The 49425-nt window shown below is 72.6% G+C and carries 43 protein-coding genes (1 of these 43 running past the window's edge); 15 read left to right on the top strand and 28 right to left on the bottom strand.

The features are described from left to right. Nucleotides 1-14 precede the first annotated feature (14 nt). From V6U79_RS18290 to V6U79_RS18275, 4 genes are read left to right on the top strand one after another with little or no spacing between them, the layout of a single operon-like run. Nucleotides 15-449: an SCO6045 C-terminal-like domain-containing protein gene (locus tag V6U79_RS18290; protein ID WP_334615290.1), complete on the top strand. Its 435-nt coding sequence runs from the start codon at nucleotides 15-17 to the stop codon at nucleotides 447-449. A 45-nt stretch (nucleotides 450-494) separates the two neighbouring features. Next, nucleotides 495-1256, top strand: coding sequence for an SDR family oxidoreductase (locus V6U79_RS18285; RefSeq protein WP_334522855.1), 762 nt, complete (start codon nucleotides 495-497; stop codon nucleotides 1254-1256). Further along, nucleotides 1256-1885: a G/U mismatch-specific DNA glycosylase gene (gene mug / locus V6U79_RS18280; protein WP_334615283.1), complete on the top strand. Its 630-nt coding sequence runs from the start codon at nucleotides 1256-1258 to the stop codon at nucleotides 1883-1885. The genes V6U79_RS18285 and mug overlap by 1 nt, the downstream gene beginning before the upstream one ends. Before the next feature lie 22 nt (nucleotides 1886-1907). Then, nucleotides 1908-2651 (top strand): hypothetical protein, encoded by a 744-nt coding sequence (locus V6U79_RS18275; protein ID WP_334615282.1) that lies wholly within the window; start codon nucleotides 1908-1910, stop codon nucleotides 2649-2651. A gap of 19 nt (nucleotides 2652-2670) precedes the next feature. Here the strand turns inward: V6U79_RS18275 and V6U79_RS18270 are convergent, their stop codons facing one another. The 3 genes from V6U79_RS18270 to V6U79_RS18260 all read right to left on the bottom strand — a co-directional run bounded on the left by V6U79_RS18270 (nucleotide 2671) and on the right by V6U79_RS18260 (nucleotide 5807). After that, the gene (locus V6U79_RS18270; RefSeq protein ID WP_334615289.1) at nucleotides 2671-4653 is read right to left on the bottom strand and encodes an ABC transporter ATP-binding protein; all 1983 of its coding nucleotides are present in this window, start codon (nucleotides 4651-4653) and stop codon (nucleotides 2671-2673) included. Between the two features lie 112 nt (nucleotides 4654-4765). Continuing rightward, nucleotides 4766-5533, bottom strand: coding sequence for an enoyl-CoA hydratase/isomerase family protein (locus V6U79_RS18265; protein WP_334522846.1), 768 nt, complete (start codon nucleotides 5531-5533; stop codon nucleotides 4766-4768). Between the two features lie 46 nt (nucleotides 5534-5579). Next, a complete protein-coding gene (locus V6U79_RS18260) occupies nucleotides 5580-5807 on the bottom strand; it encodes a helix-turn-helix domain-containing protein (RefSeq protein WP_074312753.1) in 228 nt (75 codons plus the stop codon). 210 nt (nucleotides 5808-6017) lie between these two features. Here V6U79_RS18260 and V6U79_RS18255 point away from each other — a divergent pair, with 210 nt between their 5' ends. Continuing rightward, entirely contained in the window at nucleotides 6018-6617 is a 600-nt protein-coding gene (locus tag V6U79_RS18255; RefSeq protein ID WP_334522841.1) for a cadmium resistance transporter, read from the top strand. A 227-nt stretch (nucleotides 6618-6844) separates the two neighbouring features. On the opposite strand, the gene V6U79_RS18250 is transcribed toward V6U79_RS18255, so the two are convergent. Next, on the bottom strand, nucleotides 6845-8449 hold the full coding sequence (locus V6U79_RS18250; protein WP_334615281.1) for an ABC-F family ATP-binding cassette domain-containing protein: 1605 nt from the start codon (nucleotides 8447-8449) through the stop codon (nucleotides 6845-6847). 244 nt (nucleotides 8450-8693) lie between these two features. Between V6U79_RS18250 and ypfJ the strand changes: the two genes are divergently transcribed. Next, complete coding sequence (ypfJ, locus tag V6U79_RS18245; protein WP_334615288.1) at nucleotides 8694-9602, top strand: KPN_02809 family neutral zinc metallopeptidase; 909 nt, start codon at nucleotides 8694-8696, stop codon at nucleotides 9600-9602. A 434-nt stretch (nucleotides 9603-10036) separates the two neighbouring features. Here the strand turns inward: ypfJ and V6U79_RS18240 are convergent, their stop codons facing one another. Next, on the bottom strand, nucleotides 10037-10696 hold the full coding sequence (locus V6U79_RS18240) for an acVLRF1 family peptidyl-tRNA hydrolase (RefSeq protein WP_334615280.1): 660 nt from the start codon (nucleotides 10694-10696) through the stop codon (nucleotides 10037-10039). A gap of 127 nt (nucleotides 10697-10823) precedes the next feature. Between V6U79_RS18240 and V6U79_RS18235 the strand changes: the two genes are divergently transcribed. Continuing rightward, nucleotides 10824-14090 (top strand): penicillin acylase family protein, encoded by a 3267-nt coding sequence (locus tag V6U79_RS18235; RefSeq protein ID WP_334615279.1) that lies wholly within the window; start codon nucleotides 10824-10826, stop codon nucleotides 14088-14090. Between the two features lie 10 nt (nucleotides 14091-14100). Here V6U79_RS18235 and V6U79_RS18230 read toward each other — a convergent pair whose 3' ends face one another. From V6U79_RS18230 to V6U79_RS18190, 9 genes are all read right to left on the bottom strand, one after another. Further along, entirely contained in the window at nucleotides 14101-14724 is a 624-nt protein-coding gene (locus V6U79_RS18230) for a LysE family transporter (RefSeq protein ID WP_334522826.1), read from the bottom strand. 229 nt (nucleotides 14725-14953) lie between these two features. Next, complete coding sequence (locus V6U79_RS18225) at nucleotides 14954-15391, bottom strand: metal-sulfur cluster assembly factor (RefSeq protein WP_334615278.1); 438 nt, start codon at nucleotides 15389-15391, stop codon at nucleotides 14954-14956. Further along, entirely contained in the window at nucleotides 15388-15864 is a 477-nt protein-coding gene (gene sufU / locus V6U79_RS18220) for a Fe-S cluster assembly sulfur transfer protein SufU (RefSeq protein ID WP_334522820.1), read from the bottom strand. The genes V6U79_RS18225 and sufU overlap by 4 nt, the downstream gene beginning before the upstream one ends. Then, nucleotides 15864-17168 carry a cysteine desulfurase gene (locus V6U79_RS18215; protein ID WP_334615277.1) on the bottom strand — a complete coding sequence of 435 codons (1305 nt, stop codon included), beginning with the start codon at nucleotides 17166-17168 and terminating at the stop codon, nucleotides 15864-15866. The genes sufU and V6U79_RS18215 overlap by 1 nt, the downstream gene beginning before the upstream one ends. Before the next feature lie 8 nt (nucleotides 17169-17176). Next, nucleotides 17177-17950: a Fe-S cluster assembly ATPase SufC gene (sufC, locus tag V6U79_RS18210; protein WP_334615276.1), complete on the bottom strand. Its 774-nt coding sequence runs from the start codon at nucleotides 17948-17950 to the stop codon at nucleotides 17177-17179. Beyond that, nucleotides 17950-18276, bottom strand: a complete 327-nt coding sequence (locus V6U79_RS18205) for a non-heme iron oxygenase ferredoxin subunit (RefSeq protein WP_334615287.1) — start codon at nucleotides 18274-18276, stop codon at nucleotides 17950-17952. The genes sufC and V6U79_RS18205 overlap by 1 nt, the downstream gene beginning before the upstream one ends. After that, nucleotides 18276-19427: a Fe-S cluster assembly protein SufD gene (gene sufD / locus V6U79_RS18200; RefSeq protein ID WP_334615275.1), complete on the bottom strand. Its 1152-nt coding sequence runs from the start codon at nucleotides 19425-19427 to the stop codon at nucleotides 18276-18278. The genes V6U79_RS18205 and sufD overlap by 1 nt, the downstream gene beginning before the upstream one ends. Nucleotides 19428-19514: 87 nt before the next feature. Further along, nucleotides 19515-20945 (bottom strand): Fe-S cluster assembly protein SufB, encoded by a 1431-nt coding sequence (gene sufB, locus V6U79_RS18195; RefSeq protein ID WP_334522808.1) that lies wholly within the window; start codon nucleotides 20943-20945, stop codon nucleotides 19515-19517. After that, nucleotides 20942-21697 carry a helix-turn-helix transcriptional regulator gene (locus V6U79_RS18190; protein WP_334522805.1) on the bottom strand — a complete coding sequence of 252 codons (756 nt, stop codon included), beginning with the start codon at nucleotides 21695-21697 and terminating at the stop codon, nucleotides 20942-20944. Before V6U79_RS18190 ends, sufB begins: the two co-directional genes overlap by 4 nt. Before the next feature lie 98 nt (nucleotides 21698-21795). Here V6U79_RS18190 and V6U79_RS18185 point away from each other — a divergent pair, with 98 nt between their 5' ends. Continuing rightward, nucleotides 21796-22758, top strand: a complete 963-nt coding sequence (locus V6U79_RS18185) for a COX15/CtaA family protein (protein WP_334615274.1) — start codon at nucleotides 21796-21798, stop codon at nucleotides 22756-22758. A 781-nt stretch (nucleotides 22759-23539) separates the two neighbouring features. Here V6U79_RS18185 and V6U79_RS18180 read toward each other — a convergent pair. From V6U79_RS18180 to V6U79_RS18170, 3 genes are all read right to left on the bottom strand, one after another. Beyond that, nucleotides 23540-24457: an ATP-grasp domain-containing protein gene (locus tag V6U79_RS18180; RefSeq protein ID WP_334615273.1), complete on the bottom strand. Its 918-nt coding sequence runs from the start codon at nucleotides 24455-24457 to the stop codon at nucleotides 23540-23542. A gap of 6 nt (nucleotides 24458-24463) precedes the next feature. Next, nucleotides 24464-24796 (bottom strand): hypothetical protein, encoded by a 333-nt coding sequence (locus V6U79_RS18175; protein WP_334615272.1) that lies wholly within the window; start codon nucleotides 24794-24796, stop codon nucleotides 24464-24466. Between the two features lie 255 nt (nucleotides 24797-25051). Continuing rightward, nucleotides 25052-26005, bottom strand: coding sequence for a heme o synthase (locus V6U79_RS18170; RefSeq protein ID WP_334522779.1), 954 nt, complete (start codon nucleotides 26003-26005; stop codon nucleotides 25052-25054). Nucleotides 26006-26268: 263 nt separating this feature from the next. On the opposite strand from V6U79_RS18170, the gene tkt reads away from it, so the two are divergent. From tkt to pgl, 6 genes are all read left to right on the top strand, one after another. Continuing rightward, nucleotides 26269-28407 (top strand): transketolase, encoded by a 2139-nt coding sequence (gene tkt, locus V6U79_RS18165; RefSeq protein WP_334615271.1) that lies wholly within the window; start codon nucleotides 26269-26271, stop codon nucleotides 28405-28407. 15 nt (nucleotides 28408-28422) lie between these two features. After that, nucleotides 28423-29601, top strand: coding sequence for a transaldolase (gene tal / locus V6U79_RS18160; protein ID WP_334615270.1), 1179 nt, complete (start codon nucleotides 28423-28425; stop codon nucleotides 29599-29601). Nucleotides 29602-29637: 36 nt separating this feature from the next. Next, nucleotides 29638-31287 carry a glucose-6-phosphate isomerase gene (locus V6U79_RS18155; protein WP_334615269.1) on the top strand — a complete coding sequence of 550 codons (1650 nt, stop codon included), beginning with the start codon at nucleotides 29638-29640 and terminating at the stop codon, nucleotides 31285-31287. A gap of 11 nt (nucleotides 31288-31298) precedes the next feature. Continuing rightward, nucleotides 31299-32840 carry a glucose-6-phosphate dehydrogenase gene (gene zwf / locus V6U79_RS18150; RefSeq protein WP_334522797.1) on the top strand — a complete coding sequence of 514 codons (1542 nt, stop codon included), beginning with the start codon at nucleotides 31299-31301 and terminating at the stop codon, nucleotides 32838-32840. Between the two features lie 58 nt (nucleotides 32841-32898). Then, nucleotides 32899-33915: a glucose-6-phosphate dehydrogenase assembly protein OpcA gene (locus V6U79_RS18145; protein WP_334522766.1), complete on the top strand. Its 1017-nt coding sequence runs from the start codon at nucleotides 32899-32901 to the stop codon at nucleotides 33913-33915. 79 nt (nucleotides 33916-33994) lie between these two features. After that, a complete protein-coding gene (gene pgl, locus V6U79_RS18140) occupies nucleotides 33995-34765 on the top strand; it encodes a 6-phosphogluconolactonase (protein WP_334615268.1) in 771 nt (256 codons plus the stop codon). A gap of 49 nt (nucleotides 34766-34814) precedes the next feature. Here the strand turns inward: pgl and V6U79_RS18135 are convergent, their stop codons facing one another. The 8 genes from V6U79_RS18135 to rapZ form a co-directional block, all read right to left on the bottom strand. Further along, on the bottom strand, nucleotides 34815-35165 hold the full coding sequence (locus tag V6U79_RS18135) for an RNA polymerase-binding protein RbpA (protein WP_334522760.1): 351 nt from the start codon (nucleotides 35163-35165) through the stop codon (nucleotides 34815-34817). 137 nt (nucleotides 35166-35302) lie between these two features. After that, nucleotides 35303-35557 carry a preprotein translocase subunit SecG gene (secG, locus tag V6U79_RS18130; RefSeq protein ID WP_334615267.1) on the bottom strand — a complete coding sequence of 85 codons (255 nt, stop codon included), beginning with the start codon at nucleotides 35555-35557 and terminating at the stop codon, nucleotides 35303-35305. A gap of 95 nt (nucleotides 35558-35652) precedes the next feature. Beyond that, complete coding sequence (gene tpiA / locus V6U79_RS18125; RefSeq protein ID WP_334522754.1) at nucleotides 35653-36444, bottom strand: triose-phosphate isomerase; 792 nt, start codon at nucleotides 36442-36444, stop codon at nucleotides 35653-35655. Further along, nucleotides 36444-37643, bottom strand: a complete 1200-nt coding sequence (locus tag V6U79_RS18120) for a phosphoglycerate kinase (protein WP_334522751.1) — start codon at nucleotides 37641-37643, stop codon at nucleotides 36444-36446. Before V6U79_RS18120 ends, tpiA begins: the two co-directional genes overlap by 1 nt. Beyond that, nucleotides 37640-38644: a type I glyceraldehyde-3-phosphate dehydrogenase gene (gene gap / locus V6U79_RS18115; protein ID WP_334615266.1), complete on the bottom strand. Its 1005-nt coding sequence runs from the start codon at nucleotides 38642-38644 to the stop codon at nucleotides 37640-37642. The genes V6U79_RS18120 and gap overlap by 4 nt, the downstream gene beginning before the upstream one ends. Before the next feature lie 263 nt (nucleotides 38645-38907). Continuing rightward, nucleotides 38908-39888, bottom strand: coding sequence for a DNA-binding protein WhiA (gene whiA / locus V6U79_RS18110; RefSeq protein WP_076467662.1), 981 nt, complete (start codon nucleotides 39886-39888; stop codon nucleotides 38908-38910). Between the two features lie 54 nt (nucleotides 39889-39942). Next, on the bottom strand, nucleotides 39943-40905 hold the full coding sequence (locus tag V6U79_RS18105; protein ID WP_334615265.1) for a gluconeogenesis factor YvcK family protein: 963 nt from the start codon (nucleotides 40903-40905) through the stop codon (nucleotides 39943-39945). After that, nucleotides 40902-41762 carry an RNase adapter RapZ gene (gene rapZ, locus V6U79_RS18100; protein ID WP_442933290.1) on the bottom strand — a complete coding sequence of 287 codons (861 nt, stop codon included), beginning with the start codon at nucleotides 41760-41762 and terminating at the stop codon, nucleotides 40902-40904. Before rapZ ends, V6U79_RS18105 begins: the two co-directional genes overlap by 4 nt. Nucleotides 41763-42095: 333 nt before the next feature. Here rapZ and recQ point away from each other — a divergent pair, with 333 nt between their 5' ends. Next, a complete protein-coding gene (gene recQ / locus V6U79_RS18095; RefSeq protein WP_334615264.1) occupies nucleotides 42096-43940 on the top strand; it encodes a DNA helicase RecQ in 1845 nt (614 codons plus the stop codon). A gap of 48 nt (nucleotides 43941-43988) precedes the next feature. On the opposite strand, the gene uvrC is transcribed toward recQ, so the two are convergent. The 3 genes from uvrC to uvrA form a co-directional block, all read right to left on the bottom strand. Then, on the bottom strand, nucleotides 43989-45932 hold the full coding sequence (gene uvrC, locus V6U79_RS18090) for an excinuclease ABC subunit UvrC (protein WP_334522738.1): 1944 nt from the start codon (nucleotides 45930-45932) through the stop codon (nucleotides 43989-43991). Nucleotides 45933-46027: 95 nt separating this feature from the next. Beyond that, nucleotides 46028-46513, bottom strand: coding sequence for a Rieske (2Fe-2S) protein (locus V6U79_RS18085; protein WP_334615263.1), 486 nt, complete (start codon nucleotides 46511-46513; stop codon nucleotides 46028-46030). Nucleotides 46514-46674: 161 nt separating this feature from the next. Next, on the bottom strand, nucleotides 46675-49425 hold the 3' portion of the coding sequence (gene uvrA / locus V6U79_RS18080; protein ID WP_334522734.1) for an excinuclease ABC subunit UvrA. 195 nt of this gene lie beyond the right edge of the window; only the last 2751 of its 2946 coding nucleotides appear in the window; the start codon falls outside the window, past its right edge; the stop codon is at nucleotides 46675-46677.

Genomic DNA, 49425 nt, shown 5'->3' with positions numbered 1-49425 from the left:
GGGCGGCCGGCGACCTGGCCGCGCGGCAGGCCGCCCTGGTCGCGGCGCTGGTCGCCGGCGCGCCGACGCCGCCGGGCTTCCCGCCCGGCCCGGTGGAGGCGGCCCGGGTCGCCCTGCTGCGCAAGCGGGCCGGGGAGGTCGCCCGGCACTGGCCGCTGCTCGCCGCCGGGCTCGGTGACGCCTGGTGGGTGACCTTCCGGGACTGGGCGGCCGACCGACCCACGGCCGGGTCGCTGCGGGACGGGTGGGACCTCGCCCGGGCCCTGCGCGACCGGGGCGCGCTGCCCCCGCTGGGCGCCGAGGAGCTGGCCGGGCGGGAGGCGGGCAGCCGCTACGACGGGCGACACCCGCCGCGACCTCGCCGGTTGCCGGCGCTCGCCCGCGCCGGGGGCGCCGTCGCGGTCCAGCTCGCCGGTCGGGTACGCCTGCTGCGCCCCGCCCGCCGCTGACGCCCGGCCCGTGCGGCCGGCCCACCCGTACGGCAGGATCGGGCCATGGATCTCGGACTCACCGACCGGGTGTACGTGCTGACCGGCGCTTCCCGTGGTCTGGGCTTCGCCACCGCCGAGTGCCTGGTGGCCGACGGCGCCCGGGTGGTCGTCTCGGCCCGGGCCCCGGAGCGGGTCGCCGAGGCGGTCGAGCGGCTGGGCGGCGCGGAGCACGCGATCGGCCTGACCGCCGACCTGACCGACCCGGGCACCCCGCAGCGGCTGGTCGCGGCGGCCCGGGAGCACTTCGGCCGGCTCGACGGGGCGCTGGTGTCGGTCGGCGGCCCGCCCCGCGGCACCGCCGCCGAGGTCTCCGACGAGCAGTGGCGGGAGTCCTTCGAGACGGTCTTCCTCGGCAGCGTACGGATGGCCCGGACGGTGGCCGGCGCACTCACCGGGGGCGGGGCGGTCGGCCTGGTGCTCTCCACCTCGGCCCGCGGCCCGGTGCCGGGGCTCGGCATCTCCAACGGCCTGCGCCCGGGCCTGGCCGGGGTGGCCAAGGACATGGCCGACGAGTACGGCCCACGCGGGGTACGGGTGCTCGGCCTGCTGCCCGGACGGGTCATGACCGACCGCAACCGGGAACTCTTCGAGGCCACCGGCGACGCCGAGGCGGCCCGGGTCGAGGCGGAGGCCGGCATCCCGCTGCGCCGGATCGCCGACCCGGTCGAGTTCGGCCGGGTGGCCGCCTTCCTGCTCTCCCCCGCCGCCAGCTACCTGACCGGGATCACCGTCCCGGTCGACGGTGGCGCGCTGCGCGGCCTGTGATGCCCGTCGGCGACCCCCTCTCCGCCCCGGGTGCGGCCGGCGGCGGGCGGCGAACCGGCCCCGGCGGCCGGCACCCGCGGCCGACGAAGGAGGAGCTGGCCTTGGCGGCGGACCGGACCATCCCGGACCTGATCGTCCCCGGGCTGGACGTGCTCTTCGTCGGCATCAACCCCGGGCTGTGGTCGGCGGCCACCGGGTGGCACTTCGCCCGGCCCGGCAACCGGTTCTGGCCGGCCCTGCACCGGGGCGGCTTCACCCCGCGTCAGCTGCACCCCAGCGAGCAGGACCAGCTGCCCGCGCTCGGCCTCGGCATCACCAACATGGTGGCCCGGGCCAGCGCCCGCGCCGACGAGCTCGCCGCCGCCGAGCTGGTGGCCGGCGCGCGGCTGCTCACCGAGAAGGTCGCCCGGTACCGGCCGGCATGGGTGGCGGTGGTCGGGGTGACCGCGTACCGGATCGGGTTCGCCCGGCCGAAGGCCGGCTTCGGGCCGCAACCGGAGGCGCTGGCCGGCGCCCGGCTCTGGGTGCTGCCCAACCCGAGCGGTTTGAACGCGCACTTCACCCCGGAGACGCTCGGCGCGGCGTTCGCGGAGCTCCGGCGAGCGGCGAACGACGAGCCGCACGGGTGAGCCACTGGTACCGTCACCCGTCGTGCAACGCCAGTGGTTCGTCGACCGCCAACTCACCCCCGGCGCCACGGTGTTCGACTGGCGACGGACGTTCACGCTGTGGGGCTACACCGGCTCCCACAGCGTCGTGTTGTTCCGGAGCGTCAAGGTCGCGCCCGACGAGGACGGGCCGGCGACGCGGATAGACCTCGTCTTCAAGCCGGTGGAAGCGCTGAGTGTCCGAACCCGCTACCGGACCCTGGCGGTCCGGGTGGCCACCCAGGAGCGGGCCGATCAGGTGCTCGATCGCCTGGAGAACGCCCACCGGGACGATCGGGTCCTCGAACTGGTCGGTCCGGACGGGAGCAGCGACCACGTCGTCTGCACGGCCGTCGGGGGTCACGAGGACGAGGGCGAGTACTGGGAGCCCAGCCCGTTCGCGATGGACCTCACGGACGGCCGGACACCGCCATGGCGCTCCCGCGTCCTCGGTGGCGGCCCCGACGGTGAGCTGACCGCACGGTTCGCGTCACTGGACGAACTGACGGCGGCGGTGCGCTCCGACGCGCCTCGTCCGGCCAGCGGCCGCAGGGGGCGCTACCTGTTCGTGGCGATGATGCAGATGACCGGTCCGGACGAGGCCACGGCGCGAGCCGTCCCGCTGTCCGCCTTCCTCACCAGGGACGAGGCCGAGGAACACGTACGGGCCTCGGGCGGAGCCCGGCAGGTCGACCCGGGGGGCTACCGGTTCGAGCGCTGGGTGGAGGCGGTCCCCCTGGACCTGTGACCGCGGCCGGGACGGTCGGCTAGTTGGCCGAGGCCGGCGGCACCGGTTCCCGCGCGACGTAGGTGCCCAGCGGCACCGTGGTGACCACCGGCTCCGGCGCGTCGGCCTCGGCGTACGGGGTGGGTGAGTCGGTGACGGCGAACTGGGTGCGGTACAGCTCGGCGTAGAGCCCGCCGACGGCGACCAGTTCGTCGTGCCGCCCGCGCTCGACGATGCGGCCGTCGTCGAGGACGAGGATCTGGTCGGCGTCGCGAACGGTGGAGAGCCGGTGCGCGATCACCAGCGCGGTACGCCCGGTCAGTGCCACCGCCAGCGCCCGCTGCACCGCGGCCTCGCTCTCCGAGTCCAGGTGCGCGGTCGCCTCGTCGAGGATCACGATCGACGGCGCCTTGAGCAGCAGCCGGGCGATCGCGATGCGCTGCTTCTCGCCGCCGGAGAAGCGGTAGCCGCGCTCACCGACCATCGTCTCCAGCCCGTCGGGCAGGGCCCGGACCAGGTCGGCGACCTGCGCGCCCGCCAGGGCCGCCCAGATCTCGTCGTCGGTGGCGTCCGGCTTGGCGTAGCGCAGGTTCTCCGCGATCGTCTCGTGGAACAGGTGGGAGTCCTGGGTGACCACGCCGATCTCGTCGCGCAGTGAGGCGAGGGTGGCGTCCCGGACGTCGACCCCACCGACCCGCACCTCCCCGTCGGTGACGTCGTAGATCCGGGAGATGAGCATGGAGAGGGTGGACTTGCCGGCGCCGGAGGGACCGACCAGGGCCACCATCTGGCCCGGCTCGACGGTGAACGAGACACCCTTGAGCACCGGCTCGTTGACCGTCCGGTCGAGGGTGGCGACCTCCTCCAGCGAGGCCAGCGAGACCTCGGCGGCGGCCGGGTAGCGGAACCGGACGTCGCGGAACTCGACCCGGCCGGCGCCGACGGGCACCGGCACGGCGTCCGACTTCTCCTCGATGCCGGGCCGCAGGTCGAGCACCTCGAAGACGCGGTCGAAGGAGACCAGCGCGCTCATCACGTCCACCCGGACGTTGGAGAGCGCGGTGAGCGGACCGTAGAGGCGGGTGAGCAGCAGCGCCAGGGTCACCACGGTGCCGGCGCTGACCGAGCCGGTGACCGCGAGCCAGCCGCCGAGCCCGTAGGTGAGCGCCTGGGCCAGCGAGGCGACCAGCAGCATCGCCACGAAGAAGGTCCGCGAGTACATGGCGGACTGGATGCCGATGTCGCGGACCCGCTCGGCCCGGCCGGCGAACCGGCGGGCCTCGATGTCGGGCGCGCCGAAGAGCTTGACCAGCAGCGCCCCGGAGACGCCGAACCGCTCGGTCATCGTCGCGTTCATCTTGGCGTCGAGGTCGTACGACTCCCGGGTGATCTCGGCGAGCCGCTTGCCGACCCGCCGCGCCGGGATGATGAAGATCGGCAGCAGGATCAGCGACAGCGTGGTGATCTGCCAGGAGAGGGTGAACATCACCCCGGCGGTGAGCACCAGCTGGATGACGTTGCTGACCACGCCCGACAGCGTCGAGGTGAACGCCCGCTGGGCCCCCATCACGTCGTTGTTGAGTCGGCTGACCAGCGCGCCGGTCTGGGTACGGGTGAAGAACTGCAACGGCATCCGCTGCACGTGGTCGTAGACCCGGGTGCGCAGGTCGAGGATGATGCCCTCGCCGATCCGGGCCGAATACCAGCGCTGGGCCAGGGAGAAGAGCGCGTCGGCGACCGCCAGGGCGGCGATGAACACCGCGAGCCGCACCACGCTGGCGCCGGCGTCCGGGCCACCCCGGGCGATCGTGTTGATCACGTCGCCGGCCAGTACCGGGGTGGCGACCCCGATGATCGCGGCGATCACCACGGTGACGAGGAAGACGACGATGTCCCGCCGGTACGGCTCGGCGAAGGTGACGATCCTGCGGGCGGTGCCCCGCTTGAGCCGGTGCGCGGAGACCTCGTCCCGGCTGCGCATCGACCGGAGCATGCTCCAGCCGGCCATGCCGCCACCGGACATCGGGTTGGACATCGTCACCTCCGGGGGCTGGGCAGCGGGCCTCGTCGGGTTCGATTCTCCCGACGACTACGACAACCTCAGTAGTAACCCGGATCTTCCCGAACGGTCCTTACTATTCTCCCCGTCCGGCGAGATCGCGCAGCCGACGGGTCTGCGCCTCCCGCTCGGCGCGCTGCTGGTCGGCGTGCGAGCGGCCGGCCGCACCGGCGAGCAACGCCTTGATCTCCACGACCGCGTCCCGGTTGGCGGAGAGCAGCCCGGCGGTCAGGTCACGGACCGCCGGGTCCAGCTCGGCGTTCGGCACGACCAGGGTGGCGAGCCCGATCCGGTCGGCCTCGGCGGCGTCCATCCGCCGGCCGGTGGCGCAGAGCTCCAGCGCCCGGGAGTAGCCGACCAGTTCGACCAGGCGCTTCGTGCCGGCGAGGTCCGGCACCAGGCCCAGGCTCACCTCGGCCATGGAGAACTTGGCGTCCTCGGCGAGCACCCGCAGGTCGCAGGCGAGGGCCAGCTGGAAGCCGGCACCGATCGCGTGGCCCTGGACGGCCGCCACCGAGATCACGTCGGGGCGGTGCAGCCAGGTGAAGCCGGCCTGGAACTCGGCGATCCGGTCGGCGCACTCCTGCTCGGGCAGGGTCGCCAGCTCGGCGAAGGAGCCCGGGCCGGAGGCACCGGCGACCGACAGGTCGAGGCCGGCGGAGAACGCCCGTCCCTCGCCGCGCACCACGACCACGCGCACGTCGCCGGGCAGGTCCCGGGAGAAGTCGCTCATCGCGCGCCACATCGCCGGGGTCTGCGCGTTGAGCACGTCGGGCCGGCACAACGTCACCGTCGCGACCGGCCCGTCGCAGTCGAGTCGCACCCCGGTCGTCTCGGCGGTCACCGGACCGCCCGGGGCGGGGCGCTGATGGACGACGCTGGCAGGCGGGTCACGCCTTCTTGCGGCGCCGGGCACCGCCGCGCTGCCGCAGCTGCACCCCGGACTCGGTGAGCACCCGGTGGATGAATCCGTAGGAACGGCCGGTCGAGGCCGCGAGCGCGCGGATGCTCTCACCCGAGGTGTACCGCTTTACCAGGTCCTTGGCGAGCGTCTGACGCTCGGCTCCGATGATCCGGCGACCCTTCTCAGTGCTGGTGGCTGTGCCAGTGGCTGCCATGCTGATTCCTCACGTCCCAGACTGTGCGGTTCGGATACGGTCCCACCTATTAGACCGCCTCGGACGATCATGCGCCAGATATCAACTCTTCGCCAACCGACACGCTATGCAGTGTCGCCTTCCCGATAGAGTGATCCTTCCGACCGGCTGACACCCGGCCGCCGGAGCGCGCCACCGCGCCGCGACGGGACCACCCGTACCCTGCCACGGGTGACGGAACTGCTGGGGAGCGCGGGCGCGGCGGCGCTGGTCTTCGCCGCCACCAACCTCGACGACATCGTGGTGCTCACCGTGCTCTTCGTGGCGGCCCGGAGCACCGGTCGGCCCCGGCCGTGGCAGATCGTGGCCGGGCAGTACCTCGGCATCGGCGCGCTGGTCGCCGCCGGCGTCGTGGTCGCCGCCGGCCTGCTCGTCGTCCCCGACCCGTGGACCGGCCTGCTCGGCCTGCTGCCGATCGCGCTCGGCGTCCGGGCCCTGCTCTCCCCCACCGACGACGGCCCACCCGCCGTGGTCGCGAGCACGCTCGGGGTGGCCGGCGTGACGGTCGCCAACGGCGCCGACAACATCGCCGTCTACGTGCCGGTGTTCCGCTCCCTGGACCCCGCCACCGGCCTGGTGTTCCTGCTGGTCTTCGCCGCCCTGGTGGGGCTCTGGTGCGGCACCGCCGCGCGGCTCGGCGGCCATCCCCGGGTGGTCCGGCTGGTCGACCGCGCCGGCCACCGGCTGGTCCCGTTGATCTTCGTCGGGATCGGGCTGGTGATCCTGGTCGGCTCCGGCGTCCTCACCCCGCTCGCCGGTTTGCTCGACTGAGCGAGGAACCTGGGTGTGATCGTCGCGGTGTCCCGGCGGCTGTGGGCGGCGGCGGCGACGGCGGCGAGAGCCAGCTGCCTGAAAGAGCGTGATACCTCAGGGGCATCAACATGCCCCTGAGGTATCACGCTCGTTGAGGTGTCCGGTACCCGTCCCGACCCCGGTGTGTCGGCCGTGCGACGCGGCCTGATCCCGCGAGCCGTCGGCGCGGGAGCGTGCTGCGGGGGTCAGGCCAGCTCGACCAGCTCGAGGAGGTCGTCGCTCCAGGCGTCCTCGTCGCCGTCGGGGAGCAGGATCGCCCGGTCGGGCTTGAGCGCGAGGACGGCGCCCGGGTCGTGGGTGACCAGGACGATGGCGCCCGGGTAGCGGGCGATCGCGTCGAGCACCTGCTCCCGGCTGACCGGGTCCAGGTTGTTCGTCGGCTCGTCCAGCAGCAGCACGTTGGCGCCCGAGCAGACCAGGGTGGCCAGCGCCAACCGGGTCTTCTCGCCGCCGGAGAGCACCCCGGCCGGCTTGTCCACGTCGTCGCCGGAGAAGAGGAACGCGCCCAGGATCTTGCGCAGGTCGGTGTCGGTCTGGTCGCTGGCGGCGCTGCGCATGTGCTCCAGGATCGTGCGGTCCACGTCCAGCGTCTCGTGCTCCTGGGCGTAGTAGCCCAGCCGCAGCCCGTGCCCGGCGTGCACCGCGCCGGTGTCCGGCTGCAGCAGGCCGCCGAGCATCCGCAGCAGGGTCGTCTTGCCGGCGCCGTTGAGGCCGAGGATGGCCACCCGCGAGCCCCGGTCCACCGCCACGTCGACGTCGGTGAAGATCTCCAGCGAGCCGTACGACTTGGACAGGCCGGTCGCGGTGAGCGGGGTCTTGCCGCACGGCGCCGGGCTGGGGAAGCGGACCTTGGCCACCTTGTCGGCGACCCGGACCTCCTCCAGCCCCGAGATGAGCTTCTCGGCCCGGCGGGCCATGTTCTGCGCGGCGACGGTCTTGGTGGCCTTGGCGCGCATCTTGTCGGCCTGGGCCATCAGCGCGCCGGCCTTCTTCTCGGCGTTGGCCCGCTCCCGGCGGCGGCGCCGCTCGTCGGTCTCCCGCGCCTCCAGGTAGGCCTTCCAGCCGAGGTTGTAGACGTCGACCACCGAGCGGGTGGCGTCGAGGAACCAGACCTTGTTGACCACCGACTCCAGCAGGGCCCCGTCGTGGGAGATCACGATCAGGCCGCCCTTGTGGTTGGCGAGGAAGCCCCGCAGCCAGGTGATCGAGTCGGCGTCCAGGTGGTTGGTGGGCTCGTCGAGGAGCAGGATGCCGCCGCCGTTCTCGCCGGCGTCGCGGAACAGGATCCGGGCCAGCTCGATCCGGCGGCGCTGGCCGCCGGAGAGGGTGCCGATGGTCTGCGCCAGGGCCCGGTCGGGCAGGCCGAGGTTGGCGCAGATCCGGGCCGCCTCGGCCTCGGCGGCGTACCCGCCGAGGGAGGCGAACTGGTCCTCCAACGCGCCGTAGCGACGGACCAGCTTGTCGCTGGAGTCCACGGCGAGCTTGGCCTCGATCTCCTTCATCTGGGCCATCAGCACATCCAGGCCGCGGGCGGAGAGAACCCGGTCCCGCCCGGTGACCTCCAGGTCACCGGTGCGCGGGTCCTGCGGCAGGTAGCCGATGGCGCTGCGCCGGTCGATCTGGCCGGCGTACGGCTGCCCCTCGCCGGCGAGCACCTTGAGGGTGGTGGTCTTGCCGGCGCCGTTGCGGCCGACCAGGCCGATCCGGTCACCCGGCTGCACCCGCAGGGTGGTGTCGGACAGCAGGATCCGGGCGCCGGCGCGCAACTCCAGGCCGGTGGCAGTGATCATGGTGAAGGACTCGCTCTCGGGGTCTGGAAGGGCTGACTCAGGGCACGCGAAAGCGCCGGCGGGCGGTGATCCCGTCGGCGCGGGGCGATTCAGCCTTCGCAGAGCAGCACCCGACAAGTGTAGCGGGCGGCCCGCCACACCCCGTCCGGATTACCCAGCAAGATCATCGGGTACCGATTCTGCCGTCCGGACCCGGTCCGGTACCGCAGCCACCAGACGTGATGAATCGGTGATCGGGGTCAACATGGAGCTGAACGAGAACGCGCGGGTCGACACCAGCCAGGTGGAGGACCGGCGAGGGTCCGGCGGAGGCGGCGGGATGGGCATCCCCATCCCGATCGGCGGCGGCCGCGGAGGGATCGTCGGCATCATCATCGCGGTGCTGGTCGCCCTGGTCGGTGGCGGCTTCGGGCTGAACGCGATGAACGGCGGGGCGGAGCAGGGCGACAACACCTCCCTGGAGCAGAAGTGCTCCGCCGACGACGCCCTCCAGCAGGTGGACTGCCGCAACACCCTCTACGTGAACTCCATCCAGGCGTACTGGGCCACCGCCCTGCCGGAGGCGTTCGGCGAGCAGTACCAGCCCTCCCGGACCGTCTTCTTCAGCCAGGGCGTGAACACCGCCTGCGGCCAGGCCGACTCCGGCGTCGGCCCGTTCTACTGCCCGGGCGACGACCAGGTCTACATCGACCTGACCTTCTACCGGGTGCTCGCCGAGCAGCTCGGCGCGGAGGGCGAGTTCGCCCAGCCGTACGTGCTGGCCCACGAGTACGGCCACCACGTGCAGGACCTGCTCGGCACGGAGGCGCAGATGCGCCGCCAGCAGCAGCGCGACCCGGGCAACGCCAACGCGCTGTCGGTGAAGCTGGAGCTCCAGGCCGACTGCTACGCCGGCGCGTGGGCGAAGAACGCCACCGGCACCGCGGACGCGTCCGGTCAGAAGATCTTCACGAGCATCACCGAGCAGGACATCGCCCAGGCGATCGACACCGCCGAGAAGATCGGCGACGACGCGATCTCCGAGCGGGCGAACCGCCCGGTCAACCCGGAGGAGTTCACCCATGGCTCCTCGGCGCAGCGCAAGGAGTGGTTCACCAAGGGCTTCGAGACCGGCGACCCCAAGTCCTGCGACACCTTCGGCGGCGGCCTCTGACCGCCCCGCCCGAGGTGCCCGGCGGCGGCCGGTGGGTTCTCGACCCACCGGCCGCCGTGGCGTTTTCCGGTCGCCGGTTCCGGCCGCGTTCGGCCACACTGGCCGGATGGCCGGTGCCCCGCCCCGGCTCCGGGTCGCCGCCTACGTCGTCCGCGACGGTGCCGCCGGGCCGGAGCTGCTCGTCTTCGACCACGTCGACTTCCCGCAAGCCGGAACGCAGGTCCCGGCCGGCGGGATGAAGCCGGGCGAGGCGTGGGCCGACGCGGCGGTGGATCCACCGGGTCGGGGGCGGTGGCGGGGACGAGGGACTGCTGTTCGCCTGCCGGTTCACGCCGCTGCCGCTGACCGCGCCACTCGCCGACCACCAGGACGAACTGCTCGGTGCGATCGACCCGGCCTGGCCGCCGCCCGCCCGGCGGTGACCGGCGGCGGGGTCAGGCCGGGCCGGGCGCGGCGTCGCGCACCAGGATGCGTACCGCCCGGGCCGCGGCGATCGCGGCGACCAGCACGGCGTGCCGGGGTTCCGGGACGTCGAGCAGCCGCTCGGCCCGCAGCGCGGCGAGCGGGGCCAGCCGCCGGTCGGCGAGCACGGTGTCGACGGCCCGCCGGTCACCGCCGCCGACCAGCGCGCGCAGCGTCGCCGCCTCCGGCAGCAGCAGCCGTACGGCCAGGTCCGTCGCGTCGCCGAGCGCCGCCTTCGCCTGGTTGTCCCGGCGGCGGGCGAACCGCTGCTGGGACCAGCCGCCCGCGGCGGTGCGCCCCTGCACGTAGCGGGTGTCCACCTTGGAGACCACCAGCTCCTCCCCCGCCGCGACGCCGACCGCCACCGCACCCTTGCGGGCGAGCAGCAGGCCGATCCGGCGCGGCTCGGCGGCCGCGGCCACGAAGGCGGGAAGCTCGGCGGTGGCCGGCGCGCCCGGCGGGGTGTGCAGCTCGGCGGTCGCGCCGTCCGGGGCGGCGAGCAGCAGGCCGTACCCGGTGACGGTGGTGGTGGGCGGGCCGTGCCGGTCGGCGAAGCCCTCGACCCAGCGGGCGACGCGGATCGGGTCGACCTCGACCCACCGGCCACCCCCGGCTGCGGGTCGACTGGTCATGGCCGAACGGTACCGAATTGCCGGACCATGAGCGGCGCCCCACTCCAGGTCTTTCATGGGCATCGATGAACGCTTACCATCCGGTAACCGAATGCTTCTCGGATCCTCCTCCGTCTGCGAGGTCCCCATGCAGCCACGCGGTCCCGTCCCACCGCACCCCGCCCGCCGCGCCGTCGCCCGCCGGCTGACCGCCGCCGCCGCTGCGACGGTCACCGTGGCGGCCCTGCTCACCGTCTCCCCCACCGTGCCCGTCGCCGCCGCGCCCGCCACCACCACCGTCACCACCAGCGGTTTCGCCGCCGGTGACCCCTGTCTCGGCGAGTGCTCGGACATCCTGCCGCCCGGGCAGAACGGCAACGCCACCCTCGTCGAGGTGCTCGCCAACCAGACCCTCGGCACCCTCCCCCGCCACGCCGGTGACCAGCTCGGCCGGTACGCCGACCTGGTCTACGGCTACGCGGGACTGCGCGAGGACCAGCTCGGCGCGTTCTTCAACGACGCCGGTTTCGGGGTGCCGGCCGATCAGGTCGAACGCAGCTACTCGCCGCGCGCCGACGTGACCATCGTGCGCGACCGGGCGACCGGCGTCCCGCACGTCACCGGCAGCACCCGCGGCGGCACCATGTTCGGGGCCGGTTACGCCGGCGCCGAGGACCGGCTGTTCACCATCGACCTGCTGCGTCACGTCGGGCGGGGCACGCTCACCCCCTTCGCCGGGGGCGCGCCCGGCAACCGGGCGCTGGAGCAGAGCGTCTGGCGCAACTCGCCGTACACGGAGGCCGATCTGGCGGCGCAGGTGGAGGCGCTGCGGCGCAAGGGCCCCCGGGGCGAGCAGCTCTACACCGACGTGCAGGAGTACATCGCCGGTATCAACGCCTACATCGGGCACTGCATGGCGCACCGCAACTGCCCCGGCGAGTACGTGCTCACCGGGCACCTGGACGCGGTCACCAACGCCGGCGGACCCGAGCCGTTCCGGATGACCGACCTGATCGCCATCGCCGGGGTGGTGGGCGGGCTGTTCGGCGGCGGGGGCGGCAACGAGATGCAGTCGGCGCTGGTCCGGCTGGCCGCCCGCGCCCGCTACGGCGTGGTCGAGGGTGACCGGGTCTGGAGCGCCTTCCGCAGCCAGGAGAACCCCGAGACGGTGCTGACCCTGCACGACGGGCAGAGCTTCCCGTACGGTGGCGCCCCCGCGAACGCGTCCAGCGTGGTGCTTCCCGACGGCGGGTCGGCGCGGGTGGAACCCGTCGTCAGCGACGCGACCGGCGCGGCCACCGGCGCCGCCGTCGGCGGACCGTCCGAGCTGGCCGCCGCGCTGTCCGGGCTGACCATCGGCCGGGCCAGCCGGGGCATGTCGAACGCGGCGGTGATCTCGGCCGAGCACTCCGCCACCGGCCACCCGATCGCCGTGTTCGGCCCGCAGACCGGCTACTTCTCACCTCAACTGCTGATGGTGCAGGAGTTGCAGGGACCGGGGATAAGCGCGCGCGGCGCCGCCTTCGCCGGGCTCAACCTCTACGTGCTGCTGGGCCGGGGCCAGGACTACGCCTGGAGCGCCACCTCGTCGGCCCACGACATCACCGACACCTACGCGCTGCCGCTGTGCACCCCCGACGGCAGCGCACCCACCCTGGCCAGCAACCACTACCACTACCGGGGTCGGTGCCAGCCGATGGAGGAGATCTCGCACGTCAACGCCTGGCGGCCCACCCTCGCCGACGGCACCGCCGCCGGGTCGTACCGGCTGGTCGCCCGGCGCACCGCGCTCGGCCTGGTCGCCTGGCGCGGCACCGTGGGCGGCCAGCCGCACGCCTTCACCCACCTGCGCTCCACCTACCGGCACGAGGCGGACTCGGCCATCGGCTTCCAGATGTTCAACGACCCGGCCGCGATGGGCGACGCCGCGGCGTTCCGCGAGTCCGCCGGCACCATCGGGTACGCGTTCAACTGGTTCTACGTGAACTCCACCGAGTCGGCGTACGTCAACTCGGGGCTCAACCCGGTGCGCGCGGCCGGTTCCGACCCGAACCTGCCGATGAAGGCCGATCCGGCGTACGAGTGGCGCGACTTCGACCCGGTCGCCAATACCGCCGCCTACCAGCCACTCGCCGAGCATCCGTACTCGGTGGACCAGGACTACTACGTGAGCTGGAACAACAAGCAGGCCAAGGACTTCGGTGCCGCCGACGGCAACTTCAGCTTCGGTCCGGTGCACCGGGCGAACCTGCTGGACCGGCCGATCCGGGCGGCGCTGGCGGCCGGGCGCACCTTCGACCGGGCGACGCTGACCTCGCTGGTCGAGCGGGCCGGGCTGACCGACCTGCGCGGCGCCGAGGTGCTCGACGAGCTGATCCGGGTGCTGGAGAGCCAACCGGTCACCGACGCCGACCTGGCCGCCGTGGTGAGCAAGCTGCGGGCCTGGCGCGCCGACGGCGCACTTCGGGTCGAAACGGCCCGCGGCAGCAAGGCCTACCGGCACGCCGAGGCGATCCGGATCTTCGACGCCTGGTGGCCGCTGCTGGTCAACGGCCAGTTCAAGGCACCCCTCGGCCCGGAGCTGTACCAGGCGCTGGTCAACGCCATGCAGATCAACGAGTCGCCGTCCGGGCAGCAGCGCGGCGACGAGAGCAGCCTGCCCACCTCGGCGAACGAGGCGCAGGGGCACAAGGGCTCGTCGTTCCAGTACGGCTGGTGGGGGTACGTCGACGCCGACCTGCGCGCCGTGCTGGGCGAACCGGTGCCCGGCGGGTCGGACCGCCGGTACTGCGGCGGCGGCGACCTCAGCGCGTGCCGGCAGGTCCTGCTGGACACGCTGCGCAGCGCCGCCGCCCGACCGGCGACCGAGGTCTATCCCGGCGACGCGAGCTGCGCGGCCGGCGACCAGTGGTGCGCCGACGCCATCGTGCAGTCGCCGCTCGGCGGGCTGAAGCAGCCTGTCATCGCCTGGCAGAACCGGCCGACCTACCAGCAGGTGGTGTCCTTCCCGGCCCGCCGCGGCGACGACCTGACCAACCTGGCCGCCGGCCGCCCGGTCACCGCCTCCAGCAGCCAGCTCTTCCTCCCCGCCAGCCGGGCGGTGGACGGCGATCCGGGTACCCGGTGGTCGAGCGGCTGGTCGGACAACCAGTCGATCACCGTGGACCTCGGTTCCGTCCGGCCGGTGGCCCGCGCGGTGCTGCGCTGGGAGGCGGCGCACGCCCGGTCGTACCGGATCGACGTCTCCACCGACGGCGCCGCCTGGCGGACGGTCTGGTCCACCACCGCCGGGGACGGGGGCACCGACAACGACCGGTTCGCCGCGACCAGCGCCCGCTACGTGCGGATGGTCGGGCTGACCCGGGCCACCGCCTACGGCTTCTCGCTGTGGGAACTGGAGGTGTACCCGCACTGAGCCGGCCGGCTCACCAGACCATCCGCAGCGCCAGCAGCACGATCAGCACGCTGGCCAGCAGCGCGGTGACCAGCCGGCCACGGTCGGAGGTGAGCAGCCGGCCGAGCAGCGAGCCACCGCCGGCCACCAGCAGCTGCCAGCTCGCCGAGGCGGCGAACGCCGCGGCCACGAAGGCCACCTGGCCGGCGGGCGTCCAGCCACCGGACGCCTGCCGGCCGATCACCAGGGCCACGAAGTAGACGATGGTCATCGGGTTGAGCAGGGTGAGCGCCAGGAGCCCGGCGAAGGCCCGGCCCGGCGTGGACAGACCCCGCTCGGCGCGCGCCGGGCCGACCGGACGACGGTGCCGGCGCAGCGCGCCCACGGCGAGCTGCCCGGCGAGGAACAGCAGGATCACGACGGCCGCCCAGCGCAACGGGGTCGCCACTGGGCGCACCAGGCCGGCGAGGGCCGCGCCGCCGAGCACGGCCAGCGCCGCGTAGAGGCCGTCCGCCGCGGCCACCCCGAGCGCGGCGGCGGCGCCGACCCGCAACGAGGTACGGGCGGTGAGGCCGATGACCACGATGGCGATCGCCCCGACCGGCACCGCCACCCCGTAGCCGGCGAGCAGGCCGGCGAGCAGCGCGTCACCCATGGCGACGGGTACCGGGCCGCGGCCGCCCCGGCACCGGCCGCTGTCGCCCGGCGACGATGGCCGCGGCGACAGCGACGGTGCGGAACGACCTCGACTCGATCATCGGGCAATTGTGGCCGAGGCCGTCCGGGCTGGACCAGCGGTTATCCGACGGCGGATCCGGGCCGCGCCGCCCGCCCGTACGGAAAAGGCCCCGACCTGGGTCGGGGCCTTTCCGGTGTCCGGCGGGTCAGACGTTGAAGCCGAGGGAGCGGAGCTGGTCCCGACCCTCGTCGGTGATCTTGTCGGGGCCCCACGGCGGGAGCCACACCCAGTTGATCCGGATGTCGTCGACCAGGCCCCCGCCGGGGCCGGTGGTCAGCGCCTGCCGGGCCTGGTCCTCGATCACGTCGGTCAGCGGGCAGGCCGCCGAGGTCAGCGTCATGTCCAGCGTCGCGATGTTGTCGTCGCCCACGTGCACGCCGTACACCAGGCCGAGGTCGACCACGTTGATGCCCAGCTCGGGGTCGACGACGTCCTTCATCGCCTCCTCGACGTCGGCGACGGCGGCCTTGCCGCCGGTCGCCGCCGTCGCGGTGCCGTCGGTCGCCACGCCACCGGCGGTCGGCGTCGTGGCGGCGTCACCGGCCTCCGGCGTCGCCGTGGTGGCGGTGTCCTCGCTACTCATGCCTTCACCTCCGTCGGGCTCACGCCCACACCGGCGCGTGCCGCGGCGTCCTTGAACGCCATCCACGGCAGCAGCGCGCACTTGACCCGGGCGGGGTAGCGGGCGACACCCGCGAAAGCGACCCCGTCCCCGAGCACGTCCTCGTCGGGCGTGACCTGGCCACGCCCGGACATCAACTCGACGAACGCCGCGTGCACGGCGAACGCCTCACCCGCACCCCGACCGCGCAGCAGCTCGTGCAGCACGCTCGCCGACGCCTGGCTGATCGAGCAGCCCATGCCGTCGTACGAGATGTCGTCGAGCACGTCGCCGCCGGTGGCCACCCGCACGGTGATCTCGTCACCGCAGGTCGGGTTCACGTGGTGCGCCTCGGCGACCCGGGCGTCCGGGTCGTCGGCGTCGCGCAGGCCACGGCCGTGCGGGTGCTTGTAGTGGTCCAGGATGATCTCCTGGTAGAGCTGGTCGAGCTGCATCAGTCGAACACCTTCCGCACCTGCTCGAGACCCGCCACCAGGGCGTCGATCTCCTCCGTGGTGGTGTACAGGTAGAACGACGCCCGGGTCATGGCCGGCACGCCGAACCGGGTGCACACCGGCTTCGCGCAGTGATGCCCAACCCGCACCTGCACGCCGAGCGAGTCGAGGACCTGCCCCACGTCGTGCGGGTGGATGTCACCCAGCGCGAACGAGATCGTCCCGCCCCGGCCCACCGGCACCGACGGACCGAAGACCCGCAGGCCGGGCACGGTGGCGAGGGCGTCCAGCGCGTACGCCGTCAGCTCCTTCTCGTGCCACTGGATGGCGCGCATCCCGATGCCGGTGAGGTAGTCCACCGCCGCGCCGAGCGCGACCGCCTCGGCGATCGGCGGGGTGCCCGCCTCGAACCGGGCCGGCGGCGCGGCGAACGTGGACCGCGCCATCGACACCGTCTCGATCATCGACCCGCCGCCGAACACCGGGGGCATCGCGGCGAGCAGCTCGCCCCGGCCCCAGAGCACACCGATGCCGGTCGGCGCGCACATCTTGTGGCCGGTGAAGACGATGAAGTCCGCGTCGTACTCGACCACGTCCATCGGCATGTGCGGCACCGACTGCGAGCAGTCGAGCAGCAGCAGCGCCCCCACCTCGCGGACCCGCCGGGTGATCCGGGAGGTGGCGTTGACCGTGCCGAGGATGTTGGACATGTGCACCAGCGAGACGATCTTCGTCCGCTCGGTGACCAGCTCCTCCAGCCCCGACTCGTCCAGCCGCCCGCCGTCGGTGACCGGGAACCAGCGCAGGGTCGCGCCGGTGCGCTCGCAGAGCAGCTGCCACGGGACGATGTTCGAGTGGTGCTCCATCTCGGAGATCACCACCTCGTCGCCGGGGCCCAGCCGGAACCGGGGGTCGGCGTCGGGCCGCAGCGAGGCGTTGGAGAACGCGTACGCCACGATGTTGATCGCCTCGGTGGAGTTCTTGGTGAACACCACCTCGTCCACGCTTGGCGCGTTGATGAACGCGGCGACCTTCGCCCGCGCCCCCTCGTACGCCTCGGTGGCCTCGGTGCCCAGGGTGTGCACCGAGCGCGACACGTTGGCGTTGTGCGCGGCGTAGTGCTCGGCGAGCACGTCGAGCACCTGCCGCGGCTTGTGCGAGGTGTTGGCGCTGTCGAGATAGACCAGCCGGTGCCCGTTGACCTCCCGGTCCAGGATCGGGAAGTCGGCCCGCACCCGCGCCACGTCGTAGCGGGGCACGTCGTCGTACTGCGGCATGCCCGCCGGGATCGCGATGGAGGTCATCGGTCTGCTCAGGCCCGCGCCGAACCGGCCCCGGCGACGTACCGCTCGTAGCCCTCTTCCTCGAGCTTGTCGGCCAGCTCCCGGCCGCCCTGCTCGACGATCCGGCCCGCGACGAAGACGTGCACGAAGTCCGGCTTGATGTAGCGCAGGATCCGGGTGTAGTGGGTGATCAGCAGCATCCCGGTGTCGCCGTTGTCGCGCACTCGGTTGACGCCCTCGCTGACCACGCGCAGCGCGTCGACGTCGAGGCCGGAGTCGGTCTCGTCGAGGATCGCGATCTTCGGCTTGAGCAGCTCCAGCTGCACGATCTCGTGCCGCTTCTTCTCACCGCCGGAGAAGCCCTCGTTGACGTTGCGCTGGGCGAAGGCCGGGTCCATCTGGAGCCGCTCCATCGCGCCGCGCAGCTCGCCACCCCAGGTACGCAGCTTCGGCGCCTCACCGTCGATGGCGGTCTTGGCGGTGCGCAGGAAGTTCGCCACCGAGACGCCCGGGACCTCGACCGGGTACTGCATGGCCAGGAAGAGGCCGGCGCGGGCCCGCTCGTCGACGGACATGGCCAGCACGTCGGAGCCGTCGAGGGTCACCGAACCGCCGGTGATCTCGTACTTGGGGTGACCGGCGATCGAGTACGCCAGGGTGGACTTGCCGGAGCCGTTCGGGCCCATGATCGCGTGGGTCTCACCGGACTTCACGGTGAGGTCGACACCGGCCAGGATCGGCTTGAGCTCACCCTCGGGCAGCTTGACCGACACCTTCAGGTCGCGGATCTCCAGGGTGCTCATTATCGGGTCACTCCATTGCTCGGCGTCAGGCTGACGTAGATGTCGCCGTCGCGGACTTCGACGGGATAGACGGGAACGGGTTCGGTGGCGGGCAGCCCGGTGGGCTCACCCGTCCGCAGGTCGAAACGGGATCCGTGCAGCCAGCATTCCAGCGTGCACCCCTCGACCTCGCCCTCGGAGAGGGCGACCGCGGCGTGCGAGCACTCGTCGTGGACGGCGTGGAAGCTGCCGTCCTCGGCGTGCACGAGCGCGATCTGGGTGCCGTCGACGTCGGCGCTGATCGCGGTGCCCTTCGGCACCTCCTCGGTCGAGCAGATCCGGATCATCACGCGCCGGCCTTCGCCAGCCGGGCCTCGATCGCGTCCCCCAGGCGCTCCCGCAGCGACTCGACCGGGATCTTGTTGATCAGCTCGGCGAAGAAGCCCCGGACCACCAGGCGGCGGGCCTCGCTCTCGGGGATGCCCCGGGCCATCAGGTAGAAGAGCTGCTCGTCGTCGAAGCGGCCGGTCGCGCTGGCGTGGCCGGCGCCGGCGATCTCGCCGGTCTCGATCTCCAGGTTGGGTACGGAGTCCGCCCGCGCGCCGTCGGTGAGCAGCAGGTTCCGGTTGATCTCGTACGTGTCGGTGCCGGTCGCCTCGGCCTGGATCAGCACGTCGCCCACCCAGACGGTGTGCGCGTCCTCGCCCTGCAGGGCGCCCCGGTAGCCGACGTAGCTGCGGCAGTCCGGGACGTTGTGGTCGACCAGCTGCCGGTGCTCCAGGTGCTGGCCGGAGTCGGCGAAGTAGACGCCGTACAGCTCGGCCTCGCCACCTCGACCGGTGTATTCCACGCTGGTGAACTGCCGGACCAGGTCGCCGCCCAGAGTGACCTGGACGTGCACCACCCGGGCGTCCCGACCCAGCTTGATCTTCAGGTGCTGCGCCTGCACCGCGTCCTCGGCCCAGTCCGCCACGGTGACCAGGGTCAGCTTGGCCCCGTCGGCCACCGTCACCTCGACGTTGTCGGCCAGCGTGACCGAGCCCTCCTGGGAGAACACGACCGTCGCCTCCGCGAACCGGCCCACCTGCACCTGGGTGCGGGCGAAGGAGAGCTCCTCGGGAAACGCGCCCAGCAGCCGCACGACCACCGGCTCGGAGACCACGGCCTCGGCCGCCACCTCGACCAGGGCGACCCGCGCCGCCCCACCGTGCGCCAGCGCGCTGACCCGGTCGACCGGCACGAGCACCGACGCGACACCGGCGTCGGTCGGCTCGACGAGCCGCACCGACACCCCGGCCGGCAGGGTCTCGTGCTCCACCGTGACGCCCCGACCGGTGGCGGCGGACGTGTCCGCCGTGGCCAGGCCGCGGAGGCGCTTGAGCGGGGTGAAACGCCACTCCTCCTCCAGGCCGGTGAGGGCCGGGAAGTCGGCGACGTCGTACGAGCGCAGCGCCTGCGACTTGGTGCTGGGCGGCGGCGCGGAAGCCTGGGTAGTCATTTCTTCCTTGGTCTGTTCTGCGACGACGGAGTCAGGTGAGCGGACGGTGGGCCGGCGCGGGCCGGCCCACCGGGTGGGGCGGCGGCGTCAGCCGACCGCGCCCTCCATCTGGAGTTCGATCAGGCGGTTGAGCTCCAGGGCGTACTCCATCGGGAGCTCCTTGGCGATCGGCTCGATGAAGCCGCGCACGATCATGGCCATCGCCTCGTCCTCGCTCAGACCGCGGCTCATCAGGTAGAAGAGCTGGTCGTCGCTGATCTTCGAGACGGTCGCCTCGTGCCCCATCGACACGTCGTCCTCGCGGATGTCGACGTACGGGTAGGTGTCCGAGCGGGAGATGGTGTCGACCAGCAGCGCGTCGCACTTGACCGTGCTCCGGCTGTGGTGCGAACCCTCCAGCACCTGCACCAGACCCCGATAGGAGGTCCGGCCGCCGCCCCGGGCGATCGACTTCGAGACGATGGTCGAGGAGGTGTGCGGCGCGGCGTGCACCATCTTGGCGCCGGCGTCCTGGTGCTGGCCCTCGCCGGCCATGGCGACCGAGAGCACCTCGCCCTTGGCGTGCTCGCCGGTCATGTAGACCGCCGGGTACTTCATGGTGACCTTGGACCCGATGTTGCCGTCGACCCACTCCATGGTCGCGCCCTCGTGGCAGACGGCGCGCTTGGTGACCAGGTTGTAGACGTTGTTCGACCAGTTCTGGATGGTCGTGTAGCGGCACCGGGCGTTCTTCTTGACGATGATCTCCACCACCGCGCTGTGCAGCGAGTCGGAGGAGTACAGCGGCGCGGTGCAGCCCTCGACGTAGTGCACGTACGCACCCTCGTCGACGATGATCAGCGTCCGCTCGAACTGGCCCATGTTCTCCGTGTTGATCCGGAAGTAGGCCTGCAGCGGGATCTCCACCTGCACGCCCTTCGGCACGTAGATGAACGAGCCACCGGACCACACGGAGGTGTTCAGCGCGGCGAACTTGTTGTCGCCGACCGGGATCACCGTGCCGAAGTACTCCTTGAAGATGTCCTCGTGCTCGCGCAGCGCGGTGTCGGTGTCCAGGAAGATGACACCCTGCTCCTCGAGGTCCTCACGGATCTTGTGGTAGACCACCTCGGACTCGTACTGCGCGGCGACACCGGCGACCAGGCGCTGCTTCTCCGCCTCCGGGATGCCCAGCCGGTCGTAGGTGTTCTTGATGTCCTCGGGCAGGTCCTCCCAGCTGGTGGCCTGCTTCTCGGTGGACCGGACGAAGTACTTGATGTTGTCGAAGTCGATCCCGGTGAGGTCGGCGCCCCAGGACGGCATCGGCTTGCGACCGAACAGCCGCAGCCCCTTCAGGCGCAGGTCGAGCATCCAGGCCGGCTCGCTCTTCTTCGCCGAGATGTCCCGCACCACCGCCTCGTTGAGGCCGCGCTGGGCGACCGCCCCGGCGACGTCGGGGTCGGACCAGCCGTACTCGTAGCGACCGAGGGCGGCGAGCTGCTCTTCCTGGGTCAGGGGCTGGACGATCTGCTCGGTCATCTATCTGTCCTCACAGTGGTGACGGTGTTACCGGACTGGGCACGCGGCTGGGCCGGGATGTGCGTGGTGCACACCCCGTCGCCGTGCGCGATGGTGGCCAGGCGCTGCACGTGGGTGCCGACCAGACGGGAGATGACCGCGGTCTCGGCCTCGCACAGCTGGGGGAACTCGGCGGCCACGTGCGCCACCGGGCAGTGGTGCTGACAGAGCTGGCCGCCGGAGGCGATCGTGGACGCGTTCGCAGCGTAGCCCTCGGCGGTGAGCGCGCTCGCGAGCGCCTCGGCCCGCGCGAGCGGGTCGTCGCCGGCGTCCTCCATGGCGGCCCGGCAGCGGGCCTCCAACGCGGCGACCTGGTCGGCGGCGAACGCCTCGACCGCGTCGGAACCGCCGTTGCGGGCGATCCAGCGCAGCGCGGCGGTGGCCATGTTGTCGTAGTGGTGGGTGCCGCAGCGCACCCGGGCGGCCTCGGTCAGCAGGAACACCTTCGCCGGCCGGCCCCGCCCGCGGCTGCCGCGCACGGCCTGCTCGCGGGCGACCACGTCACCGTCGGCGAGCATCGCGTCGAGGTGCCGGCGGATCGCGGCCGGGCTGAGCCCGAGCGCCGAGCCGAGCTGGGCCGCGGTGGTCGCCCCCCGCTCCAGCAGCAGCTGGGTGACCCGGTCGCGGGTGGAGAGATCGGTGGACGACGCGGCAGAACCAGCGACCGTCCCGGTCGCCGGCTGCTGCTCGGAGAGCGCCGCCGCGTTTTTCACAACGCCAACGTAACGTAATTCGCCGGAGGCCCGCAAACCCGGGTCCCGGTGATCCCCGACACCGGGCCGGCGGAGTCACCCGATCGGGATCCACTACGGTGCGTAGGATTCGCTCCGTGAAGCGATCCGTCCGGTTCCCGGTCTCCGCCGCTCTGCTGCGCCGCCTCGCGTACGCCTCGATCGTGGCAAACGTGGCCATCGTCGTGACCGGTGGGGCCGTCCGGCTCACCGCCTCCGGGCTCGGCTGTCCGACCTGGCCCCGGTGCACCGACGAGTCGTATACGACCACCGCCGAGATGGGCGTGCACGGGGTGATCGAGTTCGGCAACCGGCTGCTCACCTTCGCGGTGGGGATCATCGCGCTGGCCACCGTGCTCGCGGTGCTGGCGCACCGCCCGCGGCGCAAGGGGCTGCTGGGACTGGCGGTGGCGGTGTTCCTCGGCATCCCCGCGCAGGCGGTCATCGGCGGGATCACCGTGCTGACCAACCTCAACCCGTGGGTGGTCGGGCTGCACTTCCTCGCCTCGATGGCGGTCATCGCGGCCGCGTACGCGCTCTGGCGGCGGATCAAGAACCCGGACGGCCCGGCGGTGCCGGTGGTACCCGGCCCACTGCGCACGCTCGCGGTGCTCACCACCGTGGCCAGCGTGGCGGTGCTCGTGGTGGGCACCTGGGTCACCGGCAGCGGCCCGCACGCCGGCGATGGCGGCGCGGCCCGCAACGGCCTCGACCCGGAACAGATCTCCCAGGTGCACGCCGACGCGGTCTTCCTGCTGCTCGGCCTCTCGGTGGCGCTGGTCTTCGCCTTCCGGGCGGTCGGCGCCACCGGCCCGGCCCGGGCCGCCGGGGTGCTGATCGCGGTGGAGCTGGGTCAGGGCGTGATCGGCTTCGTGCAGTACTTCACCGACCTGCCGGCGCTGCTGGTCGGCGCGCACATGCTCGGCTCCTGCCTGGTGCTGCTGGCCACCCTGTCGGTGCTCTGGTCGACCCGCGAACGCCGTCCGGCCCCCGTTCCGGCCACCGCCGCCGCCCCGGCCGAGCGGGTCCCGGCCGCCGCCTGACCCCGCCCCTCCGCTCCCCTCCACCGCCCCTGGACGGCCGCCGCCCCTGGACGGCCGCCGCCCCTGGACGGCCGCCGCCCCGGGATGCGGCGACGCCCTTTGCGGCGTAGACGGCCGCCGGCCCGGGATACCGGCGCCGCCCTTTGCGGCGTGTCGCGGCATCCCCGCGGCGGGACACCCCGACACACCGCGAACGGCATCGACTGCCCGGGGCCGACGAGGGGGGTGGCAGCGGCGGCTCGGCCAGGGGGCGCACCTACGGGTGTGGACGCTTTAGAGCTGATGACGTAAACGACTCGTGGGACAGGCGAACCATTTACGTCATCAGCTCTAAAGGATCCGACGAACACACCCGCCCCCCATCGCCCGAGTCGATCGCCCGGCGCCCGCCCACGCGCTGCCGGCAGCGACACCGATGCGCCCCGAGGCGGTGGCCTGCCGCGGCGGCACCGCGACGACCCTTACTGCGGCGGCACCAGGACGACCCCCTACGGCGGCGGCACCAACAGCGCGACGACCGGCGGCGGCGCCGCGACGACGACACCCCAGGCCGGGCTCCGTCACCCCGGGCCCGGCCGTGACGCGCCGGGACGCCCTGCCGCACCGGCCGCGGCTCGGGATGACCCGCCCTTTGCGGCATGTCCCGGCCACCCGGCCGCCGGAAACCCCGACACACCGCAAACGGGGCCGATCACTCGCGGACCGGCACCCGGTTCAGCCAAGGCGGTCGCCCTGCGCCGGCTCGAACGCGACGTTCGGGAGGGTCGGGAAGGGAGAGCGGTCAGGGGTGGGTCAGGCGGGTCAGGATGGCGTCGGCGAGGCGGTCGGGGGCGCCGTCGGCGTACCCGATGAAGAGCGAGGGCTCGGTCAGCTCCAGCTCCACCAGGACGGGCGTGCCGTCCGGGCCGGGGATGAGGTCCACCCGGGCGTAGAGCAGCCGCTCCGCCCCACCCGGCACGGCCGCGAGGACCTGCTCGGCGACGGCCAACTGCTCGGGCGTCGCCGTCCGGGCGGTGATCTCCTCGGGCTTGTAGAGCCCGTCGACGCCGAGGTCCGGCCCGGTCAGCATCGGACCCTTGCGGATCGCGTGGCTGAACGTCAGCCCGCGCCGGCCGGCCAGGAAGAGCAGGGCGGTCTCCCCAGCGGTGTCGACGGCGGCGAGGTACGGCTGCACCATGGTCACCCGGCCGGCGTCGGCGAGCCGCCGTACGTGCGCCTCGGCCAGTTCGCGGTGCTCCGGGTCGGCCAGGTCGTACCGGCCGGTGTCCTGGCTGCCGGCGCTGACCGCCGGCTTGATGACGTACTCGCCATGGTCGGCCGGCAGGGTCCAGGACTCCCCCGGCAGCATCCAGGCGGTCGGCACCGTCGGCACCCCGGCCGCGGCGAGTTCGCCGAGGTAGCGCTTGTCGGTGTTCCAGCGCACCACGTCGGCCGGGTTGACCAGGGTCGGCACGGTCGCCGCCCAGGCCACGAACTCGTCGCGCCGCAGCGCGTAGTCCCAGGGCGAGCGGAGCACGGCCAGGTCGTAGCCGGACCAGTCCACCGCCGGGTCGTCCCAGGCGGCCACGTCGGCGAGGACACCGCGGGCGGCGAGCGGCCCGAGCACGAGCCGGTCGTCCGGGTCGAGGTCGACCAGGCCCGAGCAGGTAATGAGAGCGACCCGGGGTTCCCCCCGGGTCGGCTGGTGGTCGTTGGTCAATTTATGTCAACGGGCCATCGTGCGCCGGGCCATCGACCGCCAGAGGTCGTTGCTCGGACGCATCTGGTCCATCAGTTCACGCTCCCAGGCGTTCTCGACGGTGACACCCGCCTTGGCGCACGCCTGCCGCGCGACGACGGTGTCGTCGGCGAACTGGTCGGCCCACTCCCCGTCCTCACCGACCAGGACGATCCGTGCGCCCCGCTTGCCGACGTACTCGATGACCGCCTTCGCGCCGCCGTGCCCGGCGGCGAACGACTTGATGCCCGAGACCAGCCCGTTCGGGGCCTGCTCGGCGGTCTGATCGGCCGTCAGCGTCGTATCGGAACCATCTGCCATGACGCGAAGCCTAAGCAGACATCCACCCGCACGGGCGAGAACCATGAACCTTTTGTGATGCCAATTACCTGGGGGTTTAAGGAAGACCACAGGTAACTTGCCCGTACATGTCGGATAAGGGCTACCAAACCGGGCAGGCGATACGTGGTTTCTGTCCGACATGCGGGAGCTCGACGGCACCCTGAGGAAAACTCGAAAATGTCACACCGGACACGCCTGGAACGGCGTGTCCGGTGTGGGGTCGGCCCGTGTCGGTCAGATCAGCGCGTCGAGCGCGACCGCGGCGAAGACGATGGTCAGGTACGTGGTCGACCAGTGGAACAGCCGCATCGGCTTGACCGCCTCACCGCGCACCACCCGGCGGCAGAGCTTGTGCGCCTCGACCAGGAAGATCCCGCCGACGACCAGCGTGGGCACGCCGTAGATCGCGCTCATGCCCAGCGGCCAGGCCGCCAGCGAGGTCAGCACGGTCAGCCAGGCGAAGATCAGGATCTCGGCGTTGACCCGGCGGGCGGAGGCCACCACCGGCAGCATCGGGATGCCCGCCCGGGCGTAGTCGTCCTTGTACTTCATCGCCAGGGGATAGAAGTGCGGCATCTGCCAGAAGAAGACCACCGCGAACAGCGCCCAGGCGGCCGGCGCCAGCGAGCCGGTCACCGCGGCCCAGCCGATCAGCACCGGGGCGGCCCCGCAGGCCCCGCCCCAGAAGGTGTTCGCGGTCGTGGTGCGCTTGAGCCAGAGGGTGTAGACGAGGTCGTAGTAGAGGATCGCCGCGAGCGTGAGGCCGGCGGCGAGCAGGTTGGTGAACGCCGCCATCAGCGCGATCGACACCGCCGCCAGCACCAGCCCGAAGACCAGCGCGTTGCGCGGCGACACGGTGTGCGCCGGCAGCGGGCGGCGCTTGGTGCGCCGCATCAACTGGTCGATGTCCCGGTCGATGTAGCAGTTGAGCACGCTGGCCGCGCCGGCGGCGAGCGAGCCGCCCAGCAGCACCACGGCGACCAGCCAGAGCGACGGCATGCCGCCGTCGGCGAGCATCATCGCCGGCACCGTGGTGACCAGCAGCAGCTCGACGATGCGGGGCTTGGTCAGCGCCACGTACGCGGCGATCACCCCCCGCACGTCGCGGGCGGCGGACTCCTCGGGCACCGTGCGCACCGGCGGCTGCCCGGCAGAGTTGCTGACGGGGCGCTCGGTGATCATGCTCACGGATTGCCACCTTCCGGCGTCGGCAGAGGGAGATCGGATCGGGCGGGCCCGCAGGGGCCCACACACCGTCCCACACACTACGCGTCGTCGTTTTGGCTGCCCGGGCGACCCGACAACGGTGCGGGGGGTCACACTCCGACCTGAACCACCAGCCGGTCGCACACGTAGGTCACACCGTGCACTGATCCCCGGGCGGACGTTTACGACGGGTCTATAGGGTCATCAGTGAGGGTTCCGCCCATCTGCCGAGGAGCACAACCATCGTGGCTGCCAACCGTCCCGAGCACCCCGCACTCAACTGGTCCGACCTCGACCGCAGGGCCGTAGACACCGTCCGCGTGCTGGCCATGGACGCCGTGGAGAAATCCGGCAACGGCCACCCGGGCACCGCGATGAGCCTCGCGCCCGCGGCCTACCTGCTCTTCAACCGGGTCATGCGGCACAACCCGGCCGACCCGAACTGGCCCGGCCGGGACCGCTTCGTGCTCTCCGCCGGCCACTCCAGCCTCACCCTGTACATCCAGCTCTTCCTCGCCGGCTACCCGCTGAGCCTGGAGGACCTGCAGTCGCTGCGGCAGTGGGGCTCGCTCACCCCGGGTCACCCGGAGCACGGGCACACCCCGGGCGTGGAGACCACCACCGGTCCGCTCGGCCAGGGCCTGGGCAACGCGGTCGGCATGGCGATGGCGGCGCGGCGCGAGCGCGGCCTGTTCGACCCGGAGAGCGAGGCGGGCACCTCCGCCTTCGACCACGACATCTGGTGCATCGCCTCCGACGGCGACATCGAGGAGGGCATCAGCCACGAGGCCAGCGCGCTCGCCGGCCACCAGCAGCTGGGCAACCTCACGCTGATCTACGACGACAACGAGATCTCGATCGAGGACGACACCCGGATCGCCAAGAGCGAGGACGTGGCGGCGCGCTACGAGGCGTACGGCTGGCACGTGCAGACCGTCGACTGGCGTACCGGCGACGCCGACCAGGGCGACTACCACGAGGACGTGGAGGCGCTCTACCAGGCGCTGCTGGCGGCGAAGGCCGAGACCGACCGCCCCTCGTTCATCGCGCTGCGCACCATCATCGGCTGGCCCGCGCCCAACAAGCAGAACACCGGCAAGATCCACGGTTCGGCGCTCGGCGGCGACGAGGTGGCCGCGACCAAGCAGCTGCTCGGCTTCGACCCGGCGCAGAGCTTCCAGGTCGATGAGGAGGTCCTCGCCCACGCCCGCCGGGTGATGGGTCGCGGCGACGCCGCCCAGCGGGAGTGGACGACCGCGTTCGACGCCTGGGCGCAGGCCAACCCGGAGCGCAAGGCGCTGTGGGACCGGATGTCCGGCCGGGTGCTGCCGCAGGGCTGGACCGACGCGCTGCCGACCTTCCCCGCCGACGCCAAGGGCCTGGCCACCCGGGCCGCCTCCGGCAAGGTGCTCGAGGCGCTCGCCCCGGTGCTGCCGGAGCTGTGGGGCGGCTCGGCCGACCTCGCGGAGAGCAACAACACCACGATGAAGGGCGAGCCGTCGTTCATCCCGGCCGCCCACGCGACCAAGGACTTCCCGGGCCACGAGTACGGCCGCACGCTGCACTTCGGCATCCGTGAGCACGCCATGGGGGCGATCCTCAACGGCATCGCGCTGCACGGCGGCACCCGCCCGTACGGCGGCACCTTCCTGGTGTTCAGCGACTACATGCGCCCCTCGGTGCGGCTCGCCGCGCTGATGAAGCTGCCGGTGACCTACGTCTGGACGCACGACTCGATCGGCCTGGGCGAGGACGGCCCGACCCACCAGCCGGTGGAGCACCTGACCGCACTGCGTGCCATCCCCGGCCTGGACGTGGTCCGCCCGGCTGACGCCAACGAGACCGCCTGGGCCTGGCGGCAGGCGCTCGAGCGCACCGACCGGCCGACCGCGCTGGCGCTGAGCCGGCAGCCGCTGCCGACCCTGGACCGGGAGAAGCTGAGCAGCGCCGAGGGCGTCGCCAAGGGCGGCTACGTGCTGGCCGAGGCGTCGAACGGCAAGCCTCAGGTGATCATCGTGGGCACCGGCTCGGAGGTGCAGCTCTGCCTGACCGCGCGGGAGCGGCTGGAGGCCGACGGCACGCCCACCCGGGTGGTTTCGATGCCCTGCCAGGAGTGGTTCTACGAGCAGGACGAGGCGTACCGGGAGTCGGTTCTGCCACGCGGGGTAAAGGCTCGGGTGAGCGTGGAGGCGGGCATCGCCATGTCGTGGCGCGGCGTGGTCGGCGACCTCGGCGAGAGCGTGAGCCTGGAGCACTACGGGGCGAGCGCCCCGCACACCGTGCTCTTCGAGCAGTTCGGCTTCACCCCGGACCGGATCATGGCGGCGGCTCACGCGTCGCTGGCCCGGGTGGGCGACATCACCGGTTTCACGACCGGCAACTGAGGGAGCGTGGACGGAATGACGGACAGGCTGAGTGAACTCACCGCCGCGGGTGTGGCGGTATGGCTCGACGATCTTTCCCGGGTACGACTGAGCTCCGGCGGACTGGACCAGCTGCGCCGCGAGAAGCACGTGGCCGGGGTCACCACGAACCCGACCATCTTCGCCAAGGCGCTGAGCGACGCCGACGAGTACAACTGGCAGCTGCGTGAGCTCGCCACCCGGGGCATCGAGGTCGAAGAGGCCGTGCGGATGCTCACCACGTACGACGTGCGGTGGGCGTGCGACGTGATGCGCCCCTCGTACGACAAGAGCAACGGCGTCGACGGTCGGGTCTCCATCGAGGTGGACCCGCGGCTGGCCCACGACACGGAGAAGACCCTCGCCGAGGCCAAGGCGCTGTGGTGGCTGGTCGACCGGCCGAACCTCTTCATCAAGATCCCGGCGACCGAGGCCGGCCTGCCGGCGATCACCGCGACCCTCGCCGAGGGCATCAGCGTGAACGTGACGCTGATCTTCGGCCTGGACCGCTACTCCGCGGTGATGGAGGCGTTCCTCGCCGGCCTGGAGCAGGCCAAGGCGAACGGGCACGACCTGTCCAAGATCGGCTCGGTGGCGTCGTTCTTCGTCTCGCGGGTCGACTCCGAGGTCGACAAGCGGCTGGAGAAGATCGGCTCGGACGAGGCCAAGGCGCTGCGCGGCAAGGCCGCCGTGGCCAACGCCCAGCTGGCGTACGAGCGCTACGGCCAGGTCTTCTCCTCCGACCGGTGGCAGGCCCTGGCCGACGCCGGCGCCCACCCGCAGCGGCCGCTGTGGGCGTCCACCTCGACGAAGAACCCGGACTACCGGGACGTGATCTACGTCGAGGAGCTGATCGCCCCCGGCACGGTCAACACCATGCCGGAATCGGTCATCCACGCCTACGCCGACCACGGCGAGACCCGGGGCGACACCATCACCGGGTCGTACGACGCGGCCCGGAAGGTCTTCACCGACCTGGAGTCGGTCGGCGTCGACATGTCCGACGTGATCGCCGCCCTGGAGCGGGAGGGCGTGGAGAAGTTCGAGGCCAGCTGGCTGGAGCTGCTCGACGGCGTGCGCAAGTCGCTGACCGCCGCCGCGAAGGGCACCAGCGCCCCGAACAAGGCCGCCTCGGAGAGCGCCGCGAAGGCGGAGCAGGCGGGTGGGAACGCGTGACCAGCCGCCCCACCGGGCGCGGCTGCGGGGTCCGACGTGACTGACCTGCTGGCCGGACCGGTCGACGCCGCCGCCGGACTCGCCGTGTACGGCGCCGGCACGGTCGACCGGTCCGCCCCCGCCCCGGTGCGGGACGCCCTGCTCTCCGCAGGCGTCCCGCGCCGGCTGGCGCAGCAGGATCCCTCGCTCTGGGGCCCGGAGGCCGAGGCGGCGGCGACCCGCCGCCTCGGCTGGCTCGACACCCACCGCCGCAGCCGGGAGCTGCTCCCGCAGCTCGCCGAGCTGATGGCGGAGCTGGCCGACCTGGACCACGTGGTGCTCACCGGGACGGACGGCTCGTCGCTCGCCGCCGAGGTGATCGCCCGGACCCTGGGTCGGCCACTGACCGTGCTCGACACCACCGACCCGGGCCGGGTCCGGGCGGCGCTGGCCGACCGCCTGGAACGCACCGTGGTCGTGGTGGCCGGCAAGTCCGGCGCGACGGTGGAGACCGACAGCCACCGCCGGGCGTACTGGCAGGCGTTCCTCGACGCCGGGATGACCGAGGCGGAGGCGGCCCGGCGCTTCGTCGTGGTCACCGACCCGGACTCCCCGTTGGAAGCGACGGCCACCGAGATGGGCGTCGTGGTGATCCCGGCCGACCCGACCGTCGGCGGCTGCTACTCGGCGCTGACCGCCTTCGGTCTGGTCCCCGCCGCGCTGGCCGGCGTCGGCGTGGCCGACCTGCTCGACCAGGCCGAGGAGTTCGCGGCCTCGCTGGCCCGGGACCGGGACAACCCGGGCCTGGCGCTCGGGGCGGCGCTCGGCGCGGCGGCCACCACCGGCCGGGACAAGGTCGCCCTGGTCAGCGACGGCACCGGCCTCGACGGCCTGGGCGACTGGGTCGAGCAGCTGCTCGCCGAGTCGACCGGCAAGGCCGGCGTCGGGCTGCTGCCGGTGGTCGTCGAGTCGCCGCGGGCCCCCGGCGCCACCGGCCCGGACGTGCTGACCGTCAGCTACGGCGGGGCGCTGGCCGTCGGGGACGTCCCCGGCGGCGGGTGCGCTCCCGACCTGGCCGTCAACGGCCCCCTCGGCGCGCACTTCCTGGCCTGGGAGTACGCCACGGCCCTCGCCGGGGCGGTGCTCGGCGTCGACCCGTTCGACCAGCCGGACGTGGCCGGGAGCACGGAGCACACCCGGCGGATCCTGGACTCCGGTCCGCCGGCGCAGACGCCCTCGTTCACCGAGGGCGCGATCGAGGTGTACGCCCCACCGGGTGGCCCCACCGACCTGGACGGCGTCCTGCGTCAACTCGTCGACGGGGTGGACGACGCGGGCTACCTGGCCGTGACGGCGTACCTCGACCGGAGCGCCGACGCCGAGGCGGCGCGACTGCGCCCGCTGCTGGCGACGGCGACCGGACGGCCGGTCACGTTCGGCTGGGGTCCGCGGTACCTGCACTCGACCGGGCAGTACCACAAGGGCGGTCCCGCGGTCGGCAGCTATCTTCAGTTGACCGGTGCGGTGGCCGTTGATCTGCCGGTACCGGGACGGCCGTACACCTTCGGAGAGCTGCAGGCGGCGCAGGCCGCCGGCGACCGGCGGGCGCTGGCCGACCGGGGCCGGCCGGTGCTACGACTGCACCTGACCGACAGGCCCACCGGCCTGGCCCAGCTGCTGGAAGCGATCGGACGATGGCGGGCGTGACGATGGACGACATGGACAGGACCCAGCGAGGAGGCGGCGTGAATCCGCTGCGCGACGTGCAGGACCGGCGGCTGCCGCGGATCCCGGAGCCGTGCGCTCTGGTGATCTTCGGGGTGACCGGTGACCTGGCGCGCAAGAAGCTGCTGCCGGCGGTCTACGACCTGGCCAACCGAGGGCTGCTGCCGCCCGGTTTCGTGGTGCTGGGCTTCGCCCGGCGGGACTGGGGCGACGGCGACTTCGAGTCGCTGGCCCACGAGGCGGCGAAGAAGCACGCCCGCACCCCCTGGCGGGAGGAGGTCTGGTCGCGGCTCGCCGGCAACATCAAGTTCGTCGGTGGCTCGTTCGACGACGACGCCGCCTTCGACCAGCTCGCCACCACCCTGGACGAGCTGCGCGACACCCACGGCATCCACGGCAACGCCGCGTTCTACTTCTCCATCCCCCCGGCGGCGTTCCCGGTGGTGCTCAAGCAGCTGGCCCGCACCGGAATGGCCGACAACGCCAAGTCCGGTGGCTGGCGGCGGGTGGTCGTGGAGAAGCCGTTCGGCAACGACCTGCCGTCGGCCAAGAAGCTCAACGACCTCGTCGACGACGTCTTCACCAGCCAGGACGTGTTCCGGATCGACCACTACCTGGGCAAGGAGACGGTCCAGAACATCCTGGCCCTGCGGTTCGCCAACAACCTGTTCGAGCCGCTCTGGAACTCCAAGTACGTCGACTCGGTCCAGATCACCATGGCCGAGGACGTCGGCATCGGCACCCGGGCCGCCTTCTACGACTCCGTCGGCACCGCCCGTGACGTGCTCCAGAACCACCTGCTCCAGCTGCTCGCCCTGGTGGCGATGGAGGAGCCGACCAGCTTCGACGCCGACGAGATCCGGGCCGAGAAGCTGAAGGTGCTCAAGGCGATCACGCTGCCGAAGGACATCCAGCGGGACACCGTGCGCGGCCAGTACCTGCCCGGCTGGGTGGGCGGCGAGCGGGCGCTGGGCTACCTCGAGGAGGAGGGCGTACCCGAGGGCTCGACCACCGAGACCTACGTCGCCGTCGAGCTGGGCATCCAGAACCGGCGCTGGGCGGGCGTGCCCTTCTACATCCGGGCCGGCAAGCGGCTGCCCCGCCGGGTCACCGAGGTGGCCATCATGTTCAAGAAGGCGCCGCACCTGCCGTTCAACCCCGCCGACATGGAGTCGCTCGGCAACAACCAGCTGGTCATCCGGGTGCAGCCGGACGAGGGCGTGGTGCTCAAGTTCGGCTCCAAGGTGCCCGGCACCACGATGGAGGTCCGCGACATCGCGATGGACTTCCAGTACGGCGAGGCGTTCACCGAGTCCAGCCCCGAGGCGTACGAACGGCTGGTGCTGGACGTGCTGATCGGCGACCGGACGCTCTTCCCCGACGCCGCGGAGGTCGAGCAGAGCTGGCAGGTGGTCGACCCGCTGGAGCACGCCTGGGAGGGCACCAGGCCGGAGCCGTACCGGGCCGGCGAGTGGGGTCCGCGGGCGGCCGACGAGATGCTGGTCCGCGAGGGCCGCGCCTGGCGGCGGGCATGAGTGGACACGGCGACAAGACCATCGTGAGCGGGCGAAGCGAGCGGACCGGGAGGCTCCAGTGATCGGCCTGTGGGACACCACCGGAAACGAGGTGGTCAAGGCGCTCGCCGCCGAACGGCGCAGCGCGGGTGGGGTGGCCAGCGGCATGGCGCTCACCCTGATCGTCGTGGTGGACGAGAAGCGGGTTCGCGAGGCGGAGGCGGCGGCGACCATCGCCGCCGCCGCCCACCCGTGCCGGCTGCTCGTCGTCGTCCGCACCGAGGTCGAGCGGGAACGCAACCGGCTGGACGCGGAGATCGTCGTCGGCGGCCGACTGGGCCCCGGCGAGGCGGTGGTGACCCGGATGTACGGCCGGCTCGCCCTGCACGCGGAGTCCGTGGTGATGCCGCTGCTGGTGCCGGACGTGCCGGTGGTCACCTGGTGGCACGGCGAGCCGCCGGCCGAGATCGCCACCGACTTCCTCGGCGTGGTCGCCGACCGGCGGATCACCGACGCCGCACAGGCCGCCGACCCGATCGAGGCGCTGCGCCAGCGGGCCCGGGACTACGCCCCGGGCGACACCGACCTGGCCTGGTCCCGGATCACCCCGTGGCGCACCCTGGTCGCCGGGGCGTTCGACACCACCGCGGCGCGGGTCTGCGAGGCGACCGTGGTCGCGCCGCGCACCGACCCGACCGCCGCGCTGATGCGCGGGTGGCTGGCCGCCCGGCTCGGCATCGAGCCGCAGTGGCAGCACACCGACGAGTTCCCCCGGATGCGCGAGGTGCAGCTGCGCTGCGCCAACGGCGACGAGCTGACGCTGACCCGCGAGGAGAGCATGGCGACGTTCCGGCGTACCGGCCAGGACGATCGGGTGCTGCCGCTGGTGCGTCGTCCGCTCGGCGACGAGCTGGCCGAGGAGCTGCGCCGGCTCGACGCCGACCAGGTGTACGCCGAGGCGCTGGGCGCCGCGTCGGGCCTCACCGGCCTCGACCAGCGCCCCGGTCAGCGGGTGCACGTCTGGAAGGACCCGGCTACCGCGCAGCGGGCCGAGGCCGGGGTGACCGCGCACGCCGAGACGAGCGCGGGGCGCTGAGCACCGCATCGGCTGGGCCGGCCGGCCCCCGGGGACGACGAACAGGGACCGCGACGGTCCGGAGACGAAGGCACAACAGATGAGTGAGGCGAGTGTCGCCGTACACGCCGATCCCGACCTGCTGGCGCAGGCGGTGGCGGCCCGGTTGGTGGTGAAGCTGCTCGACGCGCAGGCGGACCGGGGTCAGGCGTCGGTGGTGCTGACCGGCGGGCGGATCGCGGCGGCGGTGTACCGGGCGGTGGCCGCGTTGCCGGCCCGGGACGCGGTCGACTGGTCCCGGGTGGACGTGTGGTGGGGCGACGAGCGTTTCCTGCCGGCCGGCGACCCGGAGCGCAACGAGACGCAGGCCCGGGCGGCGCTGCTGGACGTGGTGCCGCTGGACCCGGCGCGGGTGCACCCCATGCCGGCGGCCGACGGCCCGGCCGGGTCGGACCCGGAGTCGGCGGCGGCCTTCTACGCCGAGGAGCTGGCCCGGGCCGCGCGCCCCGGCCACGCCGCGCTCCCCCACTTCGACGTGCTGATGCTGGGGGTCGGGGAGGACGGGCACGTGGCGTCGGTCTTCCCGGAGCACCCGGTGCACCACGACAACCGGCCGGTCAGCGCGGTCCGCGGCAGCCCCAAGCCACCGCCGCTGCGGACCACCCTCACCCTGTCGGCGATCAACACCGCCGAGGAGGTCTGGTTGGTGGCCGGCGGGGCCGACAAGGCCCGCGCGGTGGGCATGGCGCTGGCCGGCGCGGGTCCGGTGCAGGTGCCGGCCGCCGGCGCGCGGGGCGTGTCCCGCACCCTCTGGCTGCTCGACCGGGCGGCGGCGGCCGACGTCCCGCCGCGCTCCCGCAGCCTGCGCTGACGTGCGAGGCCGGGCCCCTGTCGACGCCAGCGTCGGCCGGGGGCCCGGCTCAGCTTCCGGGGGTGGCGCGTCGCTCGCGCAGCGCGGCGAGCGCCTCGGCGAGGATGGCCTCACCCTCGGCCTCGCTGCGCCGCTCCTTCACGTACGCCAGATGGGTCTTGTAGGGCTCGGGGCGGACCCGGCCCGGCGGGTTCTCGGCGTCCCGCCCGGCCGGCAGGCCACAGCGCGGGCAGTCCCAGACCGGCGGTTCCTCGGCATCGACCGCCACCTGGATCTCGGTGGCGTGGTCGTTGCGACACCAGTAGGTCACCGCGCGGCGCGGCGCCGGCGCGTACCGCTCGGCGGGCCGTTCCGGGCCGGACCCGATCCGCGAGCCACGGATGACGTTGCCACTGGGCACGGCTCGCTCCTGTCGTCGGCGGGGACCGCCACCCGGGAGGTGGGCGGCGGCGACGGTGCAGCGGAGTGGGGCGAACGAAACTGCGCGCGGCCCGTCGTGACGGACCGCGCGCAGATTGTACGACGTGAGGGGACCGCTCAGGTGTTGACCTGGAGCCGGAGCCACAGGCCCAGCCCGACGATGCAGGCGAACCAGACGATGCTCACCAGCACGGTGTAGCGGTCCAGGTTCTTCTCGGCCACCGACGAGCCGGCCAGGCTGGAGCTGACCCCGCCGCCGAACATGCTCGACAGCCCGCCGCCCTTACCCCGGTGCAGCAGGATGAGCATGGTGAGCAGAACGCTCGTGATGACCAGCAACACGATCAACGTGTATGCGAACCAGATCGGCATGGCTGGGGTCAGTCCTCTCGTAACGATCCTCGCCCGGACAGATCGGGCACGGCGGCACCGACCGGTGGACGGGCGAAGTCAAGAATAGCGAGCGATCAGCGGGCGGTGTGCTCCGGGAACCGGCAGATCTTCGCGAACTCCTCGGCGTCCAGGCTGGCGCCGCCGACCAGGGCCCCGTCGACGTCCGGCTTGGCCATGATCGCCGCGATGTTCGACGACTTGACCGAGCCGCCGTAGAGGATCCGGACCTGGTCCGCGGTGCCCTGGTCGAACGCGTCGGCCAGGCGCCGCCGGACCGCCTCGCAGACCTCCTGGGCGTCCTCCGGGGTTGCCGTCTTGCCGGTGCCGATCGCCCAGACCGGCTCGTAGGCGATGACGACCTTGCGGACCTGCTCGGCGGTGAGCCCGTGCAGGGCCCCATCCAGCTGGTCCGAGCAGTGCGCCACATGCCCGCCCTGCTCGCGGACGTCGAGCCCCTCACCCACGCAGATGATCGGGGTCAGCCCGTGGGTCAGCGCCGCCGTGACCTTGGCGTTGACCACGCCTTCGGTCTCGTGGTGGTAGGCCCGCCGCTCGGAGTGCCCCACCACGACGTACGAGCAACCCAGCTTGGCCAGCATCGGGCCGGAGATGTCCCCGGTGTAGGCCCCCGACGCGTGCGGCGACAGGTCCTGCGCGCCGTAGCCGATCTTCAGCTTGTCGCCGTCCACCGCGGTCTGCACGGTCCGCAGGTCGGTGAAGGGCGGCAGCACCACCGTCTCGACGTCGGTGAGCTGCTTCTCGTTCAGGCTCGCGGCCAGCTTCTGCACCAGCAGGTTGGCCTCGAGGTGGTTGAGGTTCATCTTCCAGTTGCCGGCCATCAGCGGCCGGCGGGTGGTGCTCGCCATCAGTTCTCCAGGGCCGCGATGCCGGGGAGGGTCTTGCCCTCCAGGTACTCCAGGGAGGCGCCACCGCCGGTGGAGATGTGGCCGAACGCGGACTCGTCCAGGCCCAGGGCACGGACCGCCGCCGCGGAGTCGCCGCCACCGACCACCGTGAACGCGCCGGACCCGGCGATCGCCTCGGCGACCCCGCGGGTGCCGTTGGCGAAGGCCGCCATCTCGAACACCCCCATCGGGCCGTTCCAGAAGATCGTCTTCGCGCCCTTGACCGCGGCGGCGAACCCGGCCACCGTCTTCGGGCCGATGTCCAGCCCGACCCGCTTGCTCGGGATGCCGTCGGCCGGCACGGTGTCGTGCGCGGCATCCGGGGCGAAAGCGTCCGCGGCCACCACGTCGACCGGGAGCAGGATCTTCCCGCCGGAGCGCTCCATCAGGTTGCGGCAGGTCTCGACCATCTCCTGCTCCAGCAGCGAGCTGCCCACCTCGTGGCCCTGGGCCTTGAGGAAGGTGAAGCACATCCCGCCGCCGATGAGCAGCCGGTCCACCGTCGGCAGCAGCGCCTCGATGACCGCCAGCTTGTCGGAGACCTTGGAGCCGCCGAGCACCACCACGTACGGGCGCTCCGGCTCACCGGTCAGCTTGGAGAGCACCTCCACCTCGCGCAGCACCAGCCGGCCGGCGAAGCGCGGCAGGCGGGCCGGCACGTCGTACACGCTGGCGTGCTTGCGGTGCACCGCGCCGAAGGCGTCGTCGACGTACGCGTCGCCGAGCGCGGCGAGCTGGTCGGCGAACGCGCCCCGCTCGGCATCGTCCTTACTGGTCTCCCCCTTGTTGAACCGGAGGTTCTCCAGCAGGGCGACCTGACCGTCGGCCAGCGCGTCCACCGTGGAGCGCGCGGACTCGCCGACGGTGTCCTCGGCGAAGTGGACCGCCGTGCCGAGCAGCTCACCGAGCCGCCCGGCGACCGGGCGGAGGCTGAACTGCGGGTCCGGCGCGCCCTTCGGGCGGCCCAGGTGGGAGAAGACCACCACCTTCGCGCCGGCGGAGACCAGCGCCGTCAGCGTCGGCAGCACGGCCCGGATCCGGCCGTCGTCCGTGATCGCTCCGGTCTGCTTGTCGAGCGGGACGTTCAGGTCGGCGCGCACCAGCACGCGCCGACCCGACACCCCCTCGGCGAGCAGGTCGTCGAGGGTACGGATGCTCACAGCGACTGACCCACCAGCTTGACCAGGTCGACCAGGCGGTTGGAGTAGCCCCACTCGTTGTCGTACCAGCCGACGACCTTGACCTGGTTGCCGACGACCTTGGTCAGCGGCGCGTCGAAGACGCACGACGCCGGGTCGGTGACGATGTCCGAGGAGACGATCGGGTCCTCGTTGTAGACCAGGATGCCCTTGAGCGGGCCGTCGGCGGCGGCCTTCATCGCGGCGTTGACCTCGTCCACGGTGGTCTCCCGACCCACGTTGACGGTCAGGTCGGTGGTGGAGCCGGTCGGGATCGGCACGCGCAGCGCGTAACCGTCCAGCTTGCCCTTGAGCTCCGGCAGCACCAGGCCGATCGCCTTGGCGGCGCCGGTCGAGGTCGGGACGATGTTCAGCGCGGCGGCCCGGGCCCGACGCAGGTCCTTGTGCGGCGCGTCCTGGAGGTTCTGGTCCTGGGTGTACGCGTGGATCGTCGTCATCAGACCGTGCTGGATGCCGAACGTGTCGTGCAGGACCTTCGCCATCGGGGCGAGGCAGTTGGTGGTGCAGGAGGCGTTGGAGATGATGCTGTGCTTGGCCGGGTCGTACTGGTCGTGGTTGACGCCCATGACGACCGTGACGTCCTCGTTCTTCGCCGGAGCGGAGATGATGACCTTCTTGGCCCCGCCCTCGATGTGCGCCCTGGCCTTGGTGGCGTCGGTGAAGAAGCCGGTGGACTCGATGACGACGTCCGCGCCGACCTCGCCCCACGGCAGCTTCGCCGGGTCCTTCTCGGCGTACGCCTTGATGGTCCGGCCGCCCACGGTGATCTCGTCGGCGGTGGCCTTCACCTCGTGCGGGAGGCGACCCAGGATGCTGTCGTACTTGAGCAGGTGGGCGAGCGTCGCGTTGTCGGTCAGGTCGTTGACCGCCACCACCTCGACGTCAGCGCCGGATGCCAGCACTGCCCGGAAGAAGTTACGGCCGATCCGGCCGAAGCCGTTGATGCCAACCCGGATGGTCACAGGTCCCATCTCCTCGCGTTCTGGTCCGCCGGCGTAAGACCCGGACCGGCGGAGGTGTGTGCGCCGACCGTGGAGCCGGCCGTTGACGGTTCATCTCGGCCACCCCGCCGCGGTCTGTGCGGACCTGACCGCCCGAGGCGGTGTACACGGCGAGGAGTGCCTGTACCGGCCCCCTTGCCGTACGCAGCGACCCTATCCGAGCCTGCGACGCCGCGCCGCGCCGGGTGGAGATCCCGCTCGCATGCTGGCGCCTCACCGTCCCATCAGACCACGAGCATGTCGGGCGTGACGGCAGCTTCGGTATCCGGGATGCCCAGGTCACGGGCGCGCTTGTCGGCGAGCGCCAGCAGCCGGCGGATCCGGCCGGCGATGGCGTCCTTGGTCAGCGGCGGGTCCGCCAGCGCGCCCAACTCCTCCAGGGACGCCTGCCGGTGCTCCAGCCGCAGCCGGCCCGCCGAGGTCAGGTGGTTGGGGGCGTCGTCGGCGAGGATCTCCAGCGCCCGGGTGACCCGGGCGGCGGCGGCCACCGCGGCCCGGGCGGAGCGGCGCAGGTTGGCGTCGTCGAAGTTGGCCAGCCGGTTGGCGGTGGCCCGGACCTCGCGGCGGACCCGGCGCTCCTCCCAGGCCAGCACGCTGGAGTGCGCGCCGATCCGGGTGAGCAGCGCGGCGATCGCGTCACCGTCCTTGACCACCACCCGGTCCACCCCGCGCACCTCGCGGTTCTTGGCGGTGATGCCGATCCGGCGGGCCGCGCCGACCAGCGCCAACGCCGACTCCGGCCCGGGACAGGTGATCTCCAGTGCGCTGGAGCGGCCCGGCTCGGTCAGCGAGCCGTGCGCCATGAACGCGCCCCGCCAGGCCGAGACCGCGCAGCAGACGTTCGCCGCGACCACGTGCGGCGGCAGGCCGCGCACCGGGCGGCCCCGCACGTCGAGCAGGCCGGTCTGCCGGGCCAGGGCCTCGCCGTCCTTGACCACCCGCACGATGAAGTGACTGCCCTTGCGCAGCCCACCGGAGGCGAGCACGTGGATCTCGCTGGGGTAGCCGTAGACCTCGGCGATCTCCCGGCGCAGCCGGCGGGCCACCGCCCCGGTGTCCAGCTCGGCCTCCACCACGACCCGGCCGGAGACGATGTGCAGCCCACCGGCGAAGCGCAGCAGCGCCGCCATCTCCGCCCGCCGGCAGCAGGGCTTGGGCACGTCGACCCGACTCAGCTCGTCCTTGACCGCGGCCGTCATCGCCATTCTGCGCCCCTCCACGGACCGGTACCGGCGTGTCGCCGGTGATTACGTACGTGCTTAACGATCGGCGCCCAGGACAGGCACCAGCGCGGCGCCCAGCGCGGCCGGATCATGGCGGGGAGTGCCGTCGGTGACGGCGACCGGGGCGAGGACCAGCCGGGCACCCAGCGATTCTGCCGCACGCCCCACCGGTTCGGGATCGCCCACCGCCTTCGAATCGGCCAGCACGAAGTCCACCGTGAGCTGCGGAAGGTACCAGTGCAGGGCGGCCAGGTGGTCGGCCACGGAGAGGCCGAGGGTCTCCTTCTCCGCCGCCAGGTTGAGCGTGACCAGCCGACGGGCCGGGCTGGCCACGATCGCCTCGGCCAGGCCGGGCACCAGCAGGTGCGGCAGGACGCTCGTGTACCAGCTGCCCGGACCGAAGATCAGCCAGTCGGCGCCGCCGACCGCGGCCACCGCCTCGTCGCACGCCTCCGGGGCCTCGGGGGTGAGCAGCAGCGACTCCACCCGGCCGCTCGTCACCGCGACCTGGTGCTGGCCGCGTACGGTGCGCACCTCGTCGGGACGCTCCGGGTCGGTGCCGCGCACCCGGGCGGCGATGCCGACCGGCTGGCGGGACATCGGCAGCACCCGGCCGACCGCGCCGAGCATCGCCCCGGCGTGCTCCAGGGCGGCGACCGGGTCGCCGAGCTGCTCGACCAGGCCGCAGAGGATCAGGTTGCCCACCGCGTGCCCGGCCAGCGCGTCACCGGCGCCCCCGGCGAACCGGTGCTGGAAGAGCCCGGCGCTGCGCCGGGTCGCCGGATGGTCGCCGGCCAGCGCCACCAGGGCCTGCCGCAGGTCGCCCGGGGGCAGGCCGCCCCGCTCGGCGCGCAGCCGGCCGCTGGAGCCACCGTCGTCGCCGACGGTGACCACCGCCGTGATGTCGAGGTCGAGCTCGCCGGCGCAGTGCCGCAGCGCCCGCAGCGAGGCGGAGAGTCCGTGCCCTCCGCCGAAGGCCACCACCCTCGTCGCCGTCATTCCCGCCCCAGGTCCCGGTGCTGGGCGTTGGCCGCGAGGCTGGACTGACGCAGCCGGCCCGCCAACTCCTCGGCGATCGCGACGCTGCGGTGCTTGCCGCCGGTGCAGCCGACCGCCACCGTCAGGTAGCGCTTGCCCTCCCGCTCGAAGCCGGCGGTGGTGGCGTTGACCAGGTCGGCGTACGCGGCGACGAAGGCGTCCGCGCCCTCCTGGCCCAGCACGTACGCGCTGACCGCCTCCTCCCGCCCGGTGTGCTCCCGCAGCTCCGGCACCCAGTACGGGTTGGGCAGGAAGCGGGCGTCGAGCACGAAGTCGGCGTCCGGCGGCAGGCCGTACTTGAAGCCGAAGGAGAGCACGGTGACCCGCAGCCGGCGGGCGTCCTCGCCGCCGAAGAGCTCCTCGACCCGGCGGCGCAGCTGGTTGACGTTCAGGTGGCTGGTGTCGATGATCACGTCGGCCTGGTCGCGGGCCTCCTCGAGCAGGGCGCGCTCGACTGCGATGCCGTCGGCCAGCCGCCCCTCCCCCTGCAACGGGTGCGAGCGACGGACGCTCTCGAACCGGCGGATCAGCACCTCGTCGTCGGCGTCGACGAAGACCACCCGGGGCGAGAAGCCCCGCTCCTTGAGCTCCCGGATGGCTCCGGCCAGGTCGGTGGAGAAGGCCCGCGAACGGACGTCCAGCACCATCGCCGTACGCCGGGCCGCCCCGCCGGCCTTCACGGCCAGCTCGGCCATGTCGAGCATCAGCGCCTGGGGCAGGTTGTCGACCACGTAGTAGCCGACGTTCTCCAACGCCCGGGCCACCGTGCTGCGCCCACCGCCCGACAGCCCGGTGACCACCACCAGGGTGGTCTCCACCTCCGCCGTCCCCGTGCCGCCGTCCGGGGCGTGCCCGTCGGTCGTCCGCGCCTCGCTCACCCACTACCCCCAAGCCGTGGCGCCGCGTCCGGTTCGCCCGGGACGCGCGCGGTCAGTCAGCGACTCTATCCCGGCGGACGCCGTCGATCCGTTCCTGCCCGTCCGACCGGTCCCGGTGTCGACCTCGGCGTCCGCTGTCGCCACCGGGGAAGCAGCGACGCCCGGCGCGATATTCCCTCGCCGGCCGGCCGGCGGCGGGCCGCTCCCGCTCCCCCGCGGCCCGGTCCGCTCGGCGTCGGCGGCGGTGTCGGCGCGGGCTCGTAGACTCCCCGGATGACCTCCCCCACCGACCTGCGTACCGAGGACGCCCTCGGGCTGCTCACCCGGGTCTTCGGCTACGACGCCTTCCGCGGCTTCCAGCGGGAGGTCATCGACCACGTGGTGGCCGGCGGCGACGCCCTGGTGCTGATGCCCACCGGCGGCGGCAAGTCGCTCTGCTACCAGATCCCGGCCCTGGTCCGCGACGGTGTCGCGGTGGTCGTCTCGCCGCTGATCGCGCTGATGCAGGACCAGGTGGACGCGTTGACCGCGGTCGGCGTGCGGGCCGGCTTCCTCAACTCGACGCAGGATCTCGACGCCCGGCGGAAGGTGGAGGCGGCGTTCCTCGCCGGCGAGCTGGACCTGCTCTACCTGGCCCCGGAGGCGTTGGGCAGCCGGTCCACCCTCGGCCTGCTCGACCGGGGCCGGATCGCGCTGTTCGCCATCGACGAGGCGCACTGCGTGTCGCAGTGGGGGCACGACTTCCGCCCCGACTACCTGGCCCTGTCGATGCTGCACGAGCGGTGGCCGGCGGTCCCCCGGATCGCGCTGACCGCGACCGCGACCAGCGCGACCCGCGGTGAGATCGCCACCCGGCTCAAGCTGACCGAGGCGCGGCACTTCGTGGCCAGCTTCGACCGACCCAACATCCAGTACCGGATCGTGCCGAAGAAGGAGCCGCGCAAGCAGCTGCTCAGCCTGCTGCGCGACGAGCACCCGGGCGACGCCGGCATCGTCTACTGCCTGTCCCGCGCGTCGGTGGAGAAGACCGCGGAGTTCCTGGTCGCCAACGGGGTCGCCGCGCTGCCCTACCACGCGGGGCTGGACGCGACCACCCGCGCGACCAACCAGCAGCGCTTCCTGCGCGAGGACGGTCTGGTGATGGTGGCGACCATCGCCTTCGGGATGGGCATCGACAAGCCCGACGTCCGGTTCGTCGCCCACCTCGACCTGCCCAAGTCGGTGGAGGGCTACTACCAGGAGACCGGGCGCGCCGGTCGGGACGGCCTGCCGTCGACGGCCTGGCTGGCGTACGGGCTCCAGGACGTCGTGCAGCAGCGGAAGATGATCGAGACGTCGGAGGGCGACCTGGCGCACCGGCGCAACCTCGCCGCCCACCTCGACGCGATGCTCGCCCTTTGCGAGACGGTCCGCTGCCGTCGGGTGCAGCTGCTCGAATACTTCGGCGAGGCCGGGGCGGCCGGCTGCGGCAACTGCGACACCTGCCTGACCCCGCCGGAGACCTGGGACGGCACCGTCGCCGCCCAGAAGCTCCTCTCCACCGTCTTCCGGCTGGACCGCGAGCGCAACCAGCGCTTCGGCGCCGGGCACTGCGTCGACATCCTGCTCGGCCGGCAGACCGACAAGATCACCCAGTACGGCCACGACGCGCTGAGCACCTTCGGCATCGGCACCGAGCTGCGCGAGGCCGAGTGGCGCGGGGTGGTCCGCCAACTGCTGGCCGAGGGCCTGCTGGCGGTCGAGGGCGACTACGGCACGCTGGCGCTGACCGAGGCCAGCGCCGACGTGCTGGGCCGCCGCCGCACGGTGACCATGCGACGGGAGCCGGAGAAGCCGGCGTCGGGCCGGTCGGTCAAGCCCCGCGGGGCGGCCACCGTGGTGGCCGACCTGACCCCGGAGGCCACGTCGCTGTTCGAACGGCTGCGCGCCTGGCGGGCGGCGACCGCGAAGGAGCAGGGCGTGCCGGCGTACGTGATCTTCCACGACGCCACTCTGCGGCAGATCGCGACCGAGGCGCCGGGGTCGCTGGCCGACCTGTCCCGGGTCAACGGCGTCGGGGAGAACAAGCTCGCCAAGTACGGCGAGCAGATCCTCACCGTCCTCGCCGACCCGGCCTGACCGATTGCCCGCTCCCCGCCGCGCAGGTCGCTGTCGACCCGACGCCGGTCAGTCGGTGGCCGGCGTCTTCGCCTCGTCGCCGTCGAGCGCCGCGAGAATGGCCTCGGCGGTGCGCCTGCCCACCCCCGGCACCTCGGTGATCTCCTCGACGGTGGCGGCGGAGAGCCGCTTGAGCGAGCCGAAGTGCCGCAGCACCGCCTTGCGGCGCACCTCCCCCAGCCCGGGGACGTCGTCCAGCGCCGAGGAGGTCATCCGCTTGGAGCGCCGCTGCCGGTGGAAGGTGATGGCGAAGCGGTGCGCCTCGTCGCGGACCCGTTGCAGCAGGTAGAGCCCCTCCGAGGTGCGCGGCAGGATGACCGGGAACTCGTCGTCGGGGAGCCAGACCTCCTCCAGCCGCTTGGCCAGGCCGCAGAGCGCCACGTCGTCGATGCCCAAATCGGCGAGGGCCTGGGCGGCCGCGGCGACCTGCGGGGCGCCACCGTCGACCACCACCAGCTGGGGCGGGTACGCGAACCTGCGCGGCCGGCCGGTGGTCGGGTCGATGCCGGGCCGGTCCGGGTCACCGGCGGTCTCCTCGCCGATCTCCCCGCTCTCGGCCCGCGCGTCCAGGTAGCGGGCGAAGCGGCGGCGCAGCACCTCGGACATCGCGGAGAGGTCGTCGGTGGCGCCCCGGACGATGAACCGCCGGTACTCACTCCTGCGGGCGAGGCCGTCCTCGAAGACCACCATGCTGGCGACCACGTCGGTGCCCTGGATCTGCGACACGTCGAAACACTCGATGCGCAACGGCGCGGTGCGCATACCGAGGGCGTCGCTGATCTCGTCGAGCGCCCGGCTCCGGGTGGTCAGGTCGCTGCCCCGCTTGAGCTTGTGCCGGGCCAGCGCGTCCCTGGCGTTGCGCTCCACCGTCTCCAGCAGCGACTTCTTGTCACCGCGCTGCGGCACCCGCAGGCTGACCCGGCTGCCCCGGTGGTGGGAGAGCCAGTCGGCAAGGGCGTCGGCGTCGGCCGGCAGCTCCGGGACGAGCAGCTCGCGGGGCACGTCCGCCTCGCCCTGCTCACCGCCGTAGACCTGGGTGCAGAAGTGGTGCACCAGGTCGCCGGTGCTCAGCTCCTCGGTCTTCTCCACCACCCAGCCGCGCTGGCCACGGACCCGACCGTCGCGGACGTGGAAGACCTGCACGGCGGCCTCGAGCGGGTCGTCGGCGAAGGCCACCACGTCGGCGTCGGTGCCGTCGCCGAGCACCACGGTCTGCTTCTCCAACGCCCGACGCAGCGCCGCCACGTCGTCGCGCAGCCGGGCGGCCCGCTCGAACTCCAACTGCTCGCTGGCCTCGGTCATCTCCCGTTCCAGCCGGCGGACCATGGTGTCGGTGCGGCCGGCCATGAAGTCGCAGAAGCCGTCGACGATGTCGCGGTGCTGCTCGGCGGAGACGCTGCCGACGCAGGGCGCCGAGCACTTGCCGATGTAGCCCAGCAGGCAGGGGCGGCCGACCTGGCCGGCCCGCTTGAACACCCCGGAGGAGCAGGTCCGCGCCGGGAAGACGCGCAGCAGCAGGTCCAGCGTCTCGCGGATCGCCCAGGCGTGCGAGTACGGCCCGAAATAGCGCACGCCCTTGCGCTTGGCGCCCCGCATCACCTGCAGCCGCGGATATTCCTCGTCGAGGGTGACCGCCAGGTAGGGGTAGGACTTGTCGTCGCGGTAGCGGACGTTGAACCGGGGGTCGTACTGCTTGATCCAGGTGTATTCGAGCTGGAGCGCCTCCACCTCGGTGCCGACGGTGACCCAGTCGACCGACTCGGCGGTGGTGACCATCTGCTGGGTGCGCTGGTGCAGCCCCCACAGGTCGGCGAAGTAGGAGTTGAGTCGGCTGCGCAGGTTCTTGGCCTTGCCGACGTAGATGACCCGGCCGGTGCCGTCGCGGAAGCGGTAGACCCCGGGCTGCTCCGGGATGGTGCCGGGTGCGGGACGGTAGGTCGAGGGGTCAGCCACGAACCAAGACTAGTCCGGGCATCCGACAGGCTCCGGTGAGCGCCGCCACGCGACCGGGTCCGGCACGGTGGCGGCCGCGCCGGACCCGGTGGCGGTCAGGCCAGGCTGATCCGGTCGCCCTGGACCTTGATCGCCTTGGGAGCGAGCGGCCTGGTCGCCGGACCCTGCTTCACCGTGCCGTCGGCGATCGAGAACTTGCTGTTGTGACAGGTGCAGTTGATCGTGCCCCCGTCGACGTTCGACACCGGGCAGTTCTGGTGGGTGCAGATCGGGTCGAAGGCCTTGAACTCCCCCGGGCTGGGCTGGGTGATCACCACGCCCTGGGCGGCGAAGACCGCCCCGCCACCGACCGGGATGTCACTGGTCTTCGCCAGCGAGGACGCGCCCTCGCGGTCGCCGCCCTCGGCGTCGCCGGCCCCGGTCGCGCCCGGGCCGCCGCTGGTCGGCGCGGACACGCCGCCGTCACCGGAGTCGTCACCGCAGGCGGCCAGGACGACCGACGCCCCCACCGCCCCGGCCCCGGCGAGCAGGGCGCGCCGCGTGCGCGCGACGGGTCCGGTCAATACCTGATCGTCACTCATCTCCGGCCTCTCTCTCGGCTGCCGTCGCCGGTCGGTGATCGACGGCCACACATCTGCACACGGATCACTGTGCCCGACGGTTCACCCGTCGCCCAGTCGACACGGAGAAGCGGACGGGCGGACCGGTTTCCCGGCCCGCCCGTCCGCGCGACGTCGCCCGCTCAGCGCGCCCCGGCCGCGACCTTGCGGGTACGCGACTTCGTGGCGCTCCCGTTGGCCCGGGCCGCCCGGGTGGTGGCCGCCTTGGCGCCCTTGGCCTCGCCGTCGAGCTTGAGCACCTGGCGCAGGAACTGCCCGGTGTGGCTCTCGGTCACCTCGGCCACCTCCTCGGGGGTGCCGGTGGCGAGCACCGTGCCGCCCCGGTGGCCGCCCTCCGGGCCCATGTCGATCAGCCAGTCGGCGGTCTTGATCACGTCGAGGTTGTGTTCGATGGTGATCACCGTGTTGCCCTTGTCGACCAGGCCCTCCAGCACCATCAGCAACTTGCGGATGTCCTCGAAGTGCAGGCCGGTGGTCGGCTCGTCGAGCACGTAGACCGTCCGGCCGGTCGAGCGCTTCTGCAGCTCGGAGGCGAGCTTGACCCGCTGCGCCTCACCGCCGGAGAGCGTCGGCGCGGGCTGGCCGAGCCGGACGTACCCGAGGCCGACGTCGACCAGCGTCTTCAGGTGCCGGTGGATGGCCGGGATGGCGGAGAAGAACTCGGCCGCCTCCTCGATCGGCATCTCCAGCACGTCGGAGACGGTCTTGCCCTTGTAGTGCACCTCCAGCGTCTCCCGGTTGTAGCGGGCGCCCTTGCAGACCTCGCAGGGGACGTAGACGTCCGGTAGGAAGTTCATCTCGATCTTGATGGTGCCGTCGCCGGAGCACGCCTCGCAGCGGCCGCCCTTGACGTTGAACGAGAACCGGCCGGGGCCGTACCCCCGGACCTTGGCCTCGGTGGTCTCGGCGAAGAGCTTGCGGACGTGGTCCCAGACCCCGGTGTAGGTGGCCGGGTTGGACCGCGGCGTCCGGCCGATCGGCGACTGGTCGACGCCGACGACCTTGTCCACGTGCTCCAGGCCGGTGACCCGGGTGTGCCGGCCGGGGACCAGCCGGGCGCCGTTGATCTGGTTGGCCAGCACCGCGTAGAGGATGTCGTTGACCAGGGTCGACTTGCCGGAGCCGCTGACCCCGGTGACCGCGATGAGCTGGCCGAGCGGGAAGGAGACGGTGAGGTTGCGCAGGTTGTGCTCCCGCGCGCCGTGCACCACCAGCTCCCGCTCCGGCGTCTGCGGGCGACGCCGCTGCGGCGTCGGGATCGACCTGCGCCCGGACAGGTACGCCCCGGTGACCGACTCGGGGTTCTCCAGCAGCGCCGGCACGGAGCCGCTGTGCACGATCTCGCCGCCGTGCTCGCCGGCGCCCGGGCCGATGTCGACGATCCAGTCCGCGACCCGGATGGTGTCCTCGTCGTGCTCCACCACGATCAGCGTGTTGCCCAGGCCGCGCAGCCGCAGCAGGGTCTCGATCAGCCGGTGGTTGTCCCGCTGGTGCAGGCCGATGGACGGCTCGTCCAGCACGTAGAGCACGCCGACCAGGCCGGAGCCGATCTGGGTGGCGAGCCGGATGCGCTGCGCCTCGCCGCCGGAGAGGGTGCCGGCCGCCCGGTCCAGGGAGAGGTAGTCCAACCCCACGTCGAGCAGGAACTTCAGCCGGGCGTTGATCTCCTTGAGCACCCGCTCGGCGATCATTTTCTGCCGGTCGGTGAGCTCGATGCCGGCGAGCAGCTCGGCCGCCTCGCCGACGGAGAGGTTGCAGACCTCGGCGATGCTCTTGCCGGCCAGGGTGACCGCGAGCACCTCGGGCTTGAGCCGGGCCCCGCCGCAGGCCGCGCAGGGCACGTCCCGCATGTAGCCCTCGTACTTGTCCCGCGACCACTCCGACTCGGTGTCGGAGTGCCGGCGCTCGATCCACTGCACCACGCCCTCGAAGCCGGTGTAGTAGGAGCGCTCCCGGCCGTACTTGTTGCGGTAGCGCACGTGCACCTGGTCGTCGGAGCCGTGCAGGATCGTCTTCTGCGCCCGAGAGGGCAGCGCCCGCCAGGGCGTGTCGATGTCGAAGTGCTGGCTCTCCCCGAGCGCCTCCAGCAGGCGCAGGAAGTATTCCAGGTTGTGCCCGGTGGACCAGGGCTGGATCGCGCCGTCGCGCAGGGTGCGCTCCGGGTCGGGGACGACCAGCTCCGGGTCGACCTCCTTCTTGGTGCCCAGGCCGGTGCACTCCGGGCAGGCGCCGTACGGCGCGTTGAAGGAGAAGACCCGGGGCTCCAGGTCCTCGATCGCCAGCGGGTGGTCGTTGGGGCAGGCCAGGTGCTCGGAGTAGCGGCGCTCCCGGTCGGGGTCGTCCTCGGCCAGGTCGACGAAGTCGAGCAGCACCAGCCCGCCGGAGAGGCCGAGCGCGGCCTCCACCGAGTCGGTCAGCCGCTGCTTGGCGCTCGGCTTGACGGTGAGCCGGTCGATCACCACCTCGATGGTGTGTTTCTCCTGCTTCTTGAGCTTGGGCGGCTCGGTCAGCGGGTGCACCACACCGTCGATCCGGGCCCGGGCGTACCCCTTGGCCTGGAGCTCGGCGAAGAGGTCGACGTACTCGCCCTTGCGGCCGCGTACGACCGGGGCGAGGACCATGAACCGGGTGCCCTCGGCCATCGCGAGCACCCGGTCGACGATCTGCTGCGGGCTCTGCTTGGAGATCCGCTCCCCGCAGACCGGGCAGTGCGGCTCGCCGATGCGGGCGAAGAGCAGCCGCAGGTAGTCGTAGACCTCGGTGATGGTGCCGACGGTGGAGCGCGGGTTGCGCGAGGTCGACTTCTGGTCGATGGAGACCGCGGGGCTCAGGCCCTCGATGAAGTCGACGTCGGGCTTGTCCATCTGGCCGAG

It is taken from the genome of Micromonospora psammae, assembly GCF_036902725.1.
GTDB lineage: Bacteria > Actinomycetota > Actinomycetes > Mycobacteriales > Micromonosporaceae > Micromonospora.
This window is presented reverse-complemented; position numbering and strand designations above follow the sequence as displayed.

Coding starts and splice junctions, on each gene's coding strand:
- V6U79_RS18250 (WP_334615281.1), bottom strand. CDS start 8,449: ATGATCACTGCCACCGGCCTGGAGTTGCGCGCCGGCGCCCGGATCCTG.
- ypfJ (WP_334615288.1), top strand. CDS start 8,694: ATGGAGCTGAACGAGAACGCGCGGGTCGACACCAGCCAGGTGGAGGAC.
- recQ (WP_334615264.1), top strand. CDS start 42,096: ATGACCTCCCCCACCGACCTGCGTACCGAGGACGCCCTCGGGCTGCTC.
- V6U79_RS18225 (WP_334615278.1), bottom strand. CDS start 15,391: ATGAGTAGCGAGGACACCGCCACCACGGCGACGCCGGAGGCCGGTGAC.
- V6U79_RS18175 (WP_334615272.1), bottom strand. CDS start 24,796: ATGGCAGATGGTTCCGATACGACGCTGACGGCCGATCAGACCGCCGAG.
- pgl (WP_334615268.1), top strand. CDS start 33,995: ATGAGTGAGGCGAGTGTCGCCGTACACGCCGATCCCGACCTGCTGGCG.
- V6U79_RS18215 (WP_334615277.1), bottom strand. CDS start 17,168: ATGACCTCCATCGCGATCCCGGCGGGCATGCCGCAGTACGACGACGTG.
- sufD (WP_334615275.1), bottom strand. CDS start 19,427: ATGACTACCCAGGCTTCCGCGCCGCCGCCCAGCACCAAGTCGCAGGCG.
- mug (WP_334615283.1), top strand. CDS start 1,256: ATGCCCGTCGGCGACCCCCTCTCCGCCCCGGGTGCGGCCGGCGGCGGG.
- zwf (WP_334522797.1), top strand. CDS start 31,299: ATGGACAGGACCCAGCGAGGAGGCGGCGTGAATCCGCTGCGCGACGTG.
- sufB (WP_334522808.1), bottom strand. CDS start 20,945: ATGACCGAGCAGATCGTCCAGCCCCTGACCCAGGAAGAGCAGCTCGCC.
- tpiA (WP_334522754.1), bottom strand. CDS start 36,444: ATGGCGAGCACCACCCGCCGGCCGCTGATGGCCGGCAACTGGAAGATG.
- V6U79_RS18240 (WP_334615280.1), bottom strand. CDS start 10,696: ATGACCAGTCGACCCGCAGCCGGGGGTGGCCGGTGGGTCGAGGTCGAC.
- V6U79_RS18235 (WP_334615279.1), top strand. CDS start 10,824: ATGCAGCCACGCGGTCCCGTCCCACCGCACCCCGCCCGCCGCGCCGTC.
- tal (WP_334615270.1), top strand. CDS start 28,423: ATGACGGACAGGCTGAGTGAACTCACCGCCGCGGGTGTGGCGGTATGG.
- V6U79_RS18105 (WP_334615265.1), bottom strand. CDS start 40,905: ATGACGGCGACGAGGGTGGTGGCCTTCGGCGGAGGGCACGGACTCTCC.
- V6U79_RS18270 (WP_334615289.1), bottom strand. CDS start 4,653: ATGTCCGGTGGCGGCATGGCCGGCTGGAGCATGCTCCGGTCGATGCGC.
- V6U79_RS18260 (WP_074312753.1), bottom strand. CDS start 5,807: ATGGCAGCCACTGGCACAGCCACCAGCACTGAGAAGGGTCGCCGGATC.
- V6U79_RS18285 (WP_334522855.1), top strand. CDS start 495: ATGGATCTCGGACTCACCGACCGGGTGTACGTGCTGACCGGCGCTTCC.
- V6U79_RS18230 (WP_334522826.1), bottom strand. CDS start 14,724: ATGGGTGACGCGCTGCTCGCCGGCCTGCTCGCCGGCTACGGGGTGGCG.
- sufC (WP_334615276.1), bottom strand. CDS start 17,950: ATGAGCACCCTGGAGATCCGCGACCTGAAGGTGTCGGTCAAGCTGCCC.
- sufU (WP_334522820.1), bottom strand. CDS start 15,864: ATGCAGCTCGACCAGCTCTACCAGGAGATCATCCTGGACCACTACAAG.
- whiA (WP_076467662.1), bottom strand. CDS start 39,888: ATGGCGATGACGGCCGCGGTCAAGGACGAGCTGAGTCGGGTCGACGTG.
- secG (WP_334615267.1), bottom strand. CDS start 35,557: ATGCCGATCTGGTTCGCATACACGTTGATCGTGTTGCTGGTCATCACG.
- V6U79_RS18085 (WP_334615263.1), bottom strand. CDS start 46,513: ATGAGTGACGATCAGGTATTGACCGGACCCGTCGCGCGCACGCGGCGC.
- V6U79_RS18205 (WP_334615287.1), bottom strand. CDS start 18,276: ATGATCCGGATCTGCTCGACCGAGGAGGTGCCGAAGGGCACCGCGATC.